The following is a 55481-nucleotide window of genomic DNA, read 5'->3' as shown; positions in this document are numbered from 1 at the left end:
TTTGCCTCAGCAAATTCATTCTCAAAAGCATTTCAGAAAAAAACGGGCGAAACCGTTTCTAGCTTCTTAAAACAACAGAATTGGTCATAAACATTACAGCTAAAAATCAGCACTCGGTTTTAAATAAATACGACTATCGTCCTTTTTTTTGTAGCATTTTAACCTATATCATTGCTTCAATATTTAACTAAAATCATGTATTATGAAAAAAAAGAATTTAAAGTCGTTAGTGTTAAACAAGAAATCAGTTTCGAATCTTAGCCACACAAAAGGAGGATTTGAAAGAGTTACCCTTAGTCAAAACTTTATTGATGTATGTTGCCCAGTATTTGGTACAGGTGAATGCCTTGGCTCAGAAAATACTAATTGCGGTGGTGGCGACCCTACAGGCAATTGTTTAACTCATGAAGAAACTTGTGTTTGCTTTTTACCGACCTGGGAACAAGATTGTGAATAATGACAAAGTGTGACTAAAAAAGAGGTAGTTTTAAAAGCTATACTTGTATAAATTTATAAGCGAACCAAGGTTCGCTTTTTTTAGCTTCTTGAGTCAAATACATCATACATAATTGCTTTGTAACCATACTATATTAAGAATACAAACCGTTTTGTTAGAATACTTTTTAATTGTTTGCTTTACTATTAGGTAATGTTTTTTTGATCAAGAGTGAATAAAAGGTGGTAAAGATCAGGAAACGCTTGAGCATACTTACAATACCGTTGTCATTTGCGCTCCTCTTACACTAGATTTGATATGTATTAAGAATCAATTACTGTTTTACTTCCTTGTACTGAATAATAAACTTTATAAACAAAAAAACACCCAAGCTTTTACACTTGGGCGTTTTCATTTCTATAAAAATTGTATTGAAGTTGTTAGCTTATTCCCTCACAAACTTCTCAATAATTTTTTCTTCTTCGTCACTTACTTCTAATAAGTAAACTCCTGATTTTAATTCACTCACATTTAATCTTCCATCTTTAATAGTTCCAGCTTTTACTGTTTGACCTAATAAGTTTAGGATTCTGTATGATGTGTTAAGGTTATAACTTGCTAAGTTGATGTTAATATTTCCACGTGTAATTGTTGGCGACATTAAGAAATCTCCACTTACTGATCCTTCTGGACCTGTACGTAAGGTTTCAAGACCAGATCTTGTATTAATTGCTCTAGCTCCACTAATACCATTAATAGTTACTTGATCAATGTATACTTGATCTGCGTTAGCACTAGCATCACACTGAACTCTAAATCTTGAGTTAGATGCAAAGTTTACATTAGCACTGTCTAAAGTAACTGTTGCCGAATAGAAAGTACCATTGTTAAAGTTAGTTCCACTAGCATATGTTGCTACAGTACTCCAAGAAGATCCGTTGTAATATCTAACCCAGAAGTCTTCGCCTGTTTCCATAGAGTTTGCATAGAAATAGAACTTAAATTCTACCTGATCAAATCCTCGTAAGTCGAATGTTTCAGATGTCATTGCAGATGCTGTTCCTGAGTTGTCTCTTAATCGCATAGAGTACGATCCTTCGTATGAGCGCGATCCGTTGTAACGGAAACAGTCGCTTCCTCCATCAGCCCATCCATCTAATCCAGTTTCAAAGAATCCTTCGTGTAATAACGTAGTTCCTCCTGTTTGACATGGCGCACATGATGAACCTCCACAATCTATTCCTGTTTCGTCTCCATTTTGAATTCCATCAGTACATGTTGGTGGTGGTGGTGGCGTACTTCCTAAGCAAAAATCTGTAGCTTCAGATGAAGTAAAACTTCCTCCTGATTTAATTTGCCCATTTGGCCCTGTTAATGTATATGAACCATTTCCAAATGAACAGCAAATACCATCTCCATAAGCATCATTGATTGTAAATGTATAGCAATCATCAGGCAAACATAATGTTTGCGTTATTGTTGATCCGTCTGCATTTGAAGTTGAATAACTATCAGAAGCGACTGTTGTTCCGCCATCAGTTACTAATGACCAAGAAGTTTCTTCAGGGTAGTTATCAAATGTAATTGTTAGTGTTACTTCATTGTCTGAACATCCAGACTGGCAAGGTGCACAAGATGAACCTCCACAGTCAACTCCTGTTTCGTCTCCATTTTGGATTCCATCAGTACATGTTGGTGGTGGTGGTGTAGAACCACACTTGTCAGAAAGTGCTAAGCTTCTACGAACTCCACCTGCGTCTAATACAGCTCTCATTCTATTTTTTTGTCCCAATGTAAATAGGTTCATACATGAATCGTTTGTATAGTCCATATAGTTTTGTACCATATCTACAGACCCACAAGATACTTGACCAGTTGGGCATCCTCCATTAGAAGTTTGGTGCGTAGGCGTATCACTTACAAAATCGTTTCCGCAATTAGCGTCTCCCCAAATATGGCGTAAGTTTAAATAGTGTCCTATTTCGTGTGTTGTTGTTCTTCCTCCGTCAAATGGAGCCGATACGTTTCCTACTCTACCGAAGTAGTTGTATGCCATTACAACACCATCTGTAGAAGCGGCTCCACCAGGAAATTGTGCGTATCCTAAAATCGTTCTTCCTCCACTTGTCATTTGAGGAACAATCCACATGTTTAAGTATTCTGAAGTATCCCAAGGATTTACTCCGCCTTGTGATGCTTTTTTCATATCATCATTTGTTCCCCAATCTGTTCTTGAAACAGATTTTCTAGTAATTCCAGTTGTTGCATTTCCATTTGGGTCTACAGTTGCCATACAGAATTGAATTTCTGTATCAGCTGCTTGTGACCATGTATTGTCCGCATCTGGATTAGTTCTTCTAAAGTCTTCATTGATAACATCAATTTGAGACTGAATTTGTGCTACACTGATGTTGTTTGTAGCATTTGTGTATAATACATGAACAACTACTGGAATTGTTATAATATTACCACTAACACTTTCCGTGTTTCCTTGTTGAGCTCTAGCTCTAGTGTAATCCTCAATTTGTTGCATGCGTGCTTCCAATTGTGGATCGAGTTGCTTTCTGTACTCTAGGTTTTCCATTGTAGAACATTCGCGTTCTTGCGCAAATGTCATTGTGAGGCATAGGAAAGCCATCAAAAAGAGTGTAATTTTTTTGTTCATATTAAAAGTTTTTAAGTTGGTCTTTTTGTTTTCAACAAGTGTTAAAAACGCATCAAATATGTTAATTTTTTGTGAATTATACGATAAAAAGTAGGTTTTTTCGATGAAATACACATATTTTTTCTCAATTTATTAAGTTTTCAACAAATTTCAACATACTGATTTTCTGACAATTAATAATTATATCTAGTGTTTTTGTAGAGTATTTACACATTTTCGATTTAGACCAAAAAAAAGCATCATATCTTGTTTAATATGATGCCTGTAATTCTTTTTGATTGTTATGCTTATATGGTGAAAGCTACAATAACTTCATTTCTGGAATATCCCCTTCTATTATTAAATTTCCTTCTGTAGCTTTATCTATTTCTTCTACAGAGACACCTGGAGCTCTTTCTAGAAGCTTAAATCCACTTTCTACAACTTCTAAAACGGCTAGATTAGTTACAATCTTTTTTACACAACCAACACCTGTTAACGGAAGCGAACATTTTTTAAGCAATTTAGATTCACCACGTTTGTTGGTATGCATCATAGCAACTATTATATTTTCTGCGGAAGCGACTAAATCCATAGCGCCACCCATTCCTTTGACCATTTTTCCTGGAATTTTCCAGTTGGCAATATCTCCGTTTTCGGCAACTTCCATTGCTCCAAGAATTGTCAAATCGACGTGTTTTCCGCGAATCATTGCAAAACTTGTAGCCGAATCAAAGAAACTTGCACCTGGCAAAGTCGTAATGGTTTGTTTTCCTGCATTGATAATATCAGCATCTTCTTCTCCTTCAAAAGGAAAAGGTCCCATTCCTAATACCCCGTTTTCACTTTGAAATTCTACTTCAATATCATCTCTAACAAAGTTAGCAACTAGTGTCGGTATTCCAATTCCAAGATTTACATAGTAACCGTCTTTCACTTCTCTTGCGATTCTTTTCGCGATTCCATTCTTATCCAACATATTTTTTAATTTGATAATGCGTCGATTTAAAAATTTGAAAATGAATATTTATCAACTTTTAAAACCGAGCTGTTTTCTTTTGGATGTAGCAATAATTTTGCTAATTATTTTTATGATTGATTTCAAATCAACGTTGTCTTACCGTTCTTTGTTCTATTCTTTTTTCAAATGTTTCTCCTTGGAAAATTCGTTGTACAAAAATCCCTGGAATATGTATTTGGTTTGGATCTAATTCGCCTGCTGGCACTAATTCTTCTACCTCAACAACTGTTATTTTAGCTGCGCCACACATACACGGGTTAAAATTACGTGCCGTTCCTTTGAAGATAAGGTTTCCAGCTTCGTCACCTTTCCAAGCTTTCACAAAAGCAAAATCTGCTTCAAATGCTTTTTCTAAGATGTGCATTTTACCATTAAATTCTCTAGATTCTTTTCCTTCAGCTACTTCCGTTCCGTAACCTGCTGGCGTGTAAAATGCTGGAAAACCTGCTTGTGCTGCTCTGCATTTTTCTGCTAAGGTACCTTGTGGTGTGAGTTCTACTTCCAATTCGCCTGAAAGCATTTGACGTTCAAATTCGTCATTTTCACCCACATAAGATGAGATCATTTTTTTGATTTGACGTTGTTGTAGTAACAACCCTAAACCAAATTCATCTACACCAGCGTTGTTTGAGATACATGTTAGATTTTTTACACCAAGTTTTACCAGTTCGGCAATGGCATTTTCGGGAATTCCGCACAAACCAAAACCGCCGAGCATCAAAGTCATTCCGTCTTTGACGCCTTCAACGGCTTGTTGTACAGTATTTATTTTTTTGTTAATCATCAATCAGTATTTTGACTGAAAATTACGAAAATTTCAAAAGATGTTTCCTTTTTTTAAGAATTATTTAGAAGTCAATTCCATCATTATTTTGATCATCGTTCGGATCTTCTTGTCCTTCGTCACCTTTTTTAGTCGTTTTTGAACAATCTACATTGATGGTTAAGTCTTCTGGTTCAGGAAATTTTCCTTTAGAAACTCCTAAATTAGGATCCGCATAACATTTTTTCATGAATAATCCCCAAATTGGTAATGCCATAGAAGCTCCTTGTCCGTAAGTTGTAGAAGCAAAACGCACTTGACGATCTTCTCCACCAACCCAAGCTCCAGAAATTAAATTTGGCACCATTCCTATAAACCAACCATCACTGTTATCTTGAGTAGTTCCTGTTTTCCCTGCTATTGGATTTTTGAATTCATATGGATACCCAGTAATGATTTCATCATACATTTTATTCCATTTGTTAGCTCCTTTTGTACGTAACCTAGCTCCTGAACCACTTTTTGTTACACCTTCCATAAGATTCACTACCGTATACGCAACTTCTTCGCTTAATACATCTTTGGTTTCTGGAACAAATTCGTATAATACTGTTCCATTTTTGTCTTCTATTCTACTGATGACTACAGGTTTTACATACACACCTTGATTTACAAAGGTTCCGTATGCACCTAGCATTTCATATAATGAAATATCTGGTGTCCCTAGGGCAATGGATGGCACTTCTGGGATATCAGATTCTACACCTAATCGTTGTGCTAACGATCGAACATTTGCGGGTCCTACTCTGTCCATTAAACGTGCAGTTACTGTGTTTACAGAATTTGCCAATGCGCCTCTTAATGTACGCATTCCTTCGTATTTATTATCGGAATTCCTTGGACACCAAGGTTCCAAGAGTCCATACTTACCTGCTTCTATACAGAAAGGTCCATTTGGCATAGAGTCACAAGGAGATAAGTGTAATTGATCAATTGCTGTAGCGTATACAAATGGTTTGAAGGTAGAGCCAATTTGACGTTTCCCTTGTTTTACCATATCGTATTTGAAGTATTTATGATTGATTCCTCCTACCCAAGCTTTTACTTGACCTGTTTGTGGTTCTAATGACATAAAACTAGCACGTAAATAGTATTTTGTAAAAATAAGTGAATCACGTGGTGACATGATGGTGTCTTTTTCACCTTTCCAAGTGAAAAGTCTCATTGGTATTTTTTTGTCAAATGACGCTATGATTTCTTTTTCAGATTTCCCATCTTTTTTCATCACACGCCAACGTTCCGATTGACGCATAGATCTGTCCATCACATAATCAATTCTACTTTGCTCTACATCACGTGCAAATGGCGCATTTTTGTTACGTTTTTTTGTGTTTTGATGAAAAAACTCTGCTTGTAGTTTTGTCATATGTTCTTCCATTGCTTCTTCAGCATACTTTTGCATGCGTGAATCAATGGTTGTGTATATTTTTAGCCCATCAAAGTTGATGTTATAGCGTGTTCCGTCATCTCTAGGATTTTCACGAACCCATCTTTTCATAAACTTTTTCACATGCTCTCTAAAATAGGTTCCCAATCCTGCATTATGCGATTCTGGATGGTAGTCAATTTTTAGCGGTAAGTTTTGAAGTGAATCTTTTATTTCTTCGGAGATGTAATCATATTTATACATTTGCGCCAATACAACATCTCTTCTATTTTTTACTCCTTCTGCATTTCTTCTCGGATTGTATAAGGATGAGTTTTTAAACATTCCTACGAGCATTGCTGACTCTTCTATTTTGAGTTCTTTTGGTTCTTTTCCAAAGTAAATATTCGCCGCCGAGCGAATTCCATCAGCATTGTTATTGAAATCATAGATATTGAAATACATCGCAATGATTTCTTCTTTGGTGTATTGACGTTCTAAACGTGTTGCAATAACCCATTCTTTGATTTTCTGTGTATATCTGGATAATCCTTCACCTCTTTCTCCGTGAAATAATTGTTTTGCTAATTGTTGTGATATTGTAGAAGCTCCACCTTTACTGCCTAAAAAAACAGCTGCTCTAATAGTACCACGCACATCAATACCTGCATGATCATAAAAACGCGCATCTTCTGTTGCTACTAATGCATTTACTAAATCTTTTGGCAATTCTTTATAACCAACAGGTGTTCTGTTATCTCGTAAGTAATATTTTCCTAAGGTTTTTCCATCGGAAGATAATACCTGACTTGCTAAATTTGTTTGTGGATTTTCTAGGATTTCAAAAGAAGGCATTTCGCCTAATGCGCCCCATGAAGCTAATAAGAATAATAAGAATATACTTGCGATTCCACCCAAGAATAAAATCCAAAACCACTTGATAATTTTTTTGAAAGAAGTAGGTTTCTCTTGTTTTTTTTTGACTTGCTTTTTTGCCATTTCAATACGTTGTTTGTACTATTTTTTTTCGATTCTAAAGCCAACCTCCGAGATTCCCTTTAAGCTTTGGATTCCGTCTGGTTCATTAATTTTTCGCATGGCCTGTTGGATGGCAATTTCATACGTTCCTTCATATGGGAAACGTACATCTTCTTTGTACCAAAGTTTACTTTCTTTGGTTGCCATAAACCCTTTACCAAGCCATTCTCCATTTGATTTTGCCATTTCGTACTCTAAGGTATCAGAAACGACATTTCCATTTGGAAAGTTCATGTTGACAATGAGAAATAGATTTTGAAATTCGTATTCGTTTGTATTTCTCACATTCACAAACAAATTGTAATTGCTTGTGCTGTCTGGCTGTTGAAATTTGAAAGTGAGTGCGGTGTCTTTTTCCCAAGTTTTTCCTGCGGAAGCATATTCGTCAAAAACACGATTGCCGTCACAAGAAACTAGTAGAAATGTACTGATAATACAGATAAAAAATGCGATTTTATTTAGGCTTTGCATTTTTGTTAGGTTTTTTACGTCTGTTATTATTCTTGCTTGTACTCTTAGCAGCGTTACTATTTTTGTTAGTATTGTTGCTATTCTTTGCGTTGTTACTGCTTTTTGCGTTTGGTTTGTTGCTTTTTTTAGCATTTTGATTTCTGCTTTTTTTAGCATTTCCATCTGCGTTAACAGTAGCTTTGTTTCCATTGTTGTTTCTACGCTTTTTCTTGTTTTGAGCGCCTCTTCTTTTTCTGTTTCGAGTGGGTTTCTTATCGAATCGCGTAAGACTATCTTGCCCTACAACGTTTTCAAAGTCTGTTTTAGTATCTTCTTCAATAAGTTCGATAGCGTATTCTTCTAAACTTATTACTTTTTTCTTCTCTTTGTTTAATTCTATGATTTCATTGGCTTGATCAGTGGTTAGTTTGTGCCAATTCATCCATTCGCCTTCGTATGCATACCAAATATGTCCTTTAAAGATATCTGTTTTTTGGCAAACTGCAGTTCCTTTGTCCGTATAAAGTTTTACATCACTTTTTGGAAATTGTTGCAATGCTTCTAAGTATGCATCTAATTCAAAGTTAAGACAACATTTTAGTTTTCCACATTGTCCTGCAAGTTTTTGTGGGTTTAACGATAGTTGTTGATATCTGGCTGCAGCCGTATTTACCGACCTAAAATCTGTTAGCCAAGTTGAACAACACAACTCGCGTCCGCAAGAGCCAATTCCGCCTAAGCGAGCTGCTTCTTGTCTAAAACCAATTTGACGCATTTCAATACGAATACTGAATGCCTTTGCCATGTCTTTGATTAGTTGACGAAAGTCAACACGTTCTTCAGCGGTATAGTAAAACGTTGCTTTGGAAGCATCTCCTTGAAATTCTACATCTGAAATTTTCATTTGTAGTCCAAGTGCAATGGCTAATTCTCTGGAACGTTTTTTTATTTCTTCTTCTCTATCTCTGGCTTTTGACCAAACATCAATATCTTTTTGAGAAGCTTTTCGGTATATTCTTCGTACGTCTTCGCTATCATGACTCACTTTTTTCTTTTTCATTTGTACTCTTACCAATTCTCCAGTAAGGGTAACAATTCCAACATCATGTCCTGGAGAAGCTTCTGTAGCTACAATATCTCCAATGCTAAGCGATAAGTTTTCTGTATTTTTATAAAAATGTTTTCTACTATTTTTAAAGCGTACTTCTACACAATCAAATGGTTTTTGATTGCTAGGTAACGACATGTTTGATAACCAATTGAATACTGTTAGCTTATTACAGCTATCAGTTCCGCAAGTACCATTGTTCTTGCATCCTCTTGGTTGACCATCTTTACCAGTTGAACAACTGTTACAACTCATATTTTTATATATAGAATCTGCATGTATTCGGGTGCGCAGATATGGGGTTCATAATTTTCTCTAAAAATGTAAAGATAGGATTATTTCTGTAGCATCGAAAATCTACTTTTTATACTTCAATACTTCCGATCTTCCTTTTTTAAAGATTTTGTTGCTTACCACTTTCCCTTTTCGCAATTCTTTTTGCTTTTCAAGCGGTAAACTGTGTACTTCTTTACAGTCATCAGAACAGCAATCGTTCATTTTCTCAGCACAGGTTTCACATTGAATAAATAATAAGTGACAGGCTTCATTAGCGCAGTTTACATGTGTATCACATGGGTTTCCACATTGATGGCAATTGGCAATGATATCTTCTGAGATACGTTCGCCACGACGATGATCGAATACAAAGTTTTTACCTATAAATTTATTTTCTAGGTTTTGCGCTTCTACTTGACGTGCGTAATTGATGATTCCACCTTCTAATTGGTATACTTTTTTGAAACCTTTGTGTTTAAAGTAAGCACTAGCTTTTTCACAACGAATTCCACCAGTACAATACATCACTAGGTTTTTATCATCTTTATGATCAGATAAATCTTCTTCTATTATTGGTAATGATTCGCGAAATGTATCTACATCAGGTGTAATAGCGCCTTGAAAATGACCAATTTCACTTTCGTAATGGTTACGCATATCTACCAAAATGGTGTTTTGATCATCTAATAATTCGTTGAATTTTTCTGCTCCAACATGCACACCTTTTTCTGTTACATCAAAGCTTTCGTCATTTAATCCGTCGGCAACAATTTTGTCTCTGACTTTTACTTTTAGTTTTAAGAACGACATGTTATCTTGTTCTATGGCTACGTTTAATCGTACATTTTCTAGAAACGCAATGGTGTCCAAGTGTGTTTTGAATGCATTGAAATTTTCGGCTGGAACCGAAAGTTGTGCATTTATCCCTTCGTAAGAAACATAAATTCTACCTAGAACGTCTATTTTGTCCCAGTTGATAAATAAATGATTTCGTAAAATTTCAGGATTTCCGATGTTGGCGTACTTGTAGAAAGATATTGTCATACGATCCTTACCTGCTTTTTCGATAAGTTCCGCTCTTTCTTTAGCACTTAATTTATTGTACAGTTGCATGCTATATCAATTATTTAAGGTTAAAGTGTATATTTTGGACAAAATTACATTTTTTGTTGTAACTGCCTATTATTTTTTTATTCAATATAATTGTCCCAAAGTAAAAGTGTTTCAAAAAGACATAAAAAATATGTGAATACCTTTTATAAGTTCTCATTTTTTTAGTTCACTATCTTTATTTCAAAATGGATGAGTTCATGAATATTTGATTTCTAAGACTTCAAAAAATCTTAACGAAAAAATCGTACTACACTGCGGAAAAGAAGAATTTTATTCTATAAGGAAAATATCATATTATCAAAATACCAACGCTTGTATAAAATTTACTACGCTTATGCATTTTATACAGTGATATTGAAATAGATACCATACTTTTAGTTTCAGATTTTTTTTAGAAGAGAACAATTGCAGTTAAAATATGCTGATTTTGACTAATTTTAAGTTCAAAAAAAGAAATAAATAGACGTTAAGAACGTGTTTTTTGAACTTAAAAAATACTTTTTACTGCAACTACAGGAAAAATAAAAGTGCTTCCACAAAATGGAAGCACTTCTACTAGCTAATTCATTGTTAATATTAAATTTTTCTATTGAAAATAGAATTAACAATGAAGCTAGCCACCGTCAAGCTTGCAGTTACCGTAGAAAGCTACTGCTGCTGTATGCCTTTTTTGAAATATTATTTTGCTTAAAATTCTCATTAAAACATGGACATTGTTTGTAAAGTAGATGTCAATACTTTAGAAAGGTTGCGTCCGATGTAGAAAAAAATTAGCATAAAAAGTCAAAATCGATTCCGGCGAATTGTTTTCAGCAAAAAGAAATAGTAATTTAGCACAGTAAGAAATACTAGAAAATTGATATAATGAGTTCAGAAAAAGAAGCAAAATTAAAAGCTTTAAAACTTACGTTAGATAAGTTAGATAAAGCATATGGTAAAGGTGCTGTAATGAAACTAGGTGATTCTGTTGTACAAGAAGTTGATACCATTTCTTCAGGTTCACTTGGTTTAGACATCGCTTTAGGAGTTGGTGGATATCCACGTGGAAGAGTTGTTGAAATTTATGGTCCTGAATCTTCTGGTAAAACGACCTTAACATTACATGCAATGGCTGAAGCGCAAAAGAAAGGTGGAATTGCTGCTTTTATTGATGCAGAACATGCTTTTGACCGTTTCTACGCTGAAAGTTTAGGTGTTGATATTGACAATTTGATTATTTCTCAACCTGATCATGGAGAGCAAGCTTTAGAAATTGCAGATAATTTAATTCGTTCAGGAGCTATTGATATTGTAGTAATTGACTCAGTTGCTGCTTTGACTCCAAAAAGTGAAATTGAAGGTGAAATGGGAGATTCTAAAATGGGATTACATGCACGTTTAATGTCACAAGCACTTCGTAAATTAACAGCTTCTATAAATAAAACACAGTGTACTGTAATATTCATTAACCAGTTACGTGAAAAAATTGGTGTAATGTTCGGAAACCCTGAAACAACAACTGGTGGAAACGCATTAAAATTCTACGCTTCAGTTCGTTTGGATATTAGACGCTCTACACAAATTAAATCAAGTGACGGAGAAGTTAAAGGAAATAAGACACGTGTAAAAGTTGTAAAAAACAAAGTTGCACCACCATTTAAAACCGTAGAGTTTGATATTATGTATGGTGAAGGTGTTTCTAAAGTTGGAGAAATTTTAGACATCGGTGTTAATTATGAAATCATAAAAAAGAGTGGTTCTTGGTTTAGTTACGGAGATTCAAAACTCGGACAAGGACGAGATGCAGTAAAAACATTATTGCAAGACAATCCTGAGTTACTCGAAGAGCTTGAAGTAAAAATTAAAGACGCTATTGCAAATAGTTAAATCAATCACTTTAGAGTAAGTCCATAAGTTATACATAAGGAATTTACATAAAATATCGAGGCAAGCCTCGTAACATTTTAAATCTCGAGTATCGAGTAAAAAAATCCCTTCTCGGGATTTTTTTTATTTTTAGACGCAACCTTTTTATAAAATTCACATCTACTTGGAAAGTAGTTTTATTTTTGATTATGAGAAAGATATTATTTTTAGCACTATTTACCTGTTTTACAGTACTTACATCTTGTTCAGTTGATGACAATGCAGTTGTTGTTCAATTTGAGCCTATTCCTATTGAAAATGTAATTATTCCTATGGAATTCAATTTAGGAGAAACATATACTATTTCTGTTACTTACAAACGACCGACGGATTGTCATTCATTCAATAATCTTGAATATGTAGCCGAGTCTAATAATGTACGAACAATTGCCGTTGTCGCACTTGTTACAACTGGAGATTGTACAACTCTTACAGATAATTTTCAAACACAGACTTTTAATTTCAATGTATTGGATTCAAATCCGTACACATTTAAGTTTTGGCAAGGAAAAAATGATAATGGACAAGATATGTATTTAGAATATGAAATACCTGTAAACAATTAAGTTTTTAGGCTATTAAAACCAACAAACCTAGTGAGTTTAGAGCAACTCATACATAATTGCAAGAATAATGACCGACAGGCACAAGCACATTTGTACAGCTTATATTCCCAAAAGCTATACGCTACTAGCTTGAAATACTCTCGGAACAAACTAGAGGCGGAAGATAATCTGCAGGATAGTTTTATGGTTATTTTTAAAAAAATTGGCCAATATAATTTTAAAGGCTCTTTTGAAGGTTGGCTCAGAAGAATTACCGTAAACACCGTACTTCAAAAATACAGAAGTAAAGGTGTTTTCGAAGTTATAAATGAAAATGTACTGGAAGATAGACCAGTAACAGTATATGAAGAAGATGTTTCCATAGATTACCTCTTAGGAATTGTACAAGAATTACCTGATCGGTATCGATTGGTATTTAATTTGTACGTACTTGATGATTATTCACATCAAGAGATTGCCGATTTGATGGGTATTTCCGTAGGAACATCAAAATCGAACTTGGCAAGAGCTCGAATGATTTTAAAGAATAAGGTAGAAGCGTATAAAAAAAAAATCGCCATAAATGAGTGATCAAAAAAATATAGACAATTTATTTCGGGAAGCCTTCAAAGACTTTGAAGCTAAGCCCGATGCTGCTTTATGGGATAAAATTTCATCGCAATTAGATGAAAATTCTCCAAAAGCAGACAAGAAAAAAGAAGGTATCGTGTTTTTACCTTGGTTGTATAAAATTGCAGGTGTTGCCGCGGCTTTGCTGTTATTATTTTTTATCGGAAATCAGTTTATTGATAATTCTGAAGAAATAATTGATCCTACCAATCAGACTACTTCTACTACTAATAACACAACCACCAATGGTAATTCATCTACTAATACCAGCAATACTTCTGGAACATCATCCGATTTACAAGTAACAGGAAATGAATCTACTACAGAAAAACAAAATTTACAAAACAACAACGATTCGCAACATAAAACACTTGAACAAAAAGAACGTATTGCCAATGAGCAAAACCTCAACAATAGTGATACAAATAATAAAAATAGTGTAAAGAAAAGTGTGCAAAAAGGAAGTGCGCTACAAAATGCAGTAGCAACTCAGGAAAACGGCACAAATTCAAATACGACTTCGCAACAATTACTAAATAACACTAATAATGGTACGAATCGTTCAAATCGTATCAAAACAAATACAACTGTTTCTCAAGAAAAAGCTGTAGCTAATACAAGTTCAAATACAAACAATATTTCTAATAATACATCTAGTGTAAACAATTCAAATAGCACTAAAAACAACACAACTATTTCACAGAAAAATGCTGTAGCAGGGACAAGTTCAAATATATCGAACAATACTACTAATAAAAATTCTTCCACCACAAAAGGCGTGAACAAAAATGGTAGTACAACACAGAATACTACAAATTCGAAGAATAATGTATATAGTGATTCAGTTGCTGAGCATACAAAAAATACTTCTACTTCAAATACTGTTAAAAAAGGCGTAAATAGTTCGGCTACAGCCGAAACAAAAAATACACAGCAAACTGTAAAGACTAATGCTGTTGCTCAACAGAATACAAAAAACGAGACAAAAACTGCGAATTCAGGAAATGATGGAACAAATACTCCTTCAAATACTGAAAAATCGGCTACGGAGTTAGATACAACAAAAGAAGCCATTGCTTCTACAAATGAAAACAAAAAAGAAGACGAAATTAAAAAGTCATTGTTAGATGTTATTAATGATTTGCATGCCTTAGAAAAAGATTCTACGGCTGTTGCCGAAGCAAATCTAAAGAGATGGACAATTTCTCCAAATGCTTCACCTGTGTATTACAATACACTTGTAAATGGTTCACCAATTTCAGAATCATTCGCCGATAATGCCAAAACAGGTGATGTAAACTTAAGTTTTGGTGTAAATGTTGGCTATGACGTTTCAAAACGATTGACAATTCGTACAGGAGTTCATAAAGTTGATTATAGTTATAGCACACAAGACGTTGCACTTGTACCGACAATTAATACGGGTCCTGGTGCAATCATTGCTGACGGAAGTAGCATAGGAACAAATAGTATTAACAACATTACAAACATTGCCTATGCGCAAAGTGCATCAACTTTTAGGCTTCAAGACAGACAGCAGGTAGCAATTAATAATGAATTTGTACCAACGATTTTAGAATCTTCTATTCGTCAAGCACAAATTGAAGGAAATTTGAATCAACGTATGAGTTTTATTGAAGTTCCTATTGAATTGAAATATGCAGTAATTGACAAGAAAATTGGTGTAAATGTTATTGGTGGTGTTAGTACATTACTTTTAACAGAAAATAGTTTACTATTAGAATCTCCAGCACTTACAACCGAGTTAGGAGAAGCAACAAATATAAACGACTTGAGTTTTAGCACAAATATTGGAATTGGAATTGACTACAAGCTTTCCAATCAATTAGAGTTTAATTTAGAACCAATGTTAAAATATCAACTCAATACGTTTTCAGGAAATACTGGCAACTTTAAACCCTATTCAGTAGGTGTGTATACAGGTGTCAGTTTTAGGTTTTAGTTTTTTAGTTGGTTAGGTATATACGGATACCTTTTAAAAGCAGTGATGTTTACCAGAGAAACCGTTTTCAGTTAGAAAGCGGTTTTTCATTTTCATACGCTATAAGTTCTGCCAAAATTATTTCTCTAGCTGTTTTACTCATTTCTTTTTTATCTTCTACTTTTAAACCTGTAGTTGATAAAAACTTATGAATAGTTAAACGCATTCTTCCTGGAGATCCACTAAAAAACGAATAGGAAAAGCGTTTCTTATTATCGGCAAACGTCATTGGAACTATTGGAATTTCATGTTCTATAGCCAACCGAAATGCCCCATCTTTAAATTCGTCTAATAATATATGTTCTTCCGGCACTTTTCCTTCTGGAAAAATACAGATACTCATTCCTTGATTCAATCGTTTCTGAGCGCTATCATACACTGCTTTTCGACTTCTAGCACTTCCTCTATCTACCAAAATACATGTTCGTTTATAGAAAAACCCAAAAATTGGAATCTTTACAAGTTCTTTTTTTCCCACAAAAACAAACGGATTTTTAGACGCTAGTAACATCAACATAATGTCCGTCATACTCGTATGATTGGCCACTAACATATAACTCTTTCCTTTTACAATTTCTTCTTCTCTTTTAAACTTTGGAAAAAAGCCCATTCCATATAAAATAGGTCGTGCCCATAGGTTTCTTGCGAGCCAAAAAAACTGTGGGTAAAACTTTTCACTTGTCGTAAATAGTAATAAAAAAGGAAAAAATATAAGTATAGGAATCAGTACCAAAAGGTAAAACCAAATGCGCCACAATAGAATTCCTATGTTTCGTATGAAAGTAATCATTAGCTTCAAAAATACATTAAAGTTTCGAAAATGCGTTTAAAAATTATTTTTATGAAATTTTCAATGGTGATTTCAAAAGAATTACATTTGCTAAAATTCAATAATTACAATTACTAATGGCACGAATACTTACAGGAATTCAAAGCACAGGAACACCACATTTAGGAAATATTTTAGGTGCAATTGTTCCTGCTATTGAAATGGCGCAAGATGCAGCAAATGAATCTTTTCTTTTTATTGCAGACATGCATTCGCTTACTCAGATAAAAGATGGAGATACCTTACGAGAAAACACATATAGAACCGCAGCTACTTGGCTTGCATTTGGTTTAGATATTAATAAAACCGTGTTTTACCGTCAAAGTGATGTATCACAAGTAACCGAGTTAAGTTGGTATTTGAATTGCTTTTTTCCATACAATCGTTTAAAGCTAGCACATAGTTTTAAAGACAAAGCAGATCGTTTGGAAGATGTAAATGCAGGTTTATTTACATATCCAATGTTGATGGCTGCTGATATTTTATTGTATGATGCAGAAATTGTTCCTGTTGGAAAAGACCAAGAACAACATTTAGAAATTACTCGAAATGTTGCTACACGTTTTCATGAAAAATTAGGCGAAACTTTTGTATTGCCTGAAGCACGTATTCAAGAAAACACTAAACTGATTCCAGGAACCGATGGTTCAAAGATGAGTAAGAGTAAAAACAATGTGATTGATATTTTTCAGACTGATAAAAAATTGCGCAAGCAAATTATGGGCATCCAAACGGATAGCACTCCAATGGAAGACCCGAAAGATCCAGACACAGATAATGTATTTGCCTTGTATAAATTATTGGCAACTGAGGAGCAAATTGCTACCATGCGTCAAAACTATGAAGGTGGAAACTACGGATACGGACATGCAAAACAAGCTTTATTTGAATTGATTGCTGAACGATTTGCTACAGAACGCGAACGTTTTAATCATTATATGGAAAATAAACACGAAATTGATGATGCGTTAGCTATTGGTGCTGAAAAAGCAAGTACAGTTGCTAATGAAGTTTTAGCCAGAGTTCGAAAGAAAGTTGGGTATTAAGATATATTTCCTTCAATTTTATATTGTAATAGCAACTAACTTTTTATAAAAGAGTTAGTTTCTATTATTTGTTTGTAAGCGTTTGTATGAGTTCATGCAAAGCTATTTTTGCTTCTTTCATAACGGGAAGGAATGGCCAAATATGAGGCATGTTTTTTCCTGTTATTACTGTAATTTTCGTGTTAGTTTGTTTTAATTTTTCAACTAGTATTTTCTGATCAGGATATGTAACATCATGTTCAGCAATAAATAAAATCGTTTCAGGAAATTCCTCAAAACTTCCATATATAGGTGACATCAATACATTTTTTAGATCATTGTCTTGAGCGCACATCTTTTTAGCACTTACCAAACCTACTTTGGATAACATGGGATCAACTTGATCTACTTTATCTATATCTGGATTGGACATACTAGCATCCATAACAGGTGAAACAAGAATGATTTTATGTGGTAATTGTTTTTTCTTGGCAATTAATCTTTGCATTAACGCAGTTATTAATGTTCCACCAACAGAACCTCCTATGAAAGAAATTTGATTTGGCTGATATTCTTTTAAAGCACGATTGTATATTAAATCTATGTTTTCTGAGATTTCTGAGATTTTATGCTCAGGAGCTTTTGGATAATTACACATCCAAATTGTATAATCTGTTTGTTTTGAAATTTCTTTTATAGTATCCCAATGATGTTGCCCTGGTCCAGAAATAAATGCGCCACCGTGCACAAAAATTAAAAGCTTACTCGTATTTTCCTTTTTTCCTATTTCCGTTATTAGTGATTTAGAAATATTAAAACTTCTAATAATATTTTGTTTAAAAAAACTGCCTTTTGGATGGTAAACATCTTCTTTTCTTATTTTTTTATAATCAATTGGATCTTGACTAAAACTCTTTTTTAATCCTTTTAGCTTCATCACCAAAAGCATGAGGTAATATGTTAAACTTTGCTTCATTTTCTTGTGTTTTAACTAAGTGTCAGATTAATTATACTGGTTTTGTATTTTCTTTTCAATAGACTGAATGGTTTCTAAATGAATTGATGCTACTTTTTCCTTATCTATTGTTCCTCCAAGAATTATCATTTCTTTGTTATCAAATCTTTTTCCAAGTCTATCATCAAGCATAATGTTTCGCATACTTTCTGCTATTCCTATTTCATTCAAAAACTCATTGGAATGCCCTGCAGTACAAATTACAATTCCTTTTGGAACTGTTTTCATAACTTGAGTTTTACATTCAACATTATAACCATATGCATAACCAACGGAATACACTCTGTCAAACCAACCTTTTAATTTTGCAGGACAGTCACTCCACCAAACAGGATACAAGAAGATAATACAATCTGCTTTTGCAATTTTTTGATGTTCTTTTTGGACATCTTCTGGTATTGGCAACTCCAAATTAGCAAAACCTTCACGCATATATTCTTCCGCAGTCATATCTGTTTGAAAATTCATTGCATATAAATCAGAAATCTCAAAATCAATTTGTGCTTTTTCAAGTGTCGATTTTAAGTATTGTAAAATTTCATAGGTATATGATGTTTTACTTGGATGACAATATATGATAAGGACATTCATTGTAAAAACTTTGAGTTTAGAGTTTGCGTAGTAATTATTACAACTAATATGTTCTGATTGATTGTATATTTCATAAGTTCACTTCGTTTGCTATAGTATGTTTTCGCATCATGGTAATTCCTATCCATAGAAACCAAAATATTTGACCAATTCCAAAAATTTCTGTGAAAAGGTCTAATGGATATACCGTTAAAATTCCTGCAACTCCAACAAATATTCCTAGAAAAATGAGTGGTTTAGAAAACACTTTTCCTCGTAAAGCTATAATACTGATAAAAAGCACCCAAATGCCGCCAACAATTTCATTTCCACCTCCGAGTCCTTCAGACACAATACTAATGCTAGACCAAATTTGCATTGCTGCTTCTGGATCTGTAATTCCTGTTTTTAGTACTGAAGTAAGCCCTATGTTTGTAATCATTCCGCTAGCAATGACCAATCCTACCCAAATAACTCCAAAAATGAAGGTTAGTTTTGAAAAGTTTGGTGCATGTTTTTTTAAACGATGATGAATTGCTAAAACTAATACTGCTAATAAAATTCCAAATACTACATAACTAATAATGTTTGCTATTGATAGTAATGTATAATTATCTGATAGAAAATTTAATTCTTCAATGGCACTTGCATTTGCTTCAGGATATACTAAAACTCCTCCATAAATGATGAAAGCTGATATATAAATAAGCGCTTCTAGAATAGCGCAAAACCCTCCTATTTTTTGTATTTTTTTTAATTCCATAATTATAGTATTTATACTAATGACGATATGAGATCATTATTGTTACCTGTAATACAATCTAAACATAAGTTAATTTTTTTTCACTATTTGACCTCTAATCGGTTCTCCAAGTCCTACAAGTATATCATCTTCATAATAATTGAGGAATTGGGCAGGAAGTCCTAACCATTCCAAATCGCCCGATGTTCCTTGTAATTGATAATGTAAATGAGGTACATCAGAAGAACCACTATTTCCAGCTTTTCCTATTTCTTGTCCTTTGACAACAATATCGCCTACAGCAACTATAATTGATCCTTTTTTTAAATGGGCTAATATGGAAGTTTCTCCATTTAAATGATCAATCTGAATATAATTTCCTCCTGGTTGATCTCTATTCTTATTTCCCGGCAAATTATCTTCAACATCATTTACAATTTTTACCACTTTTCCATTCCCAGGAGCATTTAAACGTTTACCAAAACAGTAATGATTTTCATTCTGCTTCCAATCTCCTGAATAATGTATTTTTCTAATAGTTCCGTCACCAACGATTGTATCTTCTACAATCAAAAAATCAATAGCATAGCGTTCGCCTCCACCACGATTGATAAAATGATGTGCTCCTTCCCTATGTGTTTTTCCACCATTAACAACAAACCATTCTTCATCAAAAGGTAATTCTAATGCGGTAATTGTTTTATAATTTAAATAGATATCTTCATCTAGTTTTCCTTCATCTCCAATTAAAGCATCTGTACACGCTGCCATGCTTACTATACACAAGGTTATTAGTACTAATTTTATATGTTTCATAATTAAAAATTAAAGTTAATTCCAAGGTTTATTTGATGTTGCAATTCTTGGTATGCACTCGGTATTTGGAGTCTATCATAATTGAAACTATATCTAGCTTTTACATCAAAATGTTTAGAAAGTGCATACTTATATGTCGTATTCCATAAAACACTTTGGTATTTACCTAAAGAATAAAAGTTTTCTTCAAATGTGGACGTTCTCCAAAGTATGATTGGAATTGTTACTTTAGAAGAAAGCGATTGTTTGTTATTTATTTTATAGTTGAAATGCGCTGCAATTCCAAATTTTTGTTGAAAATCATAATACTTCCATTCATAATAGGAAGAAACATTAGTTTGCGATTGTAAACCTAAATGAATAGTGAGTTTATTTTTATGATGGATTCTTTTTAAGGAAGAAATATTCAAAATTAACTTTGAGTATTCCGGATCAGGTTCTGGAATTATGTCTGATTCTAATGCTGAATTCAAATAATTGAATTCTACTTGAAACAACTTTTCACGTTTCGTAATCCGTGTGTAACTGAATTGATAATGCACAGCAGTATAATCATACTGAGAAACAGGCGCAAATGCTAAGTTTTTTAAAACTCCAAAAGTATAGCCTGTTGAAAATTCTAAGCTATTTTTTTTGAGCATAGAATTTGTTTCTGTTTGAGAAAAGACCGTTGACACAGAAAGAGTAAGGATTAAAAAGAGGCATTTTGTGTTCATCATAACTTGATAAGGTTCAAACGATTGTTTTTTTAGAAAGATTTAAAAAGTAGAATTATTCTATCCCAAATGCTTCTTCAAAACCTTGAAAAATAAACTGGTTTAATGTTTCGTCATGATTGCCTTCACCAACTATGATATTTGCATTTCTAGAAGCTAAAAATTGAACTTCACTTTCTGTAAGGCGACCTACTGCTTCATCCGCTTTTCCATAGATATAGGTAATTTTAGACAAGTCTTGAAATTGATTTAATTTTTGCGTGTACTTATTACTGGCAAACTCTGCTGCTAACATCACTAAATTTCTTTCAATATTATCTACGGCTACTTCATCTTCTAAAATTGGTGTGATTCCGTTTTCAAAATATCCATACCTTCTTTCTAAAAGTCCTTGCCATATAACATCATTCATATCTAATCTACCGATCATAATTAAATAATTATCAGCAATATTCATCCCCTTTTCAGCAATAAGTTCTTGTGTAACAAAAGCTCCAAATGACTCTCCAAAAATATGGACCGTGCGCCCTTGTTCCTTGAAATATGTAATAACTCTGGATAGAATGTCTACAGTTTCAATATTAATAGCAGTTGCCTCATTAAGTGAAATATCGTCACCATCAACAAGGGTTGGATTTAACGTTTGTGCTTGATGTACAGTAACAAGTAAGGAATTGGTATCAATTAAATTCTGACGTAAAAAATCAACCTCATCTGCTACCAATTCTATATCAGATCCCGATTGTATATTAATTACAACTGTATTAGCTTTTTCATTTCCGTTGAAATAAATTAAATCTTTGATTTCCTCCGATATCGTAAGGTCATTGTCATCATTATTATTGTCCGAACTACAAGACAAGATGAAAAGTGCAAATAGTGCTCCTAGAATTACATTTATTTTTTTCATTACTACATTCATTTTTTTATACGAAAGCGCATAGTGTTCTTTCGTTGTTTGCTTATTTTTGATTGATAAAGTGCTATACTTTACTAGACAAAACAACAGAAAAGAGCATCTTAAAAAATATTAAGTTGACAAGCGTTGCATATCTGAGGATCAACGTTACAGTAAGTGTTAAATAGATTAATTATACGTTTCTTTGTGTTAAATTTTTTAACATGAAGCCATCCAATCTACCCGTTATAGTAGGACATCTTATATTTTGGTTATTTAATTATTGGCTGGTTGCGTTTGGATCAGATTTTAATTGGAATGGTTTTTCTGCTTCAGATGGAAGTCTTACGCATGCGTATATGTACGGTTTATTTTTTAATGCCGCTTTGTTTTATTTACAAGTTTTTTGGCTTCACACAAAAGTATACCAACAGAAAAAAAAGGTGAATTTTTATATAATTACAATCACTATTATAATTGTAATTTCACTGCTCGAGTCATATTTTGATAGTATTCTATATGATGTTTACACTATCAACAAACCTTACTTATGTGGTTTTATAAGTAGTATTATGGTGCATGTAATATATACCATTGCCGGTTTTTATTATGCGTTGAAGTTAGCGTTTAGAAAGTCTGAAAAAGTAAAACAAAAGCTTTTAGAAGAAACATACAAATCTGAATTGAAATATTTAAAGGCACAATTGAATCCTCATTTTTTGTTTAATAGTATCAACAACGTGTATCATTTAATTGGAAAAGATAATGACTTAGCAAAAGAAACGCTACATCAGTTTTCAGAGTTGTTACGCTATCAATTGTATGAAAGCAACACACATATTTTACTAGAAAAAGAATTGGATTACATTCTAAAGTATATCAAAATTGAAGAAACAAATAGAGGTTCAGATATTCGATTAGATTATGTGATTGAAGCAGAAAATCCAGCCATAAAAATTGCACCATTATTATTGATTCCTTTTGTTGAAAATGCTTTTAAGCATTGTAGTAATTATATTGATGGAAGCACTAATTTAATTTCGATAAAAGTTAAAGAGATAAATAAAACACTTACACTAATTATTAGAAACAGCTTTGATCTTTCAGGCAATGAAAATATAACAAATGGGATTGGATTGAGTAATGTGCAAAAACGTTTATCTTTATTATATCCTGATACGCATCAACTCGATATCAATACAAACAACAATACTTTTAATGTAAATTTATCCATTCGTTTATAATAGTAAAAATGAAACAACTCAACTGCTTAATTATTGATGACCAACCTATTGCCAGAGCAGGTATTGCTGATTATTGCAACGAAATTTCATTTTTACATGTTATTGCTTTGTGTAAAAATGCTTTGCAAGCAAATCACTATTTAGAAAAAAATCATATTGATTTGATTTTTTTAGACATCAATATGCCTTTACTATCTGGTATTGATTGGTTAAAAAGTTTAAAAAAACCTCCTTCGGTGATTATGACAACTGCATATGAAGAATATGCTTTGGAGAGTTTTTCTTATAATGTTTTGGATTATTTAATCAAGCCTATTTCATTTAATCGTTTTTTAAAAGCAGTTCATAAAGTAAATAACTACCTTCTTCATAAAAGTGAAAATGACGTTTTATTCTTAAAAAGTGAAAAACAGCTTAAAAAAGTAGATATCAATGATATTTTATTTGCACAAGCTCTGCAAAATTATATCAAAGTAATCACTCAAAAAGAGACCATTATTACACAAATGTCTTTAAAGAGTTTTAAAGATCAATTACCTCAAGATCATTTTATTCAAACACACAAATCATACATTGTATCAAAATATAAGGTAGATGCAATTGTAGAAAATCAAATTATTATTGGTGATTATGAAATCCCGATAAGTGTTCGTTTAAAAAAAGGAGTATTAAATAGTTTTTAGTATAGATTTTACCTACTCTTTATTTAAAAAAGGTCTATTTACACAGCCTCAAATACTTTTCCTGGTAATGGTTTTACAACGCCTTTCATTTCCATTTGTAATAAAATAGGTGCTACTTTTTGAATTGGTAATTTACATGCCAACGCAATACTATCTAACATGGTTTGCCCTTGTGTTTGTAAATGTGAATAAATTGATTGTTCTTCTGTATTAAGTTCTATAAACAATTGTTTTTGCACAGGTTTTTGAATCGCTTCGTTTAAATCCCATCCTAAAAGATATACAATGTCTGCAGCGGAAGTAAGCAAATGTGCACGTTGTTGTTTTATCAAATTATTACAACCAATACTTTGCGAATCGCCAACTCTTCCTGGGACTGCAAACACATCTCTATTGTATGAATTGGCAATATGCGCTGTAACCAAACTTCCACCTTTTTCAGCCGATTCAATAACAATAGTCGCTTGCGTCATTCCTGCTATTAAACGATTTCGCTTTAGGAAATTTTCTCTATCTGGATTTGAAGTACTCCAAAAATCAGTAACAAAACCACCATTTTCTTCGACAGCGGGCATAAAACGTTGGTGTACTTTTGGGTATATTTGATTTAAACCATGTGCCAAACAACCAACTGTTGGAATATTATTCTTCACCGCTGCACGCTGTGCAACAATATCAATTCCGTAAGCAAAGCCTGAAACAATGGTTGGTCGTAAAACGGCTAATTCTTCAATTAATTTTTCACAAAATTGAGATCCATAAGTTGTTGCTTTTCGTGTTCCAACAATACTGATCATTTTGACAGCATTTAAATCTGCATTTCCTTTTTGAAATAATAAAATTGGTCCGTCGGCACAATGTAATAAACGTTTTGGATAGCTTTCGTCTAAAAAATAATGCGTTTGTATATTTTCTTTTTGGATGAATTGCAATTCGGCTTCAGCCAATCTTAGATTTTTACCATCTTTAATATTAGCTAAAACTTGTGTTCCAATTCCGTCTATTTTGAGTAAATTTTGCTTCTTCTCTTTTAACACAGCTTCCGCGCTTCCACAATGTTTAATGAGTTTTTTTGCAATAACATCACCTATATTGGTTGTTTTTTGAAGCGCCAATATATAAATTAATTCTTGTTCAGAATTCATATAATTTTGATTTTCAAAACTAAAGTTACAGGATTTTTTTCAAAATCAGCCTTAGTTTCACTTCATTTTAATATCATAAAGGATTGTATTTTTAAGAAGAAGAATACGAACCAACTTTCTGCTCATTATTTTGACTGTTGGAAACCATCAACATTATGGTTTTTCCTGAATACATTTTTCTATTGATCCATTTTCCATAGGTTGAATCTTTTATTAAAGTAAGTCCTTTTATTAGAAATTCTGGGTGTAACTATTGTAAGAAATTAATATTAAAAAAAATGATAAGTCGTGTTTTTATAATATAATATTTGATCGAGTTCAATAAATTATAGAAGTTTTCGCATACTGAAATCAATTATTTTTCAGTGGAATAGCAAGCTAACATGTAGCTATCAAAGTTACAGCGTTTTTAAATGTTAATAAAAAGTTACGCCGATACTTCATTGGTTTTATATTTTTTCTAACTTTGTTTTAATGAGATTAGACAAATACATAAGCGACCTTTTATATAGATATGAATGTGTAATGATTCCTGAGTTCGGTGCTTTTTTAACGCAACGAAAAGGAGCACAAGTACATCATACCACCAATGCATTTTATCCACCATCAAAAGTAGTATCTTTTAATGTGCAACTTTCATCTAATGATGGATTGCTCGTAAAGCACATTGCTGATGTTACTGGAAAAGAATATGAGAGTATATTGAAAAAAGTGCAAAAAGAAGTTGCTTCATGGAAACAAAACTTAGAAAATAAGGAAATTGTTTCGCTTGAAAACATTGGTGATTTGTCTTTAAACACTGAAGGAAACATTCAATTTGAACCTTCGTATCATTTAAACTATTTAACCTCATCTTTTGGATTGTCTTCTTTTGTTTCTTCTGAAGTTACAAGAGTTGTAGAAACTACTAAAGAAGAAGTTTCAGAGTTAGTTACAGTAGAAGAAGAAATACCTGTAATTCCTTTAGTTGCTACTGAGGAAGAAGAACGCAAAGGGTTTCGCTTTCCATGGAAATATGCAGCCGCAGCCGCTATTATTTTTAGCGCAAGTGTATTTGGTTTTAGAGAATATCAATCACAACAACAAGTTGCAGAACAAAGTAAAGCTCAAGAATCTATTCATAATTACATTCAGCAAGCAACATTTTTCGGGAACAATCCTGTAGAATTGCCTTCAATCACCTTACAAGTTGCTAAAGAAGTTAAAAACTATCATGTAGTTGCCGGTGCTTTCCGAATTGAAGAAAATGCACATACTAAAATTTCACAGTTACAAGCCAATGGTTTTGAAGCTGAGTTGTTAGGAAAAAACAGATATGGTTTACATCAAGTATCATATGCAAGTTTTTCAACACGTGAAGAAGCTAGTGAAGCATTAGCAAAAATTAAACAAACAGAAGCTCCAGAAGCTTGGTTGTTAGTTACAGAATAAAATTTTTAATACATTATATATTTAAAAAGACTGCTTTTATAGCGGTCTTTTTTTATGTTATACAAAACAATTTTTATTTAAGTTGTCACACTTTGTATCTTTTCCATGTCTAAATAAATAGATATGAAAGATACTTTAGAAGTTTTAGCACAAAAAGCAAATGCAGGTGATAGGAAGTCGTTGGAAGCAATCGCTTTGAACATTCAGGATTATATCTACAACTTATCCTTAAAAATGTTGCTTTATCCACAAGACGCTGAAGATGCTACACAAGAAATACTCATCAAAGTCATCACGCATCTGAGCACATACAATCATAAAAGTAAGTTTACTACTTGGGTATATAGAGTTGCGACAAATTATTTAGTAACCTATAAAAGTAAAAAAGCCAAAGAATTTGCAATGCCTTTTGAAGAATATGCAAAATTAATTGATAATGGACATTCCAATATGGTAAAATATGCTTCCAATGAAGGCGAACTCTCGCTGCTAGAAGAAGAAGTAAAAGTAAGTTGCACACAAGGCTTACTACTTTGCTTGAATCCTGTTGATAGAATGGTATATATACTATCGGAAATTCTTGAGTTTAATAGCGTAGAAGGTTCCGAAATTATGGAGATTACTTCTGATAATTTCAGGAAGAAACTATCACGATCAAGGACTAAAATTCGCAACTTTTTAAATAACAAATGTGGATTGGCGAATCCTAGAAATCCTTGTCGTTGCAAGAAAAAGATTGATTTCCTGATTGATCAAAAAATTATTAATCCAAAAGATTTACGATTTGCAGGTTTTTCACAACGCAGTATTGATTTAATTGGACGATTGGATAAACTAGAAAAGTCCATTGAGATTTATCGTTCTGTACCTAAAGTTGAAGCGCCTAAAGCAATCTTTAAAAAATTACAACAAACCATAACATTTACCTAAACATGACCCTCGAAAAATTCAACTTTAAACATTTTATTACCATCACTTTATTAACGAGTATTTGGATTCACATTTCAGAGATTTTCCGTTATTTCATATTCGTTGTACCTAGTACACAATCATTTTTTGATCATAAATCAGGTATTGCGGATATAGATGTATCCATTTTTGCTATTTGGGGATTTTGGGATACGTTATTAACAGCTATTCTTGTTTTTTTCTTTTGGTTGTACTCGCGTGTTTTTGGATATTCTAATCGTTCCGTTTTAGCTTCAGGAACTATCCTATGGTTAGCCATTTTTGTGATCTTTTGGATTGCAACAGCAAATATGGGATTGGCTGAATGGAATATGCTTTGGGTAACATTGCCATTAAGTTGGTTAGAAATGATTGTAGGTACTTGGATCGCCTCTAAACTTTATAAAAAATACGAAAAATGATTCCTTCTAAAATAGTAACTATTCCATCCAAAATGGAGAAATTTTATGGAAAAGGGACTATGTTGCATCCTTCCATAGAAACCATTACAGCACTTGTAAAAACAATTCCTAGAGGATCTATAGCAACAATAGATACACTCTCTAAACGTTTGGCAAACGATTTTGACACCGATGTTGCATGCCCAATGCGAACAGGAAATGCGCTGAAAAAAATTGCAGAACACTATTCAATTGATACTATCGATTATAAAGTTCCTTTTTGGCGTGTAATTCGTACAAACAAACTAGTTATTAAATCAAAAAACTATGAATTTTCAGCATCTTTACTTGAGGATGAAGGGTTCAGGTTATTGTATCCAAAATCTGGTGTTATAAGAGTTGATGTTGATACAAATAGATTATTTTCTTTTTAGTTAATTTACATGTGTAAAACTTCCATGGTTTCTGTAATTAATTCTATTTTTTAACGTCCTAGAATACGAATCTATGTACCTTTGCAAAAAATGTAATGATGGAAACAAAACATCCTAAATCATCGAAAACAATTATGACTGACTTGGTATTACCAAGTGAGACAAATCCGTTAAATAATTTATTTGGTGGCGAATTGTTAGCTCGAATGGATAGAGCTGCAAGTATTGCCGCACGTAGACATTCTAGAAGAATTGTAGTAACGGCTTCTGTGAATCATGTAGCGTTCAATCGTTCTATTCCGGTAGGAAGCGTAGTTACGGTAGAAGCAAATATTTCAAGAGCTTTTAAATCGTCTATGGAGATTTATATTGATGTTTGGATTGAAGATCGTGAATCTGGTCTGCGCGATAAAGCCAATGAAGCTATTTATACATTTGTTGCTGTAGATGATACGGGACGACCTGTACGAATTCCAGAATTAGTTCCTGAAACTAAGCTAGAAAAAGAACGTTTTGACGGTGCATTGCGCAGACGTCAATTGAGTTTAGTATTAGCTGGAAAGATGAAACCAGATGAAGCTACAGAATTGAAAGCATTATTTAGTTAGACCTCGACTCCACTCAGTCCATTAAAAAATAATAAACATAAAAGCAATCTCTTCATTACAAAGAGATTGCTTGCCTTTCAAACTACACTATATCGAGAACTTTTTATCTCAACACAATTTTTTTAGTAACATTATAATTTCCTGAGTTAAATTGTAATACATACATTCCAGCTTCAAGTGATGATAAGTCTAATTGTTTATTGTAAAAACCTGAGTTATTGCGTAACGTTGTTCCATATACTTTTTGACCTGTTGTGGTATAAATAGCAACTTCATTTGTATTTCCATTGAATTTTGCAACATCATATAAAAGGTTTATTTTCTTGTCTAAAGATGGATTTGGGTAAATTCCGAAAGAAACACCTTCAGCAACTTCAGCAACACTTAATGAACTTGTAACATCTTCTTGATTAAATGTGATGTCTCCAGCACCACTTCCTGAAAAAGCAGTAAAATAGATTCTGTACACAGTATCATCAGCGTATTTTACATAAAATGCTCTATCAGAATTCACACTAAAGCCCATTCCTGTAAATGATTTCCAATCATATCCAATTGTATTGATATCTGTTGAATATGCTAATGTTGGGTTTGCTGGCATTCCTCCTACTTCTTCGTTTTGAGCAACAGTTACTTCACTACTATGCAAAACTCCAGTCACTAAATACTGAGTATTTGGCGCAACTTCTGTATAATAACGTGTAAATACAAAATCCCAATCAGTTACTGCAGGTTCAGCTACAACTTCAGAATCTGTTGTAAATGAATAGTAATTGTATTTATTATTTGGATTGCTCGAATTTGCTACTGTAGCTGTTTGGTCTGCGCTCCAAGCACTTCCTGTCCACGTACTATATTTAAACGTGTATGATCCAAAATAATCTTCAACAATTAATTTTCTATATGTTCCATCTGCATATTTTAGCACAAAAATGATACTTCCCGTAATGTGATGCGTTACAGGATTGTAACTTCCCCAACCAAAACCAAACGGAGGTGCATTGTTAGAACCTCTCATAAAAGCGCCATCATTCCAGTCCGTATCACTGTTGTATAATTGTGTCCAATTGCTTTCATTTGAAATATCAATCGTATTCCAATCACTTGCGGTATTTGAAGCTTCAAACACTTCAATTCCAATACCGCCATTTACACGAATTGCCTGATTTAAATTACTTTCTCTTAAAAAAGCAATATCCCATGAATTTGCTGCAAACGTAGTTGCCGTTTCTGTACTAATTTTATAATACACCTGATTCGCATAACCAGCGCCCATACTAGTATTTACTGTAATTTCCTGTGCATTTAATGTAGTAAAACCTACTACTAAAAAACACAATAATAGTAATTTTGTTTTCATTTGAATTTAGTTTAATGTTTGAGTAATTTTAATTTTATTGTAGTAATTGATATTCAAATTCAGGATAACCACGTTCTCCATTTTGATTGGTTAATCCCAAGAATTTTAACTTGTATATATTTCCGTTTGGATCTTTAACAATGTAAAATCTATCTGTACGCGCCGTCCCTGAGAATACATCACGCCAAGTGCTTCCAATCGTAGTTTGATCTTCTAAGAAATTAGTTTCTATAACATCTGACACTTCAAAATCATCATATAAAACATCTGCGATATTTACTTGATATGAAACTGCCGAGCCTTTTCTATTATGCGTAACAAAGTCAGAGAAACCATAACTTCCTGCACCTGGTAATATGTTGGTCATTACGGTAAAACTGATGTCCCATTTATCTTTTTTAGGTTCTACGGAAACCACATTGTTTGTATTGAAACTAAAATGTGTAAGGTTGAAATCTGTATCTTTTGAAATGATAACTTCTTGATGCGTAGTTTCGTCTAAATTGGCATATTGCAGTACATAATCATTCCCATTACGGAGAATTCGTATTTTTCTCCAACCTCTTTGATCACCAGCTACAGCTACACTTCCAACTGTCGGCATGGCTGTTCCAACTTCATATCCTAAATTGATCAAATACACATTATTATCAGCATCATTGATAGAAATTTCATTGATAGCTGTTTCCAGAATATTCCCGTTTGGTGCATCTACATAGGCTGCATTTGAAGGATCAAATGTTCCAACGGCTACTTGTGGCTGTAAACTTGTTACACTTGCCGCTGTAACTGCATCAATATCTGTTACAGTAAGTTCTTTTGCCGCCATATAAATAGAACCATTAATAGTAACTCTAAATTCATTACCATTATAAAATCCTAAATCCCAAGAATCGCGCTGTGCTAATGTGGTACTCTGACTACTTAAATCTACAAATACCTGATTTCCTTCATTTGGCCCACCAAGTTCAGGTGAAATACTTCCTCCTAAAGCTGCTGACGAATTAATTACAAACTCCGTATTTCCTTGTACACTTGCATTATCATAATTAATAGTTGAAATTGAAAAGTTGATTAAAGTTGTTTCATCTAGTGCAGCACTTAGCTTGTTGAATATAATTTCATTTTTAACTTCTCCTGATGTTATTGTTACTTCAATTGTATTATTTATTGCTGCAGGAATTGTGGTAAAATCTTCTCCATATACTGCATTTGTTGGTAATAATTCTATCGTAACCGAACCATTTTGAACTGCCGTTTCTGAATACACCAACGGAATTGTCTCTTGATTTCCAATATCTTGTAAATTCTTTGATAAACTTTCAAAAGCTACTACAAACGGATCGCTTTGTAAGCTATCGTCATCACTACACGCAGTGATAAAAATTGCGCATGCTAGCAATAAAAGTTGTTTTAATCTCGTCTTCATGATTTATAGGTTTAAGTTGTATGCTAATCTTAAAAAGTAGGATCTTCCATATCCAATTAATAAACTTGTTGGCGGTCCGTTATGTGCGCCTCCTTCAACAGCAGTTGTATTTACATTGGTGACATCAAATAAGTTTCGAACACCAAATGTGGTTTCTATTTTATTGTTAAAGAATCCTTTTTTCACAGTGGCTTCCGTCCAACTGTAGGCGTCAGTAGTTCCTCGAACAAATTCTTGATTTCCTTCCGCATTTGTTTTTTCTACAAATTGATATTGTTTTCCAAGATGTTTGAAGTACAAAGCAAATGTTGCATTCCACTTCGGAACACGGTAATTGATATTACTGTTTACTTGAAAATTGTATAGGAAATCGTCGTTTGAACTTGTATTGCTATCCAATACTTTGGAAACGCCTAAAATTGAGAAACCTAACTGTGCTTGTAGCTCTTTATATTTCAACGTATTTTCAAAAAATACACCAATAGATTTATACGAATCGATGTTGTTATATTGAAATGCTAGTGGGTTTTGCTGTATAACAATGAGTTCTATTCTATCTTTTACGTCTAAGTAAGCAAGGCTTATTTTATTTTTTAATTGAACAGTATTATCTGCCAGCCAAAAACGTTTTTTTAAGTGTAAAAACGCCGATAAACCACGTTCAGGATTTAAGTTTGGGTTTCCTTGCACATCGTGATTTACATCTACAAAATAGGTGAACAACTCATCATAACTAGGTGTTCTGTTTGATGAACCTACAATTCCACGCAATTCCCAATCGCCTTTAAAAATATATTTAGAACTTACGGAGAATACATACTGATTGTCAAACAAGTTGGTAAACGAAATACGTGCACCAGGACGCAATGAAAAACGATCAGATAGCGTGAGTTCAGAGGATGCGAAAAAGTCATAATTACTCAAACGCTGCGAAACTGTGCTTTCCGCCGGATCAATAGTAATTGCCAACGGAGAACCTGAACCTTTTTCATTCGTAAATTCATATCCTGCTTGTAAATTGAACTTTTCTGTTCGAACTAAGTTGCTAAATGTCCCGCGTGAAAACAATGCTGAACGTGATAAGTATTCACCTTCTTGAACATTTAATTTTTCATCACTTCTAATTCGGTACGTATAAGCTTCAAGGTCTTTTGTTTGTTCTTGGTATGATAATGAGATATTAAAATTGACTTGTTTCCCTAGTTTTCCATTACTATTTAAATGATGAATGATACGTTCATTTGTGTAAATTTCATCCAAAGCCAACGGATCACTTGTTGCTGTCGCAGGATTTTCATTTAAATCAACAATTGAGTTGAATCGATCAATGCTTTCATTAAAATAATCAAACTTATAGAAGATATTAAAGTCATTTTTTTTGTAGTTTAATAGTAACTTAGCGTTATGTTGCTCTTTTGGCAACCAAACGTGCCCACGCAATCCATCGTTTCTATCATACACTTCTCCTTGTCTATTGTCCCAAAAACCACCAAAATCGTTTCGTGTATAAGTAATATCTCCAAACAATTCATCTGTGAAGTTATGTCCCACTTTTACAGATTGAATATGTCGTCCTTTATCAAACCATTCGTATTCACTACCAACGGTTTCTTCTTGTACATACGCGCGAATACGTGTTTTTTGTGCGGCTGATTTTTTCGTAATAATATTGATGACTCCAGAAACGGCATTGGCTCCGTATTGTACGCCCATTGAACCTTCAACGATTTCAATTTGTTCAATATCATCAAGGTTTATCAGTGTTAAATCGACATTATTTCCAACGCCTTCCTCATTAATTACAGGCACATTATCTATTAAAATTTTAAAGTATTGCGCATCCAACCCAAATAATGTAACACCCGATTTTCCTGTAGAAGCATTCGGAATGATATTTATATTCAAGGATTGATTCAACAAGTCAGCCAAATTGTTTGCTGCACGTTGTTTAATTTCTTTTCTATTAATCACTTTTACTTCAAAAACAGATTTTTTTACCGATTGCGGATTGTGTTGCCCTGTAATTACGACCGTTTCTAATTTTTCAGCTTTTATAGAATCTTTGACTGTTTCCTCTTTTTGCTGACCAAAAGCAATATTCACTAAAAAAAGTGAAAAAATAATGTAGAAATAATTTTTATTTAGACTCATTCCAATTAAATTTGTCGCAAATATATATGTTATTTTAATTCAATCTAAATAAGTATAGATAAATTTTTAAATTATTTTTCTGTTAACACTAATCAATATTAAAATGAAAAAAATCGTAGTACTATTTGTTATATCACTTGTATTTATTATGAATACAAATGCACAGAGCAAAAAGAAAAAAGACAGGAACGCCATTAAAGAAATGTGCGGTTGTTTTGAAGTTACCTTTAATTTTGCTGAAACTTTTCAGTATAGCAACGATTCTTTATACAAACCGTCTAAGACAAAAATGGATAAAGGATTGGAGTGGGCACAACTTGTCGTAGATGAAAAAAATAAGATCTCAATTCAACATTTATTACAGGTTGGAAACCCTGCAAAACCATACATTGTAAAACATTGGAGGCAAGATTGGCTGTATGAAAACACTGGTTTTTACATGTATAATGGAGATAATAACTGGGTTTTTGTAGATAAGCCTAAATCGAACGTAAAGAAACAATGGACACAAAAAGTATTTCAAGTAGATGATAGTCCTCGCTATGAAGGTTCAGGAACGTGGGTCCATGTTGATGGAAAAAGCTACTGGGAAAATACTACAGATGCACCATTACCTAGACGTGAATATACGAAACGTAGTGATTATAATGTAACGGTTCGTGGAAATCGACATGAAATTACAGAAGATGGTTGGGTTCATGACCAGGATAACTTAAAAGTCGTGCGTGAAGAAGGAAAAGAGGATATTATTATTGCTAGCGAAAAAGGGTATAACGTTTATAAAAAAGTAGCTGATAGTCGTTGCAAAGGCGCTTCAGATTGGTGGCAAAAGTATCAAGAAAAATGGGCAAAAGTTCGTAAAAAATGGGCTGAAGTGTATGGAAGAGATACAGATTTATCTCTAGAAGCAAAAGTTGACAACAAAGTATTGTACAAACACTTATTTGCTGAAGAAATGACCGAAGAAGAAAAGATAAATGAAGTAATTGAAGCTTTCGTAAAGAAATAAATTATGAGAAAAAAACATCTATATAGTATTTGCATATTCTTGTTTATTGTTGGATTTAGCTTTGCGCAAAAATCTAATGCATTTTTAAGCAGAGCATATTGGAAAACGAATCCAAGTATTGCAGATATTGATCAAAAAATAGCTGCTGGAAACGACATTTCTGAATTGGACAACAACATGTTTGACGCGGTTTCCATGGCACTTATTGAAAAAACAGACAATCAAACCATTAAATATATACTTTCAAAAAAAGGAAATGATGTCAATAAATTGACACATGATGGAAGAACTTATATTTTCTGGGCTGCCTACAGAGATAATCTGGAAATAATGCGATTTTTAGTTGAAAAAGGTGCGAAAACAGACATCATTGATAGTCATGGATACTCTATCGCCAACTTTGCTGCTGTTACAGGTCAGGTAAATCCTGATTTGTACAATTTTTGTCTCACTAATGGAGCAAAGCTAGCAAAAGACACCAACAATGATGGCGCAAATGCATTGCTATTAGTAGCGCCTTTTGCTAAAGATTTCAGTATTATTGATTATTTCGTTTCCAAAGGAATATCACTAAAAAGTACTGACAACAATGGAAATGGAATTTTTAACTATGCCGCAAAAGCTGGAAATATTCCACTAATGAAACGTTTGATTGAAAAAGGTGTTGATTACAAAATACTTAGTAAAGAAGGTGAAAATGCCATCATTTTTGCAAGTCGTGGTTTGCGAAGAAAAACAAACACACTCGAAACATTTAAATATTTAGTTTCCTTAGGAGTTAAAGCTAATGTTACGACCAAATCTGGTGAAACTCCATTGCACTCATTATCATACAAATCAGAAGACGTGAATGTTTTTAAATATTTCATTGCGGAAGGTGTAAATGTAAATCAAATAAATGATGGCGGAAAAACAGCACTTACACATGCTGTTCATCGTAATACTCCTGAAGTCGTGGCTTTTTTACTGGAAAAAGGTGCAAAAATTGATGTATTAGACAAAGAAAAAAACAATCTCGGATATTACTTATTGCGAAATTTTAATTCAAAAAAACAGGAGAATTTTAATAAAAAACTAGCACTTCTAGAAAGTAAAGGTTTCGATTTCCGAAAAGCACAAACCAATGGAAACACTTTATTTCATTTAGCACTTGATCGAAATGATTTGGAATTAGTAAAATATGTAAAATCAATTGGTATTGATGTAAATCAGCAAAATAAAGATGGGATTTCTCCTTTGCATATGGCAGCCATGAAGGCAAAAAACACAACGGTTTTAAAGTATTTATTAACTATTGGAGCTGATAAATATCAAAAAACAGCTTTTGAAGAAACTGTGTACGATTTGGCAAAAGAAAATGAGCTATTGCAACAAGAAAATATAGACGTAACTTTTTTAAAATAAGACATGAAAAAATCAACAATTATAATCGCAACAGTCGTTTGTATTCTTTCCATTTTTACACTGATGAGTTTTACCACAGGGGTAGAAAATTCAAAGTATAAATGTATGATTCAAATGAAAAACTATACTGGCGAAGGTGCGTATGTAATAATTTCTTTATTGGATACTGATGGGAAATATTTAGAAACATTATATGTACAAGGAAATGATGACGAATGGTATGCTGATATTACAGAATGGTGGAAATTTTACGGGAAAAGACGTCCAGATATCGATGCCATTACTGGTGAAACTATTAGTGGCGGCGAACGAAAAATTAGCGTTATAGAAATTCCTAACGATAAGATTAATGCTGGTTATAAAATTCGTTTTGAAACGGCTGTAGAAGATCAAGAATATTATGCAGATGATGTTCAATTTGAATTGACAACTGAAACTGTAAAAAGCAAAATTGAAGGCAAAGGATTCATTCGTTACATACGTATGATTCCTCAATAAATTTTACCAACATATGACAATTTCTATCTGGAGATATAGCCATTTAACATTGGCTATATCTTCTGCTCTTTTTATACTTGTTGCTTCTCTTACAGGAATTATTCTAGCATTTGAACCTATTTCAAAGCAGCTAGAGCCGTTTGTCGTGGATAATTTAGACAAAATTTCTATTGCAAATACGGTAACTATTTTACAAGAAAAATATGATGAAGTAATTGATATAAAAGTTACCAATGATGATTTTGTTATCGCTTCAGTAATTACAAACGCAGGTGAAAGTGAAACCTTTTATATCAATCCTATTTCTGGAGAAAAGTTAGGAGATATTATCGAAAAAGCACCCATTTTCAAATTTGCAACAAATCTGCATCGTTCGTTGTTTTTAAAAAGCACTGGGCGTTTTATTGTTGGTTTTGTATCATTTTTACTGTTTCTAATTTCAATTACTGGAATTCAATTGATTGCCAAACGACAAGGAGGAATCAAACGTTTTTTTTCTAAAATAATCAATGAGAATTTTCAACAATATTATCATGTACAACTGGGAAGAATCATGTTGATTCCACTGATAATAATTACGCTAACAGGTGTCTATTTATCGTTAGAAAAATTTTCATTAATACCATCTTACAACAGTGTACATCAAAAAGTTAATTTTTTTGAAACGATTCCTAAAAAAGTACCTCCTCTAGATTTTGAAATATTCCAGAATACTTCTTTAGCTAATTTAAAAAGTATTGAATTTCCTTTTTCAGAAGACATTGAAGATTACTTTTTAGTACAATTAAACAATCAAGAATTGCAGATTCATCAATATACAGGAGAAATCTTAAGCACTTATCAATTTCCTTGGGTCACTATTGCTTCCCAATGGAGTTTGATTTTGCACACAGGGCAAGGTACTATTTTGTGGTCATTTGTATTATTATTGACAAGTATTGCGTTGATTTTCTTTATCTATTCAGGGTTTAAAATGACCTTAAATCGAACTAAAAAACAATTGATTCCAAAAAATATGCATGATAAAGACACTGCTGAATTCATCATTCTAGTTGGTTCGGAAACAGGAAGTACATATGGTTTTGCAAGTTCTTTTTTTAATGCGCTTATTGCGAATGAACAAACTGCTTTTATTTCACAGTTAAACAACTATACAACTTATAAAAGTGCTAAACATTTGATTGTGTTTACAGCAACTTATGGCGAAGGAGAAGCACCTACAAATGCTAAAAACTTTGAAACTTTATTAAACCATACAACACATCAAAATGCTATAAGTTATACAGTTGTTGGCTTTGGTTCTTTATTATATCCTGATTTTTGTAAGTATGCTATTATTGTAGATTCATTGTTGCAACAGCATCCTAATTTTGTTCCTGGAATGCCTTTGTTTAAGATAAACAATCAATCGTTTACAGCTTTTCAAAATTGGGCAAAACAATGGGCAAATCATACCAATATTCCAATTACAATTCAAAAACCTGCTGCTAACGTTAACTTGAAAAAGTTGAAATCATTTTCAGTCGTAGAACGTTCAGATTTGAATGAAGATTCTACTTTTTTAATTCGATTTAAACCCAAGAAAAAACAACAATTTCAATCTGGCGATTTGTTATCTTTTTATCCTAAACCTGATCATGTAGAACGATTGTATTCTATTGGAAAAATTGAAAATGATATTGTGTTAAGTGTAAAAAAACATGAGTTCGGCGTTTGCTCCTCTTATTTAAGTCAATTGGAAAAAGATGCTATTGTAAAAGCAAAAATTAAGCGCAATCACGAATTTCATTTCCCAAAATATACAGATGAAATTGTTATGATTGCCAACGGCACAGGAATTGGTCCTTTTTTAGGAATGATTAATGAGAATCAACAATATAAGAAACTACATTTGTTTTGGGGAACTCGCACAAAATCTTCTGTAAATGTGTATAAAGACCTATTAGACAAAGGCTTGAATTCAAACAAATTAACAAGTTTACACATTGCGTATTCACAAGAAAACGAAACTAAACAATATATACAAAATGTCATTTCCGAACAAGTTGATTTTATCGCAAATGTGTTAAATAATGAAGGTGTTATTATGATTTGTGGCTCCGTAGCTATGCAAAATCAGGTATTGAATGTATTGGAGGCCATTTCAAGATCAAAACTGAATGTTCCATTAAGTGAGTTTGAAAATAGAGAACAAATAAAAATGGATTGTTATTAAATTAATTAAAGAGAAATGTATGTGTAATTCACTAACAATAATTGGTCAAGTCAATAATGGAATTTTAACTTTTTGCAAAACTTGTAAAATATATCACTTAGAGTTTACAAATATATACCTTGAATTTAATGAAGAAGAGTTTAAGCAATTTAAAGCATACTTGTTAACAATTGAAATTGGCTATTGGGAACACAAATATGCGAATGTAAATATTAGACGTAAAATACCTATTCCAACCACACAAAATAATTTAACCTTGTTATTTAATAGAAGTGAGATTACAGAACTGATTACTTTATTCTGTAGTAAATCTACTCATGAAAAACCATTACTCGATGTTTCTCAAATTGACTATACACTCGTCATTAATTGAGTTTTTTTGCCTAATTATTTTTTTAGACGTAGCTAAAAATAATTTTAGCTAAGTTTTATCTATAACTTTAAACAATACAATTCCAATAATTTACGAAATACATTTTTGGATGACACTACGATTCTTCATAGTGTAACTGCGTTACATTCTATATAACCAAGTTTCTGGATTTAGACGTTTTGTATTTTTGAAAACGAAGAATTTGAGTTCCGTTTTTCCTGTGCTATCATCTGTGCTAATTGTTCCAATGTTTTGCTTTAAACTTACCTCATCACCTATACTTACACTTACATTTTTAAGATTATAATACGCTGTAATATAGCTACCATGCTTTATCATAACACCTTTGTTTCCTCCTTTTACACCAAATATATGTGTAACTTTTCCTTTGTAAACCGCACGTGCTCTGGCGTTTTTGTTGGTAGCTAGCACTACTCCATTATTTTCTCGAGTTACATTCGGGTTTAGTAAATCGCGGTGTTTTCCGTAACCAACCGTTTTTGTTCCTTCTGCAACTGGCCAAATATGTTTTCCTTTGTTTGCCGCAAAACTGTTCCCAATAGCCTTGGCTTCAGGCGTTAACGCAAAAGTTTTGTTGTTTGTTTTTTTACCTGCTTTTACGTTTGATTTTGCAATCGCATCTCGAATGAGTTTTTCTATTTGTCGATCAATGTCATCTGCTTGTTGTCGCTTCTTTTTAACTTGGCCTGCATATTTGTCTTTGTCTTTTCGCAGCGTTGCCAACATTTCGTTTTGCGTTTTTTTCTCACCTTCAAATTCTTTTTGAATTTTTCTATTGTCAGCAATTAACGCTTCTTTTTCCTTTTTTTGTGCTGCAAATGTTGTGTTTAATTTTTGCAATTCTTGTGTTCTTGCCGCAATAGCTTCACCCTGTTTTTTTCGATAGTCCGTGTATTGCTTCATGTATTGCACACGTTTGTATGCTTGCAGAAAACTCTCTGACGAGAGTAAAAACATAAGTCTACTTTGCTCAGATTTACTTTTGTATGACTTCCGAATCATTGCTGCATAATCTTTTTTAAGCTTCGTTAAATCGGATCGTAATTGCCCTATTTTTTTGATATTATCATTAATTTGATTCGTCAACAAGTTCGTTTGTTGATTCATCACTTTAATTAAATCTCTTTTGACACGAATTTTATGATTAAGACTTTGTACATCGTCTACAATAAATTTAGTTTTCGAGTTTGTAGTTCGAATTAATTTATTGATTAAACGAATCTCTTTCATGAGTCGCTGACGTGTTGCTTCTAACTCTTTCTTTTTGTCTTGAGCAAAACTGATACTGCTTACAAATAGAAGTAAGAGTACAGTGATTTTTTTGAAATTTTGTATGCTAAATAGGGACTTCACTAAATTTTTATTTCTTTATATCCACTAGGGATTTTAAAAGGAAAACGTACTTTTTCATTAAATGTTACTTTTTTGTATTCAACCTGAATCGTTGTTTTCTTATTAACTTCTTCTGCTTCTATTTGTACGTTTTTCGGAAAAGGTTGTCCAGTAATTTTCTGATATTCTGGATATTGAATTGTGAGTAATCGTTGCTCTGCCGATTGTTCTAAACGTTGTTCTTTTACTTTGAAATCGAACGCATCTAACATGAATAATCGTTTAAATAATTCAAAGTCACTCTTTGGTGTTAAAGTATATGTTTTGTCTTCAATTTTTGATTCAAATCGTTCTTTCTTTAAATCATATAAAGCATTTCCAATGAGTAGGTTTTGTACTTTTTGGAAATCGAGTTCTGTTCCCAAGAAATTACTTAGTAAGGTAAAATCACCATCAAAATATGTATTATCAAGTTTATTATAAAAACTTACTGTTGTTGGCGTAATGTATACTTTCACTAATGATAAAGTAGCACTTAACCAAATAGCTTCATCTTTCTTCATTCGTAAGCTCAGCGTAAAACTTTCTTCCGTTTTACCATTATCAAATTTTACTTTCATTTTTCCACGAATAGTTTTGAAGTTCAATTCGTTTCTGTAATGATTTTTGATAATGTTTTTTGTAGACAAGTTTGCAACTTCACCCGTATTTGTAACCACTTTAGTAGATTTACATCCTACTAAAAATAGTATAAACATACTTATAATACCTATTTGAATTCCGTTTTTCAAGTGCTTGAATTTAGTGTACGTGAATACGTTATTGTATTTTTTTTAGATAGTATTTTTCTTTTTTGGAATTGCCCATGTTTTTGTAAGCAACCACAAATGTTTGATAGAATTCTTTTTCTAATGGCACGTTATCAATGATATAATCTAAACCAATTTCGAGCATTTCTATCGCTTTCTTATACTCTTTTAACGCATTTAAAGCCTTTGCATTGTATAGATAGAGTTTTGGTTGCGAAGGAAAGTCACCTAGACCAATTTTTGCCAAGCGAATTGCATCCGTATATGCGTTTGTACTTAGTGCTTCTTCTATTTGCTCTAATATTTTACTATTTGCAGCTTCTCTCGGTCTTGGCGTTTGCTTTATAACGTCATCCACTTTTTTGGAAGATGGTTTTTTTTCCATTCGTTTTTCCAACATTTCCTTCATACGTGCAGCCGTCAACGTGAGTCCTGCTTCTTTTTGAAGTTTTTCTAACTGCTTTAGAGCTTTTTTGTATTCTTGCTTGTTGATATGAACTTTGGCTACATCTTCTCTAAATTTTGGATTGAGATAGATGATTTTTTTTCCTGTTGACAAAGCATCATCACGTTCGTTTAACTTCAATTGCGTATTGAATAAACCCAAGAGATACCATTGATTTTGTGGTTTTTTGGTAACGGCACGCTGAAAGGATTCTTTAGCCTGACCGTAGTCTTTTTGAGAATAGTAATTTTTTCCCAACTCAAAAGCTATGCTCGCGTTGTCATCAATTTTTTTGCATTTTAGCAATTCATCAATAGCTCTGTCATAATTTTCAATTCCACGTTGTTTTAGTGCTTCAAAGAAGTGTTCTTGAAATTCGTCAATGTTTTCTTCTAACGAAATTTCTGCACTTTCTTCTTCTTCTTGCGCATGTACAATCTCAGGAATTGTGAATAATATTCCTGAGAGTATGATTATGTACATGTATTTTTTCATTGAAATGTGCTATTTTAAGTTTGTTATGCTTCTAATGCTGAATAGTCTCCAATGCTAATTTTTGTGAAACTTCCATCAAATTTTGCATGATTTCCAATCATTGCTTCCTCTAAATTAGCATTTTTTACCGTAGTATTGGTTTGTATTAAGCTATTTTTAATATTTACGTTTTCTAATTTTGTATTATCACCAATAGATACATTTGGACCTACTTGCGAATTTTCAATAACAACATTTTCACCAACGTAACAAGGAGGAATGATTTCTGAGTTGATAATTTGAGCAGAATCAGCTACTAGTTTTTCATTGTCGGCCTGTAAAAATCCTAACATTTTTCCGTTAGTTTCTAAAGTTACATTTTTGTTTCCACAGTCCATCCATTCATCAACTTGACCAGTTACAAAACGACGTCCTTTTGCCATCATTCCTTTGATTCCATCATTGATTTGATATTCGCCACCGTGAATGATATTATTGTCTAATACGTATTGTAATTCTTCTTTTAATACTGCTACATCTTTGAAATAATAGATTCCAATCACTGCTAAATCTGAGACAAACTCAGCTGGTTTTTCTACTAATTCAACAATTTCATTATTGTCATTTAGTTTAACAACTCCGTATGCTTCTGGCTTGTCTACTTGTTTTACCCAAATAGCTGCATCTGCATCTTTATCAAGGTTGAAATCTGCACGAATTAATGTATCTGCATACGCAATTACTGCAGGACCTGACAATGAATCTTTAGCACACATGATGGCATGACCTGTTCCTAATGGTTGGTCTTGACGGTAGATGCTTGCTTTTGCACCTAAACCTTCTGCCAATTCCGTTAAACTTTTTACAACATCATCTCCAAAGAAAGCTGGATCACCTAATACAAATGCTATTTCTTCTATTGGTTCGCCTAATACTTTTGCGATATCGGAAACTAATCGGTGAACAATAGGTTTTCCTGCAACTGGAATTAATGGTTTTGGTACTGTAAGTGAGTGTGGACGAAGTCTAGAACCTCTTCCCGCCATTGGTACAATTATTTTCATGTCTTATTTTTTGCTTTTGTTTACTTTTTTTGGTCTTCGAGTGCCTCAGACCGCACTTTTTGATACTTCTTGGCTCTTAAAAAGTACCTTTTTTATTTATAATTATTTAACGCCTGTACTTCCAAATCCGCCAGCGCCTCTGTCCGTTTCAGAAAGTTCTGTTACTTCTCGCCATTCGGCACGTTCATGTTTTGCAATAACTAATTGTGCAATTCGTTCGCCATTTTCTACTGTAAATGCTTCTTTGGATAGATTGACAAGAATCACGCCAATTTCACCTCTGTAATCTGCATCAACTGTTCCTGGCGCATTGAGTACCGTAATTCCTTTTTTTGCTGCTAAACCACTTCTTGGGCGTACTTGCGCTTCAATTCCAACAGGCAATTCAATGAATAATCCTGTTTTAATGATGGTTCTGTCCATTGGTTCCAAGGTAACTGGTTCCGATAGATTTGCTCGTAAATCCATTCCGGCGGAAGCCAAGGTTTCATAATGCGGCAACGCGTGTTGTGATTTGTTGATGATTTTTATATTCATGTGTGTTTTATCTAATTAAAAAATTGAATGATCGTCAATCTGTTAATTCGTTATTCGAAAATATGTTTATATTCAATTTTACTATTTTTTTTTCACGAATCCATAAATGTTTTTATTGTCAATGTTTGATCCGAATTATCGCAAATTCAAAATATGGCATTCAATAGTTATCATTTCAAAAATTCTTAATTCAATAACTTTTTAACTCTTAACTTTTGTTTGTTTGGCCTTCGAGTGTCTCAGATCGATTTTCAGATATACGATTGTTGATTTAAAATTCAACATTTAGATATCTACTACACTCGATGTGACATATTTATTTCCCTAGCAATCGTTTTAACTCTTTTCGCTCTGATAGATAAATTATCCCCAAAAATACTAAAACTAATGCAGTTGTGACGATATAATTTGCTCGAAACATATCATAGAAAGCTATTGCTGAGAATAATGTAGCTATGAGTACGTATACAGTTATTTTTTTGACGTTATACGGCACTGGATAGTGTTTTCGACCTAATAGATATGAAATCACCATCATGCTTCCGTAAGCTATTAATGTTGCCCAAGCCGATGCCATGAATCCTATGTGTTTTATCATGACTAAATTGAACACAATGGTAATGATGGCTCCAAAGATAGAGATGTACATTCCGTAACTCGTTTTGTCCGTGAGTTTGTACCAAATGGATAGATTGTTATAAATTCCTAAACATAAGTTTGCCAACAGAATGATTGGGACAATAGCTAATGCATCTAAGTATTCGTCTTTACTAATGAGAATACCTGCAAATAAATCTATGTATGCTACCACAACTAACATAAATATTGCCCCCAATATGGTAAACCATTTGAGAATAGTAGCGTAGTTGTTTTTAGCATTTTTTTCTTTGGCATGATTGAAGAAAAACGGTTCTGCTCCTAAACGAAACGCTGTAATGTATAAGGTCATAAATACACCAAGTTTGTAACAACCTGCGTATTTTCCCATTTCGGCATCACCGATGATGTCTCCTAAAAAGAGTTTATCAATATTTTCGTTGGTTACATATGCCAAACTTCCGATCATGATGGGCAATCCGTAGATGAGTAACTTTTGCAAGACTACTTTATCAAACGCCCATTTTATTTTTAGAATGTTTGGAATGAGTAAAATGATGGTAAATACACTCGCAAATACATTTGCTAAGAATATATAGATTACTTGCGGTTCGCCTTTTATATAAAAGTTGAGTGATTCTGGCAAGATTCCTTTTGAAAGGTAACCCTTTGGGATTGCCCACAAGAAAATAATGTTTAACACTGTAAGAAACAGAATGTTTGCAATTTTGATTCCTGCAAAACGAATGGGTCTGTTTGTAACACGCAAATACGCAAACGGAATGACGACAATTGTATCTAGAAACACCGTCCACACTAAGATTTTGACATACATTACTTTTTCAAAACCAAAGATTTCTGCAATGTTTGGCGCAAAATTTAATCCTAGAATTAGAAATACTACCGTCGTAAAGAGTAAGGTTGTAAACGATGTAGATATGATTTTTCCTTTTTCTTGCTCTTTACTAAAAAAACGAAAAAACGCCGTTTCCATTCCGTATGTTAGCAATGCATTTAAGTACGCAGCATATACATAGTATTCTGTATTTACTGCATATTTTTCTGTTCCAAAAACGGCTGTATGTAATTTTACTAAACCAATATTAATTGCGCGTGGCAATATTGCCGCAATTCCATAGATAATGGTGTCTTTAAAGAACTTTTTTAGTGCGCTCAAGGAATGTTTTGTTTACTCGATAATCGAGATTTAAATACTTCAAGGTTTCTCTCGTTATTTTTACATGAATTTTTCACATATGTCCCGAGATTGTTTGCTTTTCAAAAGTATTGATTTCTGCGGGCTTTCCCAAATGGTTGTTTGTTCTTTAAAATTAAAAAGATTGAAAGATTAAATAATGTAAGATTTATTATTTCATATTACTTCCTAAAACAAGTTCAAGATACTCGAAATGGCGCTTTCTTATTGTTTAAATGCTCACTAATTCTATACTCAATATCAACTTTTATGCTTCCTGAAGTTTTTTTAGAATTTCAAGTTCATTCAAGACTTGTTTTCTTATGAAAATAAATAATACGATAAATGATATGACATAAGATAGTACGATGTAGTAGAAAAAACCTCTTGACAAATATTGATAGAAATAATACGACATAATGATAAAACCTATGTTGTAAATGATCAATAATATTGGTATCACTCTAAATGCCAATATTTTTCGTTTTTGATAGTAGGCTATTAATTGCTCTTTAAATTCTGTAAATGATAGTAAAACATTTATTTTTCTGAGTTTTTGCTGACTTCTAACTTCTATAAAAACACGCACCACTATTACGCCTATTAGTAATAACATTCCCAATAATGGCCCGTTAGTATTATATGCTGAAATGTAAAAAAAGAATGCAATGAGCACTATTCCTGTGATTCCTAGGATTACTTGTGTGATCCATTGTTTTTTTCTAAGATTGCTTAGTTGTTGTTTTACAGGTTCAAAGTCAGGAAGTGTATTTGTTTCCGCTTGTTGTTGCCAAGTATTTTGTATGTCTTTAAATTCCATTAGGATACGCATTTAGTGAGTTTTTCTTTTATTCTATGAACAAGTACACGAATGTTTTGGTGTGAATGCCCTGTGATTTCCGCTATTTCTTTTTGTGGCAGATCTTCTAGTACGAGTAAAATGATGATTCGTTCCGTTTCTTTGAGTTTGTGAATGCACGCGTACATTTGTTGCAAACGGTTTTGAGTGTCATTTTCTTCTTGAATAGTAGTATCGTCTTTGATTTCAGTAAAGCTGATTTTTTTCTTCTTTTTGTTTTTTCGAATAAATAATAAACAGACGTTTACTGTAATTCTGTAAATCCAAGTTCCAATACTAGATTTTTGCTGAAAAGCACCTAAGTGTTCCCATACTTTTATGAAAACATCTTGTGCTAGATCTTTTGCCAAGGCTTCATCACCATTTACATACCCCAAGCACAATCGATGTACTTTTGAGTAATGTTCTTGATATATTTTTGTAAATTGTTGTGACAATGGTTTTTGTTTTTGTTGAATATAAATTCAATATGATTTTTATCTAATAATACACATTCAGTAACGTTCATTTTTGTCTTGACACAAAAACGAACCAAAAAAATCAAGACGATCTATAGGAAATTGCTTTGCAACATTCTCTCATGCGCTTCATGCTTGAAGCTATGCTTCGCAATTCCACTTTTCGTTCATTATTTCTGAAGATCGCCATTTTTACCTTTCTAACTATTTTATCAGCTTTTGAACCTGATTGATAAACCAATCTTGTTTGTCAAACATAATAAAGTGTGCCGAATCATTCACATATATGATTTCTTTTTTTGTTAGTTTTTGATATTGTTTTGTATATAATTCTTGTACTTGTTTTTTTGGATAAAGACTTACCGCTGCCATAATTGTTACAGGTATTTTTATGTTTTGAATCGTTTCTCTAAGATCCAATTTCATTAAATCTACATACCCATACACGTATGTTTTTCGGTCTGCTTTAATCATCCAATTGGCTACTATCGGTTGTTTTTCTTTGTTTAGCGTCATTCCTGCTGCCATTTGCGTTGCCATTTGTTTAAAAGGTTCAGCTTCCATTGCTAATTGCTGTTTTGCAAATGGATTGTCATAAGTTACTTTATCACTTGAAAAATTAGGAATCATTAATGCGCCAATACTAGGTAATCCGTCTACAATGATTAGTTTTTTATAGGACTCTGGTTTCGCTGAAGCTAACCATAATGCTAACGAACCACCCATGCTGTGTCCGATAATTGTTGGTTTTTGTAATTTTTTTCGAACTACATATGTTGAAAGATCATTTTTGATTGTTTCTAACCAAGGCGATTCAATTGCTGGCACGTTTCCAAATCCTGCAAAGGTAAATACGTGACATTCGTGGTTTTTTGAAAGTTCTTTTACGGTTTCATCCCAAACATCGCCTGTGCAACTAAATCCAGGAAATAATAATACTGGATCTCCTTTTCCTATGACTTCTACTTGAAATGATTTTTCTTGTGAAATTCCTGTAAAGGAAATAATCATACATACTATTATTGTGAGTTTTTGTAAAGTATTCATCTGTTTTTTTTGTTTTGATTTTCCCTTTAGATACAGTTTTTTGAAAATGTTACACTTCGACTCCGCTCAGCGTGAACATTTTTTGATTTTTTTGTGGGTTCGCTATTTTGTAACTTCTTTATTCTTAATCTTTTATTTCACTCAAAAACTCACAATTTTGAACTTTTAATTTCTAACTTATTTTTTATCTATTTTTGTTTTCATAGTAATTCCCTAAAAATTTATATCCATGATTGGAGTTGGAAAACGATTGATTGCAGATGAAGTGATTAAAAGAACTGCTTGCGATAAGTGTGATACTGAAGAATCATTAACGGTAAAGGTGTATTCAAAATTCTTTATGCTAAAGATTTTACCTTTTGCGTTGAGCAGAGAAATTTATGTAGATTGTTCTTCTTGCAAAAGATTAGAAACAAATATTGCTGTGTTTCCTAGACGCACACAAGATAGAATTGAAGCTGTGACTGATGATGCAAAACATCCTTGGTATTTGTATTTAGGCTATATTATTATAACTGGCGCACTTTTGTTAGGGATTATTGCGAAGTAATTTAGATTCAAGAGTTTTATAATCTGATCCTGAATTTAGTTCAGAATGACGTTAGAGATGAAAAGTCTAACTATTTTGATATTTATTGAGTTGTTTTACAAAATACGAAGGATAAATTCCTGTGACCTTGTAGAAGGTTTTTGAGAAAGATTCGGCGCTTTTAAAACCGACTTCTTGCGCGATTGCTTTTATGGTATAGTTTCTAAAAACAGCTTCTTCTTTTAGTTTTAAAATAGCATATTGTACACGCAATTCATTGATATAACTCGTAAAGTTTTTTTCATAATGCCAATTGATGACTTTCGATAAGTATTTTGGATTCGTTTCAAGGTTTTTAGCTAGCGCTGTGAGCGTAACTTGCTTTCTACAACCTTTTGATGCTTCAAATTTAGACAAGCCTTTTAGAATGCTTTTTACGATGGTTTCTGAAATTCCTATGTCTTTCTCTTCGAGTGCCTCAGAATGCGCTTCGAGTGCCTCAGAATGCGCTTCGAGAATCTCTGAGTCAACAATAAGCGGAGCCGAAGTGTCTTTTTGTTTCTGCGCTTCGAGAACCTCAGCACTCATAATATTCTCAAAACGTTGCTTGTAATATTTTTGACGACGATATACATAGAATAATACTCCTGAAATTGCTAACAAAGCAGCACTGATAATTCCAAAACTGTATTTCCAAGAGTTTTCATTGGCTTTAGCTTCCTCTACTAAGCGTGCACGCTCTGCAATGGCTTGTGGTGTGTCGAATTTCTTTTCTATAGTATTTGCAACATACGTATAGGTAGAATCAATGATTTTATCAGTTTCTATCAAACGATCATAATATTTGATTTGATTTTCAGTATCATTTTTACTTTTGTAATAATCGATGATGTGTTCATAGGCAATCCGCATTTCTGGGAAAATATCTTTCGTAACTTGATAGATAGAATCTGTTTTTAGAAAGTGAATCTGTGCTTTTTCTGGTTGATTGAGTTTGTCGTAGCTTTTGCCGAGATAGTAGTTTCCCATTGCTTTTCCATGATAACTTTCGTAGGGCAATGCTTTTTGTAAACTATCAATTGCTGTTTGGTAATTTTTTAAATAATAGTATGCTGCTCCAGCATTAGAGACAAAATCATAATATTCTAAAGTGTCTTTATATTTAATTGACTCTAAAATTCCCTTAAAAATTGTTTCAAGTCCTTCTTTATATTTTTTATTCCTTATATACTCTTTAGACAAATTTCCTAGAGCATATAAATAGGTTTTTTCAAAATCGAGAATACTATCTTTATTATTTATAACAAATTGTATGTTTTCTTTTTGAAAATTAAGGGTTTCCTCATTAGCTCTCCAATTTGTTTTCAATACTATTATTGCATTTCTTACCTCTAATTCCAATAATACATTTTTATTAGTTTTAAGAACTTGTAAAGCTTTAAAAAAATTACCAATAGCTCTTTTATTTCCTCCTTGTTCGTATAAATAAACACCTTTATTTTTATAAGCTAATGCTGGTTGATATTTATCATTTCTACCTATACTATATACTATAACACTATCTAAAAAATTTAATGCTTTTTTTTTATCTTTTTCTACTCCATAATAATGAGAAAGAAAGAAAAAACCATACGAAATTCTTATTGTGTCATTATTCTTTTTAGCAAGTTCTAAATATCTATCAATGTATATTTTTGTTAGCTTTAAATTTGAGTATTGATGTTTTTTTCTTAAAGCCCTAAGTTCTTTATAATCATACTTCGCCAAAGAATCATTTTGTGGTTGTGCGTTTAGAAATGTATTTATACTAAAACAGAGGAAAAGAAAAAGGAAATACGGGGGTTTTTGGTTCATGAAGTTTCTAGCGATTTTTTGCAAAGATATGGATTGGTGGTTTTAGTAAAGTGCAAGTTTGGGTTTTAACGTGTGTTTTTCGATGAAATTTACATGTCAAATTTGAATTTATTACATACGTTCATTTTTTCTTGATAAAAAACGAACCAAAAAATCAAGTCTGTCTATAGGAAATTGCTATGCACCATTCTCTAGCTATACTTCATGCTTGAAGCTGCACTTCGCAATTCCGTTTGCTAGTTCATTATTTCTGAAGACAGACACAATACTAAACGAGAACATTTTTGTAATTAAACAAAAAACCTCATGTTTCCATGAGGTTTTTAATTTTATAATGTGAGTACACTGAGGCACTCGAAGTGTATGCTTAGTTGTTCAACGCTTCCGCTCCACCAACGATTTCTAAGATTTCGTTTGTAATGGCAGCTTGTCGTGCTTTGTTGTACGTTAGTGTTAACGAATCTCTTAATTCTCCTGCATTATCTGTTGCTTTGTGCATCGCAGTCATACGCGCACCATGCTCACTTGCGAAAGAATCTCTGATTCCTTTGTACAATTGTGTTTTTAATGATTTTGGAATCAACTCCTCAACGATTTCTGCTTTTGATGGCTCAAAAACATAATCCAATTGAACACTTGAATCAGCTTCCATCGGTACAATTGGTAAAAATTGTTCCGTCATTACGATTTGTGTTGCAGCATTTTTGAATTTATTATAAATGATCTCGATTTTATCATATGATCCGTCTACAAATAATTCCATTAGCTTTTCAGCTATTTCAGCAATATTATCGAAAGTTAACGCATCAAAAACATCACTACGATTTTCAATAATTGTGTTTGTTTTAGATAAGATATCGTTTCCTTTTTTACCAATCGTTAATACATCAACTTGTTTACCTGCGTACGTTTCGTTGATTAAACGATTGGATTGTTTGATAATGTTAGAGTTAAACGCTCCACATAATCCTCTGTTAGATGTAATAGCTACGATAAGTACTTTATTTACTTCACGCTGCGTAGAGTATTTACTTCCACTATCTGCATCAAGTGTTGCACTTAAACTTTGTAATAATTCTGTAAGTTTGTTAGCATACGGACGCATCGCAGTGATCGCATCTTGTGCTTTTTTCAACTTTGCCGCCGATACCATTTTCATAGCACTCGTGATCTGCATTGTTGATTTTACAGAACTAATTCTATTACGTATTTCTTTTAAGTTTGCCATTTGTTTTTAGTATTGAGTATTGAGCAATTAGTCTTGAGACTTATACACTATACTATATTTTATGTTGAAAGTACAAAGTACTGATATCTCAATACTTTGTACTCAATACTAATTACTAGTTATATTTCGCAGACATTTCTTTACAAACCTGTGTTAACGTGTCTGTAACTTCGTCTGTTAGTTTCCCTGCTTTTAAGGTATCTAAAACACCTCTGTGTTTTGCGTTTAAGAACTCAATGAAATCTCTTTCGAATTCTTTTACTTTGTTTACAGGAACATCTTTTAATAAGTTTTTAGATCCAGCATAGATAATTGCAACCTGATCTTCTACTGTATACGGATCGTTTTGCGCTTGCTTTAAGATCTCAACGTTACGCTTACCTTTGTTAATTACATTTAATGTAACTGCATCTAAGTCAGAACCAAATTTTGCGAATGCTTCTAATTCACGGAACTGCGCTTGATCAAGTTTTAACGTACCTGCTACTTTTTTCATTGATTTAATCTGAGCCGAACCTCCTACACGTGATACAGAGATACCTACGTTAATAGCTGGACGAACACCAGAGTTAAATAAATCACCATCTAAGAATATCTGTCCATCAGTAATAGAAATTACGTTAGTTGGAATATATGCAGATACATCTCCTGCTTGCGTTTCAATGATTGGTAATGCTGTTAAAGATCCACCACCTTTTACAACTGGCTTTAATGACTCTGGTAAGTCATTCATATCTTTTGCGATACCATCATCTGCAATTACTTTTGCAGCACGCTCTAATAAACGAGAGTGAAGGTAAAAAACATCCCCTGGATATGCCTCACGACCTGGTGGACGACGTAATAATAACGATACCTCACGATATGCAACTGCTTGTTTTGATAAATCATCATACACGATTAATGCAGGACGACCAGTATCACGGAAGTACTCTCCGATAGCCGCTCCAGCAAATGGTGCGTATACCTGCATTGGTGCAGGATCTGATGCGTTAGCAGCAACAATTACTGTATATGCTAAAGCTCCTTTTTCTTCTAATGTTTTTGCAATTGCAGCTACTGTAGACGCTTTTTGTCCGATAGCTACATAGATACAAAATACAGGTTCGCCAGCATCATAGAATTCTTTTTGGTTAAGAATTGTATCTAAACATACTGTTGTTTTTCCTGTTTGACGGTCACCAATTACCAACTCACGTTGTCCTCTACCTACTGGAATCATCGCATCAATAGATTTGATTCCTGTTTGTAATGGTTCATTTACTGGTTGACGGAAAATTACCCCTGGTGCTTTACGCTCTAAAGGCATTTCGTATAATTTACCTCCGATTGGTCCTTTACCATCAATTGGATTTCCAAGTGTATCAACTACACGTCCTACCATTTCCTCTCCTACCTTAATAGAAGCGATACGTTGTGTACGTTTTACTGTTGCTCCTTCTATTACTTCTTTAGAAGGTCCTAGTAATACCACACCAACATTGTCTTCTTCAAGGTTCAATACGATACCTTCCATGCCTGATTCGAATTCTACTAATTCTCCATATTGAGCGTTAGCCAATCCGTAAACACGAGCGATACCATCACCAACTTGTAGTACAGTTCCAACTTCGTCAAGTGAAGCAGTAGCTTCAAATCCTGATAGTTGTTTTTTTAATATTGCTGATACCTCAGCAGCTTTAACTTCTGCCATTTTATTTAGTATTTAATTTTGAGAGAAAGATCGTTTTAGTGTATTCAATTGGTTTGCGATACTTGCGTTATATTGCAAATCGCCTACACGTAGAATAAATCCACCGATGATACTTTCGTCGATTTTGTTTTCTATTGTTACTTGGTTACCCGTAAGGTCTTTTACCTTTTTTAATACTTTGTCTCTTAATGCTGCTGTTAAAGGAACTGCTGTAGTAACTACTGCTTTTTCTTTTCCTTGAGATGCATCAAATAACGTAATGTATTGTGCTGCTACATCGTCTAATAAATCAACACGCTTGTTGGTTACTAAAACGTCAATTAATCCTTCAGATATCGCATGAACTCCTGTAAAGATTTCTTGCAAAGCTGCTTTTTTCACTTCAGCTTTTACAATAGGACTGTTTAACATTAATCGTAAGTCCTTGCTATTAGCAACTGTTTTTACGATTCCGTCCATATCTTTAGCTACAGCTTCTCCTGCTTTTTGATCTTGTGCTAATGCTAAAATAGCTTTTGCATATCGTATTGCTGCTCTAGATCCTGCCATGATATTGTTGTTATTAGTTTAATGTAACGTCTCCAAGCATTTTATCTACTAAAGATAATTGCTTGTCTTTATCTGCTAATTCACCACGCACTACTTTTTCCGCAATTTCTACAGAAATGTTTGCTACTTGGCTTTTTAATTCTGCTAACGCTGCTTGCTTTTCGCTACGGATGCTTTCTTGCGCTTGAGCAATCATTTTGCTTGCTTGCGCTTGCGCTTCACCTTTAGCGTCTGCAATCATTTTTTCTTTGATTTCACGTGCTTCTTTTAGCATTCCTTCTCTTTCTGCACGCGCTTCTTTTAATAACTTTTCGTTATCAGCTTGAAGGTTTTGCATTTCCTTCTTAGCATTTTCAGCTGCGTCTAAAGCTCCTTGAATTCCTTCTTCTCTTTCATTTAAAGAGTTTAAGATAGGCTTCCAAGCGAATTTTATCATTAAGAATATTAATAATAAAAGTAGTACTGTTTGTACTAAAAATAATCCTGGTGAAAAATCATTTAATAACTTATCCATTATAATCTATAATTATATTGTGTTTGTTTTGTTTAATTCTTAAGTATTTCCTGCAACCAACCGTTGCAGGAGAATACTTAATTTCTTTGTTCAGTTCTTATTTTCCTAAGAATAAAGCACCGAATGCTAAACCTTCTAAAAGTGCAGCGATAATAATCATCGCAGTTTGGATTTTTCCTGTTGCTTCTGGCTGACGAGCAATTCCTTCCATTGCTTTTCCACCGATTTGACCAAGACCAATTCCTGCTCCGATTACGATTAATCCTGCTCCAATTAAATTGTAAGTTACTGGTTCCATGATAATTGATTTAAATAATTAAACAAACTCTTATTTTAGTGATGTGCTTCTTCTACTGCCATACCAATGAATAATGCTGAAAGCATTGTAAAGATATATGCTTGTAAGAAAGCTACTAACACTTCTATTAATGTGATAAAAAACGATAATACTAAAGACAATCCTGTTGCTCCCACAACTCCTAATGATTGTTTTAGTGTGAACATAATTGCAATTAAGCTCATTACTACAATGTGCCCTGCAGATATGTTTGCAAATAAACGAACTAGTAATGAGAAAGGCTTAATTACCAATGCTCCTGCTAATTCGATAATAGCTAGTACTGGACGTATTAAAACTGGTACTCCTGGCATCCATAAGATGTGTCCCCAATAGTGCTTATTTCCACTTACTGTATATATAACTAAGGTGAAGATAGCCAAACATGCTGTTACTGCTAACTGACCTGTTACGTTAAATCCAAGTGGTGTTAACCCTAATAAGTTTAATATCCAGATGAAGAAAAATACTGTCATTAAATATCCAGTAAATCTTCTGTAATGTTTTTCTCCGATGTTTGGACGTGCAATTTCGTCTCTTACATACAGCACTAAAGGCTCTAATACTCTACCAAAACCTGTTGGCACTTGTCTTTTCTTGTATTGACGAGCTAGTGAAGAGAACCACCATAATAATAG

53 protein-coding genes (1 of these 53 running past the window's edge) are annotated in these 55481 nt (G+C 33.0%); 19 read left to right on the top strand and 34 right to left on the bottom strand.

The window, feature by feature from the left end; translation table 11 throughout:
• Window positions 1–202: 202 nt before the first annotated feature.
• Window positions 203–457, top strand: coding sequence for a hypothetical protein (locus tag Q0828_RS04965; protein WP_298418203.1), 255 nt, complete (start codon window positions 203–205; stop codon window positions 455–457).
• Between the two features lie 424 nt (window positions 458–881).
• Here the strand turns inward: Q0828_RS04965 and Q0828_RS04960 are convergent, their stop codons facing one another.
• The 7 genes from Q0828_RS04960 to Q0828_RS04930 all read right to left on the bottom strand — a co-directional run bounded on the left by Q0828_RS04960 (window position 882) and on the right by Q0828_RS04930 (window position 10275).
• On the bottom strand, window positions 882–3101 hold the full coding sequence (locus Q0828_RS04960) for a M43 family zinc metalloprotease (RefSeq protein WP_298418202.1): 2220 nt from the start codon (window positions 3099–3101) through the stop codon (window positions 882–884).
• 301 nt (window positions 3102–3402) lie between these two features.
• Complete coding sequence (locus Q0828_RS04955) at window positions 3403–4059, bottom strand: CoA transferase subunit B (protein ID WP_298418200.1); 657 nt, start codon at window positions 4057–4059, stop codon at window positions 3403–3405.
• Window positions 4060–4186: 127 nt separating this feature from the next.
• Window positions 4187–4885: a CoA transferase subunit A gene (locus tag Q0828_RS04950; RefSeq protein WP_298418199.1), complete on the bottom strand. Its 699-nt coding sequence runs from the start codon at window positions 4883–4885 to the stop codon at window positions 4187–4189.
• A 64-nt stretch (window positions 4886–4949) separates the two neighbouring features.
• Entirely contained in the window at window positions 4950–7289 is a 2340-nt protein-coding gene (locus tag Q0828_RS04945; protein ID WP_298418198.1) for a transglycosylase domain-containing protein, read from the bottom strand.
• Between the two features lie 18 nt (window positions 7290–7307).
• Window positions 7308–7799 carry a gliding motility lipoprotein GldH gene (locus Q0828_RS04940; protein WP_298418197.1) on the bottom strand — a complete coding sequence of 164 codons (492 nt, stop codon included), beginning with the start codon at window positions 7797–7799 and terminating at the stop codon, window positions 7308–7310.
• Window positions 7783–9141, bottom strand: coding sequence for a regulatory iron-sulfur-containing complex subunit RicT (gene ricT, locus Q0828_RS04935; RefSeq protein ID WP_298418196.1), 1359 nt, complete (start codon window positions 9139–9141; stop codon window positions 7783–7785). Before ricT ends, Q0828_RS04940 begins: the two co-directional genes overlap by 17 nt.
• A gap of 102 nt (window positions 9142–9243) precedes the next feature.
• Window positions 9244–10275 (bottom strand): rhodanese-related sulfurtransferase, encoded by a 1032-nt coding sequence (locus Q0828_RS04930; protein ID WP_298418195.1) that lies wholly within the window; start codon window positions 10273–10275, stop codon window positions 9244–9246.
• 864 nt (window positions 10276–11139) lie between these two features.
• Here Q0828_RS04930 and recA point away from each other — a divergent pair.
• The 4 genes from recA to Q0828_RS04910 all read left to right on the top strand — a co-directional run bounded on the left by recA (window position 11140) and on the right by Q0828_RS04910 (window position 15318).
• Window positions 11140–12141 (top strand): recombinase RecA, encoded by a 1002-nt coding sequence (gene recA, locus Q0828_RS04925; RefSeq protein ID WP_298418194.1) that lies wholly within the window; start codon window positions 11140–11142, stop codon window positions 12139–12141.
• A 188-nt stretch (window positions 12142–12329) separates the two neighbouring features.
• A complete protein-coding gene (locus tag Q0828_RS04920; RefSeq protein ID WP_298418193.1) occupies window positions 12330–12746 on the top strand; it encodes a hypothetical protein in 417 nt (138 codons plus the stop codon).
• 30 nt (window positions 12747–12776) lie between these two features.
• Window positions 12777–13316 carry a sigma-70 family RNA polymerase sigma factor gene (locus Q0828_RS04915; RefSeq protein WP_298418191.1) on the top strand — a complete coding sequence of 180 codons (540 nt, stop codon included), beginning with the start codon at window positions 12777–12779 and terminating at the stop codon, window positions 13314–13316.
• Window positions 13309–15318 (top strand): hypothetical protein, encoded by a 2010-nt coding sequence (locus Q0828_RS04910; RefSeq protein WP_298418190.1) that lies wholly within the window; start codon window positions 13309–13311, stop codon window positions 15316–15318. The genes Q0828_RS04915 and Q0828_RS04910 overlap by 8 nt, the downstream gene beginning before the upstream one ends.
• 67 nt (window positions 15319–15385) lie before the next feature.
• Here the strand turns inward: Q0828_RS04910 and Q0828_RS04905 are convergent, their stop codons facing one another.
• A complete protein-coding gene (locus Q0828_RS04905; RefSeq protein WP_298418189.1) occupies window positions 15386–16147 on the bottom strand; it encodes a lysophospholipid acyltransferase family protein in 762 nt (253 codons plus the stop codon).
• Window positions 16148–16263: 116 nt separating this feature from the next.
• On the opposite strand from Q0828_RS04905, the gene trpS reads away from it, so the two are divergent.
• Window positions 16264–17232: a tryptophan--tRNA ligase gene (gene trpS, locus Q0828_RS04900; protein ID WP_298418187.1), complete on the top strand. Its 969-nt coding sequence runs from the start codon at window positions 16264–16266 to the stop codon at window positions 17230–17232.
• Between the two features lie 64 nt (window positions 17233–17296).
• Here the strand turns inward: trpS and Q0828_RS04895 are convergent, their stop codons facing one another.
• From Q0828_RS04895 to Q0828_RS04870, 6 genes are all read right to left on the bottom strand, one after another.
• Window positions 17297–18187 carry an alpha/beta hydrolase gene (locus Q0828_RS04895; RefSeq protein ID WP_298418186.1) on the bottom strand — a complete coding sequence of 297 codons (891 nt, stop codon included), beginning with the start codon at window positions 18185–18187 and terminating at the stop codon, window positions 17297–17299.
• Window positions 18188–18214: 27 nt separating this feature from the next.
• On the bottom strand, window positions 18215–18817 hold the full coding sequence (locus Q0828_RS04890) for an NAD(P)H-dependent oxidoreductase (protein ID WP_298418184.1): 603 nt from the start codon (window positions 18815–18817) through the stop codon (window positions 18215–18217).
• Between the two features lie 70 nt (window positions 18818–18887).
• Window positions 18888–19559 (bottom strand): hypothetical protein, encoded by a 672-nt coding sequence (locus Q0828_RS04885; protein ID WP_298418182.1) that lies wholly within the window; start codon window positions 19557–19559, stop codon window positions 18888–18890.
• A 69-nt stretch (window positions 19560–19628) separates the two neighbouring features.
• Window positions 19629–20354 carry a M23 family metallopeptidase gene (locus Q0828_RS04880; RefSeq protein WP_298418180.1) on the bottom strand — a complete coding sequence of 242 codons (726 nt, stop codon included), beginning with the start codon at window positions 20352–20354 and terminating at the stop codon, window positions 19629–19631.
• A gap of 2 nt (window positions 20355–20356) precedes the next feature.
• Window positions 20357–20995 carry a hypothetical protein gene (locus Q0828_RS04875; protein ID WP_298418179.1) on the bottom strand — a complete coding sequence of 213 codons (639 nt, stop codon included), beginning with the start codon at window positions 20993–20995 and terminating at the stop codon, window positions 20357–20359.
• Window positions 20996–21125: 130 nt separating this feature from the next.
• A complete protein-coding gene (locus tag Q0828_RS04870; protein ID WP_298418178.1) occupies window positions 21126–21980 on the bottom strand; it encodes a hypothetical protein in 855 nt (284 codons plus the stop codon).
• Window positions 21981–22192: 212 nt separating this feature from the next.
• Between Q0828_RS04870 and Q0828_RS04865 the strand changes: the two genes are divergently transcribed.
• Both Q0828_RS04865 and Q0828_RS04860 read left to right on the top strand, forming a co-directional pair.
• On the top strand, window positions 22193–23212 hold the full coding sequence (locus tag Q0828_RS04865; RefSeq protein WP_298418177.1) for a histidine kinase: 1020 nt from the start codon (window positions 22193–22195) through the stop codon (window positions 23210–23212).
• 8 nt (window positions 23213–23220) lie between these two features.
• Window positions 23221–23895, top strand: a complete 675-nt coding sequence (locus tag Q0828_RS04860; protein ID WP_298418175.1) for a LytTR family DNA-binding domain-containing protein — start codon at window positions 23221–23223, stop codon at window positions 23893–23895.
• Between the two features lie 38 nt (window positions 23896–23933).
• On the opposite strand, the gene dprA is transcribed toward Q0828_RS04860, so the two are convergent.
• Window positions 23934–25040, bottom strand: a complete 1107-nt coding sequence (dprA, locus tag Q0828_RS04855) for a DNA-processing protein DprA (RefSeq protein ID WP_298418173.1) — start codon at window positions 25038–25040, stop codon at window positions 23934–23936.
• A gap of 474 nt (window positions 25041–25514) precedes the next feature.
• Here dprA and Q0828_RS04850 point away from each other — a divergent pair, with 474 nt between their 5' ends.
• The 5 genes from Q0828_RS04850 (at window position 25515) to Q0828_RS04830 (ending at window position 28862) form a co-directional block, all read left to right on the top strand.
• Window positions 25515–26471, top strand: a complete 957-nt coding sequence (locus Q0828_RS04850; protein WP_298418172.1) for an SPOR domain-containing protein — start codon at window positions 25515–25517, stop codon at window positions 26469–26471.
• A 123-nt stretch (window positions 26472–26594) separates the two neighbouring features.
• Complete coding sequence (locus Q0828_RS04845; protein WP_298418170.1) at window positions 26595–27401, top strand: RNA polymerase sigma factor; 807 nt, start codon at window positions 26595–26597, stop codon at window positions 27399–27401.
• A 2-nt stretch (window positions 27402–27403) separates the two neighbouring features.
• A complete protein-coding gene (locus tag Q0828_RS04840) occupies window positions 27404–27841 on the top strand; it encodes a hypothetical protein (RefSeq protein ID WP_298418168.1) in 438 nt (145 codons plus the stop codon).
• The gene (locus Q0828_RS04835) at window positions 27838–28254 is read left to right on the top strand and encodes an MGMT family protein (protein ID WP_298418166.1); all 417 of its coding nucleotides are present in this window, start codon (window positions 27838–27840) and stop codon (window positions 28252–28254) included. Before Q0828_RS04840 ends, Q0828_RS04835 begins: the two co-directional genes overlap by 4 nt.
• Window positions 28255–28352: 98 nt before the next feature.
• On the top strand, window positions 28353–28862 hold the full coding sequence (locus tag Q0828_RS04830; RefSeq protein WP_298418164.1) for an acyl-CoA thioesterase: 510 nt from the start codon (window positions 28353–28355) through the stop codon (window positions 28860–28862).
• Window positions 28863–28965: 103 nt separating this feature from the next.
• Here Q0828_RS04830 and Q0828_RS04825 read toward each other — a convergent pair whose 3' ends face one another.
• From Q0828_RS04825 to Q0828_RS04815, 3 genes are read right to left on the bottom strand one after another with little or no spacing between them, the layout of a single operon-like run.
• Window positions 28966–30222, bottom strand: coding sequence for an HmuY family protein (locus Q0828_RS04825; protein ID WP_298418163.1), 1257 nt, complete (start codon window positions 30220–30222; stop codon window positions 28966–28968).
• Window positions 30223–30256: 34 nt separating this feature from the next.
• Window positions 30257–31651, bottom strand: a complete 1395-nt coding sequence (locus Q0828_RS04820; protein WP_298418161.1) for an HmuY family protein — start codon at window positions 31649–31651, stop codon at window positions 30257–30259.
• Between the two features lie 3 nt (window positions 31652–31654).
• The gene (locus tag Q0828_RS04815; RefSeq protein ID WP_298418159.1) at window positions 31655–33802 is read right to left on the bottom strand and encodes a TonB-dependent receptor plug domain-containing protein; all 2148 of its coding nucleotides are present in this window, start codon (window positions 33800–33802) and stop codon (window positions 31655–31657) included.
• Between the two features lie 103 nt (window positions 33803–33905).
• Between Q0828_RS04815 and Q0828_RS04810 the strand changes: the two genes are divergently transcribed.
• The 5 genes from Q0828_RS04810 to Q0828_RS04790 are packed head-to-tail and all read left to right on the top strand — an operon-like array spanning window position 33906 to window position 39301.
• Window positions 33906–34811, top strand: coding sequence for a DUF6607 family protein (locus Q0828_RS04810; RefSeq protein WP_298418157.1), 906 nt, complete (start codon window positions 33906–33908; stop codon window positions 34809–34811).
• Window positions 34812–34814: 3 nt separating this feature from the next.
• A complete protein-coding gene (locus tag Q0828_RS04805; protein ID WP_298418155.1) occupies window positions 34815–36215 on the top strand; it encodes an ankyrin repeat domain-containing protein in 1401 nt (466 codons plus the stop codon).
• Window positions 36216–36218: 3 nt separating this feature from the next.
• Complete coding sequence (locus Q0828_RS04800; protein WP_298418153.1) at window positions 36219–36713, top strand: DUF2271 domain-containing protein; 495 nt, start codon at window positions 36219–36221, stop codon at window positions 36711–36713.
• Between the two features lie 13 nt (window positions 36714–36726).
• Window positions 36727–38928 carry a PepSY domain-containing protein gene (locus tag Q0828_RS04795; RefSeq protein ID WP_298418151.1) on the top strand — a complete coding sequence of 734 codons (2202 nt, stop codon included), beginning with the start codon at window positions 36727–36729 and terminating at the stop codon, window positions 38926–38928.
• A gap of 19 nt (window positions 38929–38947) precedes the next feature.
• The gene (locus Q0828_RS04790) at window positions 38948–39301 is read left to right on the top strand and encodes a DUF6686 family protein (protein ID WP_298418148.1); all 354 of its coding nucleotides are present in this window, start codon (window positions 38948–38950) and stop codon (window positions 39299–39301) included.
• A 141-nt stretch (window positions 39302–39442) separates the two neighbouring features.
• Here the strand turns inward: Q0828_RS04790 and Q0828_RS04785 are convergent, their stop codons facing one another.
• The 9 genes from Q0828_RS04785 to Q0828_RS04745 all read right to left on the bottom strand — a co-directional run bounded on the left by Q0828_RS04785 (window position 39443) and on the right by Q0828_RS04745 (window position 48139).
• Window positions 39443–40675, bottom strand: a complete 1233-nt coding sequence (locus Q0828_RS04785) for a peptidoglycan DD-metalloendopeptidase family protein (RefSeq protein WP_298418147.1) — start codon at window positions 40673–40675, stop codon at window positions 39443–39445.
• Window positions 40675–41445: a DUF4292 domain-containing protein gene (locus Q0828_RS04780; RefSeq protein ID WP_298418145.1), complete on the bottom strand. Its 771-nt coding sequence runs from the start codon at window positions 41443–41445 to the stop codon at window positions 40675–40677. The genes Q0828_RS04785 and Q0828_RS04780 overlap by 1 nt, the downstream gene beginning before the upstream one ends.
• A 28-nt stretch (window positions 41446–41473) precedes the next feature.
• Entirely contained in the window at window positions 41474–42391 is a 918-nt protein-coding gene (locus tag Q0828_RS04775; RefSeq protein ID WP_298418143.1) for a tetratricopeptide repeat protein, read from the bottom strand.
• A 35-nt stretch (window positions 42392–42426) separates the two neighbouring features.
• A complete protein-coding gene (locus tag Q0828_RS04770; protein ID WP_298418141.1) occupies window positions 42427–43446 on the bottom strand; it encodes a sugar phosphate nucleotidyltransferase in 1020 nt (339 codons plus the stop codon).
• A gap of 102 nt (window positions 43447–43548) precedes the next feature.
• Complete coding sequence (gene dut / locus Q0828_RS04765) at window positions 43549–43983, bottom strand: dUTP diphosphatase (protein WP_298418139.1); 435 nt, start codon at window positions 43981–43983, stop codon at window positions 43549–43551.
• 316 nt (window positions 43984–44299) lie between these two features.
• Window positions 44300–45757: an MATE family efflux transporter gene (locus Q0828_RS04760; RefSeq protein WP_298418138.1), complete on the bottom strand. Its 1458-nt coding sequence runs from the start codon at window positions 45755–45757 to the stop codon at window positions 44300–44302.
• Window positions 45758–46043: 286 nt separating this feature from the next.
• Window positions 46044–46607 carry a hypothetical protein gene (locus Q0828_RS04755; RefSeq protein WP_298418137.1) on the bottom strand — a complete coding sequence of 188 codons (564 nt, stop codon included), beginning with the start codon at window positions 46605–46607 and terminating at the stop codon, window positions 46044–46046.
• Entirely contained in the window at window positions 46595–47071 is a 477-nt protein-coding gene (locus Q0828_RS04750; protein WP_298418135.1) for a sigma-70 family RNA polymerase sigma factor, read from the bottom strand. Before Q0828_RS04750 ends, Q0828_RS04755 begins: the two co-directional genes overlap by 13 nt.
• A gap of 225 nt (window positions 47072–47296) precedes the next feature.
• Window positions 47297–48139 carry an alpha/beta hydrolase gene (locus Q0828_RS04745; RefSeq protein ID WP_298418133.1) on the bottom strand — a complete coding sequence of 281 codons (843 nt, stop codon included), beginning with the start codon at window positions 48137–48139 and terminating at the stop codon, window positions 47297–47299.
• Between the two features lie 229 nt (window positions 48140–48368).
• Here Q0828_RS04745 and Q0828_RS04740 point away from each other — a divergent pair, with 229 nt between their 5' ends.
• Window positions 48369–48689, top strand: coding sequence for a hypothetical protein (locus tag Q0828_RS04740; protein ID WP_298418131.1), 321 nt, complete (start codon window positions 48369–48371; stop codon window positions 48687–48689).
• 66 nt (window positions 48690–48755) lie between these two features.
• Here the strand turns inward: Q0828_RS04740 and Q0828_RS04735 are convergent, their stop codons facing one another.
• The 7 genes from Q0828_RS04735 to atpB form a co-directional block, all read right to left on the bottom strand.
• Window positions 48756–50522: a helix-turn-helix domain-containing protein gene (locus tag Q0828_RS04735; protein WP_298418129.1), complete on the bottom strand. Its 1767-nt coding sequence runs from the start codon at window positions 50520–50522 to the stop codon at window positions 48756–48758.
• Between the two features lie 367 nt (window positions 50523–50889).
• The gene (gene atpG, locus Q0828_RS04730) at window positions 50890–51750 is read right to left on the bottom strand and encodes an ATP synthase F1 subunit gamma (RefSeq protein WP_298418127.1); all 861 of its coding nucleotides are present in this window, start codon (window positions 51748–51750) and stop codon (window positions 50890–50892) included.
• Between the two features lie 115 nt (window positions 51751–51865).
• A complete protein-coding gene (atpA, locus tag Q0828_RS04725) occupies window positions 51866–53443 on the bottom strand; it encodes a F0F1 ATP synthase subunit alpha (RefSeq protein WP_298418125.1) in 1578 nt (525 codons plus the stop codon).
• A gap of 12 nt (window positions 53444–53455) precedes the next feature.
• Window positions 53456–53992 (bottom strand): ATP synthase F1 subunit delta, encoded by a 537-nt coding sequence (atpH, locus tag Q0828_RS04720; protein WP_298418124.1) that lies wholly within the window; start codon window positions 53990–53992, stop codon window positions 53456–53458.
• A 13-nt stretch (window positions 53993–54005) separates the two neighbouring features.
• Entirely contained in the window at window positions 54006–54506 is a 501-nt protein-coding gene (locus tag Q0828_RS04715; protein ID WP_298418123.1) for a F0F1 ATP synthase subunit B, read from the bottom strand.
• Window positions 54507–54603: 97 nt separating this feature from the next.
• On the bottom strand, window positions 54604–54804 hold the full coding sequence (gene atpE, locus Q0828_RS04710) for an ATP synthase F0 subunit C (RefSeq protein WP_092465958.1): 201 nt from the start codon (window positions 54802–54804) through the stop codon (window positions 54604–54606).
• 35 nt (window positions 54805–54839) lie between these two features.
• Window positions 54840–55481, bottom strand: the 3' portion of a protein-coding gene (gene atpB, locus Q0828_RS04705; protein WP_298418120.1) for a F0F1 ATP synthase subunit A. 489 nt of this gene lie beyond the right edge of the window; only the last 642 of its 1131 coding nucleotides appear in the window; its start codon lies off the right edge, out of view; it ends in the stop codon at window positions 54840–54842.

Source organism: uncultured Kordia sp., from assembly GCF_947496985.1.
Classification (GTDB): Bacteria; Bacteroidota; Bacteroidia; order Flavobacteriales; family Flavobacteriaceae; genus Kordia.
Note: the sequence above shows the minus strand (reverse complement) of the source record. Positions and strands in the feature narration are given on the sequence as shown.

Coding starts and splice junctions, on each gene's coding strand:
- Q0828_RS04910 (WP_298418190.1), top strand. CDS start 13,309: ATGAGTGATCAAAAAAATATAGACAATTTATTTCGGGAAGCCTTCAAA.
- Q0828_RS04890 (WP_298418184.1), bottom strand. CDS start 18,817: ATGAATGTCCTTATCATATATTGTCATCCAAGTAAAACATCATATACC.
- Q0828_RS04930 (WP_298418195.1), bottom strand. CDS start 10,275: ATGCAACTGTACAATAAATTAAGTGCTAAAGAAAGAGCGGAACTTATC.
- atpE (WP_092465958.1), bottom strand. CDS start 54,804: ATGGAACCAGTAACTTACAATTTAATTGGAGCAGGATTAATCGTAATC.
- Q0828_RS04800 (WP_298418153.1), top strand. CDS start 36,219: ATGAAAAAATCAACAATTATAATCGCAACAGTCGTTTGTATTCTTTCC.
- recA (WP_298418194.1), top strand. CDS start 11,140: ATGAGTTCAGAAAAAGAAGCAAAATTAAAAGCTTTAAAACTTACGTTA.
- Q0828_RS04870 (WP_298418178.1), bottom strand. CDS start 21,980: ATGAAAAAAATAAATGTAATTCTAGGAGCACTATTTGCACTTTTCATC.
- atpG (WP_298418127.1), bottom strand. CDS start 51,750: ATGGCAAACTTAAAAGAAATACGTAATAGAATTAGTTCTGTAAAATCA.
- Q0828_RS04815 (WP_298418159.1), bottom strand. CDS start 33,802: ATGAGTCTAAATAAAAATTATTTCTACATTATTTTTTCACTTTTTTTA.
- Q0828_RS04860 (WP_298418175.1), top strand. CDS start 23,221: ATGAAACAACTCAACTGCTTAATTATTGATGACCAACCTATTGCCAGA.
- Q0828_RS04820 (WP_298418161.1), bottom strand. CDS start 31,651: ATGAAGACGAGATTAAAACAACTTTTATTGCTAGCATGCGCAATTTTT.
- Q0828_RS04770 (WP_298418141.1), bottom strand. CDS start 43,446: ATGAAAATAATTGTACCAATGGCGGGAAGAGGTTCTAGACTTCGTCCA.
- Q0828_RS04755 (WP_298418137.1), bottom strand. CDS start 46,607: ATGCGTATCCTAATGGAATTTAAAGACATACAAAATACTTGGCAACAA.
- Q0828_RS04775 (WP_298418143.1), bottom strand. CDS start 42,391: ATGTACATAATCATACTCTCAGGAATATTATTCACAATTCCTGAGATT.
- Q0828_RS04735 (WP_298418129.1), bottom strand. CDS start 50,522: ATGAACCAAAAACCCCCGTATTTCCTTTTTCTTTTCCTCTGTTTTAGT.
- Q0828_RS04865 (WP_298418177.1), top strand. CDS start 22,193: ATGAAGCCATCCAATCTACCCGTTATAGTAGGACATCTTATATTTTGG.
- Q0828_RS04810 (WP_298418157.1), top strand. CDS start 33,906: ATGAAAAAAATCGTAGTACTATTTGTTATATCACTTGTATTTATTATG.
- Q0828_RS04745 (WP_298418133.1), bottom strand. CDS start 48,139: ATGAATACTTTACAAAAACTCACAATAATAGTATGTATGATTATTTCC.
- Q0828_RS04845 (WP_298418170.1), top strand. CDS start 26,595: ATGAAAGATACTTTAGAAGTTTTAGCACAAAAAGCAAATGCAGGTGAT.
- trpS (WP_298418187.1), top strand. CDS start 16,264: ATGGCACGAATACTTACAGGAATTCAAAGCACAGGAACACCACATTTA.
- Q0828_RS04965 (WP_298418203.1), top strand. CDS start 203: ATGAAAAAAAAGAATTTAAAGTCGTTAGTGTTAAACAAGAAATCAGTT.
- Q0828_RS04880 (WP_298418180.1), bottom strand. CDS start 20,354: ATGAAACATATAAAATTAGTACTAATAACCTTGTGTATAGTAAGCATG.
- Q0828_RS04875 (WP_298418179.1), bottom strand. CDS start 20,995: ATGCTCAAAAAAAATAGCTTAGAATTTTCAACAGGCTATACTTTTGGA.
- Q0828_RS04835 (WP_298418166.1), top strand. CDS start 27,838: ATGATTCCTTCTAAAATAGTAACTATTCCATCCAAAATGGAGAAATTT.
- dprA (WP_298418173.1), bottom strand. CDS start 25,040: ATGAATTCTGAACAAGAATTAATTTATATATTGGCGCTTCAAAAAACA.
- Q0828_RS04950 (WP_298418199.1), bottom strand. CDS start 4,885: ATGATTAACAAAAAAATAAATACTGTACAACAAGCCGTTGAAGGCGTC.
- dut (WP_298418139.1), bottom strand. CDS start 43,983: ATGAATATAAAAATCATCAACAAATCACAACACGCGTTGCCGCATTAT.
- Q0828_RS04920 (WP_298418193.1), top strand. CDS start 12,330: ATGAGAAAGATATTATTTTTAGCACTATTTACCTGTTTTACAGTACTT.
- atpA (WP_298418125.1), bottom strand. CDS start 53,443: ATGGCAGAAGTTAAAGCTGCTGAGGTATCAGCAATATTAAAAAAACAA.
- Q0828_RS04955 (WP_298418200.1), bottom strand. CDS start 4,059: ATGTTGGATAAGAATGGAATCGCGAAAAGAATCGCAAGAGAAGTGAAA.
- Q0828_RS04940 (WP_298418197.1), bottom strand. CDS start 7,799: ATGCAAAGCCTAAATAAAATCGCATTTTTTATCTGTATTATCAGTACA.
- Q0828_RS04795 (WP_298418151.1), top strand. CDS start 36,727: ATGACAATTTCTATCTGGAGATATAGCCATTTAACATTGGCTATATCT.
- Q0828_RS04905 (WP_298418189.1), bottom strand. CDS start 16,147: ATGATTACTTTCATACGAAACATAGGAATTCTATTGTGGCGCATTTGG.
- Q0828_RS04960 (WP_298418202.1), bottom strand. CDS start 3,101: ATGAACAAAAAAATTACACTCTTTTTGATGGCTTTCCTATGCCTCACA.
- Q0828_RS04895 (WP_298418186.1), bottom strand. CDS start 18,187: ATGAAGCAAAGTTTAACATATTACCTCATGCTTTTGGTGATGAAGCTA.
- Q0828_RS04850 (WP_298418172.1), top strand. CDS start 25,515: ATGAGATTAGACAAATACATAAGCGACCTTTTATATAGATATGAATGT.
- Q0828_RS04945 (WP_298418198.1), bottom strand. CDS start 7,289: ATGGCAAAAAAGCAAGTCAAAAAAAAACAAGAGAAACCTACTTCTTTC.
- Q0828_RS04885 (WP_298418182.1), bottom strand. CDS start 19,559: ATGGAATTAAAAAAAATACAAAAAATAGGAGGGTTTTGCGCTATTCTA.
- Q0828_RS04840 (WP_298418168.1), top strand. CDS start 27,404: ATGACCCTCGAAAAATTCAACTTTAAACATTTTATTACCATCACTTTA.
- Q0828_RS04825 (WP_298418163.1), bottom strand. CDS start 30,222: ATGAAAACAAAATTACTATTATTGTGTTTTTTAGTAGTAGGTTTTACT.
- ricT (WP_298418196.1), bottom strand. CDS start 9,141: ATGAGTTGTAACAGTTGTTCAACTGGTAAAGATGGTCAACCAAGAGGA.
- Q0828_RS04830 (WP_298418164.1), top strand. CDS start 28,353: ATGGAAACAAAACATCCTAAATCATCGAAAACAATTATGACTGACTTG.
- Q0828_RS04715 (WP_298418123.1), bottom strand. CDS start 54,506: ATGGATAAGTTATTAAATGATTTTTCACCAGGATTATTTTTAGTACAA.
- Q0828_RS04740 (WP_298418131.1), top strand. CDS start 48,369: ATGATTGGAGTTGGAAAACGATTGATTGCAGATGAAGTGATTAAAAGA.
- Q0828_RS04790 (WP_298418148.1), top strand. CDS start 38,948: ATGTGTAATTCACTAACAATAATTGGTCAAGTCAATAATGGAATTTTA.
- Q0828_RS04805 (WP_298418155.1), top strand. CDS start 34,815: ATGAGAAAAAAACATCTATATAGTATTTGCATATTCTTGTTTATTGTT.
- atpH (WP_298418124.1), bottom strand. CDS start 53,992: ATGGCAGGATCTAGAGCAGCAATACGATATGCAAAAGCTATTTTAGCA.